Annotated in this window: 50 protein-coding genes, 1 tRNA gene and 1 pseudogene (1 of these 52 cut by a window edge); 19 read left to right on the forward strand and 33 right to left on the reverse strand. The window is 53.6% G+C overall.

Translation table 11 applies throughout. The annotated features are described in order from the left end of the window. The first annotated feature begins 85 nt into the window (after positions 1-85). Positions 86-925, forward strand: coding sequence for a DUF4405 domain-containing protein (locus ACZ52Z_RS06440; RefSeq protein ID WP_464269928.1), 840 nt, complete (start codon positions 86-88; stop codon positions 923-925). A 130-nt stretch (positions 926-1,055) separates the two neighbouring features. Here the strand turns inward: ACZ52Z_RS06440 and tilS are convergent, their stop codons facing one another. The 10 genes from tilS to ACZ52Z_RS06490 all read right to left on the reverse strand — a co-directional run bounded on the left by tilS (position 1,056) and on the right by ACZ52Z_RS06490 (position 10,674). Next, positions 1,056-2,111 (reverse strand): tRNA lysidine(34) synthetase TilS, encoded by a 1,056-nt coding sequence (gene tilS, locus ACZ52Z_RS06445; RefSeq protein ID WP_464269929.1) that lies wholly within the window; start codon positions 2,109-2,111, stop codon positions 1,056-1,058. Positions 2,112-2,207: 96 nt separating this feature from the next. Next, positions 2,208-2,438, reverse strand: coding sequence for a hypothetical protein (locus tag ACZ52Z_RS06450; protein WP_464269930.1), 231 nt, complete (start codon positions 2,436-2,438; stop codon positions 2,208-2,210). Between the two features lie 89 nt (positions 2,439-2,527). Further along, positions 2,528-3,919 (reverse strand): NAD(P)(+) transhydrogenase (Re/Si-specific) subunit beta, encoded by a 1,392-nt coding sequence (locus ACZ52Z_RS06455; RefSeq protein ID WP_464269931.1) that lies wholly within the window; start codon positions 3,917-3,919, stop codon positions 2,528-2,530. Further along, positions 3,916-4,209 carry an NAD(P) transhydrogenase subunit alpha part 2 gene (locus ACZ52Z_RS06460; RefSeq protein ID WP_464269932.1) on the reverse strand — a complete coding sequence of 98 codons (294 nt, stop codon included), beginning with the start codon at positions 4,207-4,209 and terminating at the stop codon, positions 3,916-3,918. The genes ACZ52Z_RS06455 and ACZ52Z_RS06460 overlap by 4 nt, the downstream gene beginning before the upstream one ends. Before the next feature lie 8 nt (positions 4,210-4,217). Then, complete coding sequence (locus tag ACZ52Z_RS06465; protein WP_464269933.1) at positions 4,218-5,354, reverse strand: NAD(P) transhydrogenase subunit alpha; 1,137 nt, start codon at positions 5,352-5,354, stop codon at positions 4,218-4,220. A gap of 585 nt (positions 5,355-5,939) precedes the next feature. After that, entirely contained in the window at positions 5,940-7,394 is a 1,455-nt protein-coding gene (gene mpl / locus ACZ52Z_RS06470; protein WP_464269934.1) for a UDP-N-acetylmuramate:L-alanyl-gamma-D-glutamyl-meso-diaminopimelate ligase, read from the reverse strand. After that, positions 7,391-7,573 (reverse strand): hypothetical protein, encoded by a 183-nt coding sequence (locus tag ACZ52Z_RS06475; protein WP_464269935.1) that lies wholly within the window; start codon positions 7,571-7,573, stop codon positions 7,391-7,393. Before ACZ52Z_RS06475 ends, mpl begins: the two co-directional genes overlap by 4 nt. 325 nt (positions 7,574-7,898) lie before the next feature. Continuing rightward, entirely contained in the window at positions 7,899-8,498 is a 600-nt protein-coding gene (locus tag ACZ52Z_RS06480; RefSeq protein ID WP_464269936.1) for a hypothetical protein, read from the reverse strand. 129 nt (positions 8,499-8,627) lie between these two features. After that, the gene (locus tag ACZ52Z_RS06485) at positions 8,628-9,947 is read right to left on the reverse strand and encodes an inorganic phosphate transporter (RefSeq protein WP_464269937.1); all 1,320 of its coding nucleotides are present in this window, start codon (positions 9,945-9,947) and stop codon (positions 8,628-8,630) included. Positions 9,948-9,996: 49 nt separating this feature from the next. Next, on the reverse strand, positions 9,997-10,674 hold the full coding sequence (locus ACZ52Z_RS06490) for a TIGR00153 family protein (RefSeq protein ID WP_464269938.1): 678 nt from the start codon (positions 10,672-10,674) through the stop codon (positions 9,997-9,999). A 316-nt stretch (positions 10,675-10,990) separates the two neighbouring features. On the opposite strand from ACZ52Z_RS06490, the gene ACZ52Z_RS06495 reads away from it, so the two are divergent. Continuing rightward, a complete protein-coding gene (locus ACZ52Z_RS06495) occupies positions 10,991-12,868 on the forward strand; it encodes a Na/Pi cotransporter family protein (protein WP_464269939.1) in 1,878 nt (625 codons plus the stop codon). Between the two features lie 109 nt (positions 12,869-12,977). Here the strand turns inward: ACZ52Z_RS06495 and der are convergent, their stop codons facing one another. The 3 genes from der to ACZ52Z_RS06510 are packed head-to-tail and all read right to left on the reverse strand — an operon-like array spanning position 12,978 to position 16,239. Continuing rightward, entirely contained in the window at positions 12,978-14,318 is a 1,341-nt protein-coding gene (gene der / locus ACZ52Z_RS06500) for a ribosome biogenesis GTPase Der (protein WP_464269940.1), read from the reverse strand. Then, positions 14,315-15,364 carry an aminoglycoside phosphotransferase family protein gene (locus tag ACZ52Z_RS06505; protein WP_464269941.1) on the reverse strand — a complete coding sequence of 350 codons (1,050 nt, stop codon included), beginning with the start codon at positions 15,362-15,364 and terminating at the stop codon, positions 14,315-14,317. Before ACZ52Z_RS06505 ends, der begins: the two co-directional genes overlap by 4 nt. Next, positions 15,364-16,239, reverse strand: a complete 876-nt coding sequence (locus ACZ52Z_RS06510) for a sugar phosphate nucleotidyltransferase (RefSeq protein ID WP_464269942.1) — start codon at positions 16,237-16,239, stop codon at positions 15,364-15,366. The genes ACZ52Z_RS06505 and ACZ52Z_RS06510 overlap by 1 nt, the downstream gene beginning before the upstream one ends. Positions 16,240-16,461: 222 nt before the next feature. On the opposite strand from ACZ52Z_RS06510, the pseudogene hisF reads away from it, so the two are divergent. The 3 genes and pseudogenes from hisF (at position 16,462) to ACZ52Z_RS06525 (ending at position 19,781) form a co-directional block, all read left to right on the forward strand. Continuing rightward, positions 16,462-18,040: pseudogene (gene hisF, locus ACZ52Z_RS06515) on the forward strand (imidazole glycerol phosphate synthase subunit HisF). Positions 18,041-18,336: 296 nt separating this feature from the next. Further along, complete coding sequence (locus tag ACZ52Z_RS06520) at positions 18,337-18,789, forward strand: universal stress protein (RefSeq protein ID WP_464269943.1); 453 nt, start codon at positions 18,337-18,339, stop codon at positions 18,787-18,789. Further along, positions 18,789-19,781 carry a serine/threonine protein kinase gene (locus ACZ52Z_RS06525; protein WP_464269944.1) on the forward strand — a complete coding sequence of 331 codons (993 nt, stop codon included), beginning with the start codon at positions 18,789-18,791 and terminating at the stop codon, positions 19,779-19,781. The genes ACZ52Z_RS06520 and ACZ52Z_RS06525 overlap by 1 nt, the downstream gene beginning before the upstream one ends. Before the next feature lie 11 nt (positions 19,782-19,792). Here ACZ52Z_RS06525 and ACZ52Z_RS06530 read toward each other — a convergent pair whose 3' ends face one another. From ACZ52Z_RS06530 to ACZ52Z_RS06555, 6 genes are all read right to left on the reverse strand, one after another. Further along, complete coding sequence (locus ACZ52Z_RS06530) at positions 19,793-20,623, reverse strand: LpxI family protein (RefSeq protein WP_464269945.1); 831 nt, start codon at positions 20,621-20,623, stop codon at positions 19,793-19,795. Positions 20,624-20,664: 41 nt separating this feature from the next. Continuing rightward, positions 20,665-21,462, reverse strand: a complete 798-nt coding sequence (lpxA, locus tag ACZ52Z_RS06535; RefSeq protein WP_464269946.1) for an acyl-ACP--UDP-N-acetylglucosamine O-acyltransferase — start codon at positions 21,460-21,462, stop codon at positions 20,665-20,667. 62 nt (positions 21,463-21,524) lie between these two features. Then, a complete protein-coding gene (gene fabZ, locus ACZ52Z_RS06540) occupies positions 21,525-21,980 on the reverse strand; it encodes a 3-hydroxyacyl-ACP dehydratase FabZ (protein ID WP_464269947.1) in 456 nt (151 codons plus the stop codon). A 10-nt stretch (positions 21,981-21,990) separates the two neighbouring features. Next, positions 21,991-23,046: a UDP-3-O-(3-hydroxymyristoyl)glucosamine N-acyltransferase gene (gene lpxD / locus ACZ52Z_RS06545; RefSeq protein ID WP_464269948.1), complete on the reverse strand. Its 1,056-nt coding sequence runs from the start codon at positions 23,044-23,046 to the stop codon at positions 21,991-21,993. 86 nt (positions 23,047-23,132) lie between these two features. After that, a complete protein-coding gene (locus ACZ52Z_RS06550) occupies positions 23,133-24,305 on the reverse strand; it encodes an exo-beta-N-acetylmuramidase NamZ family protein (protein ID WP_464269949.1) in 1,173 nt (390 codons plus the stop codon). 158 nt (positions 24,306-24,463) lie between these two features. After that, entirely contained in the window at positions 24,464-25,645 is a 1,182-nt protein-coding gene (locus tag ACZ52Z_RS06555) for a DUF2332 family protein (protein ID WP_464269950.1), read from the reverse strand. Positions 25,646-26,051: 406 nt separating this feature from the next. Between ACZ52Z_RS06555 and ACZ52Z_RS06560 the strand changes: the two genes are divergently transcribed. Further along, a complete protein-coding gene (locus ACZ52Z_RS06560; protein ID WP_464269951.1) occupies positions 26,052-26,708 on the forward strand; it encodes a GntR family transcriptional regulator in 657 nt (218 codons plus the stop codon). Between the two features lie 55 nt (positions 26,709-26,763). Continuing rightward, positions 26,764-26,967, forward strand: a complete 204-nt coding sequence (locus ACZ52Z_RS06565) for a hypothetical protein (RefSeq protein WP_464269952.1) — start codon at positions 26,764-26,766, stop codon at positions 26,965-26,967. Between the two features lie 73 nt (positions 26,968-27,040). Here ACZ52Z_RS06565 and glmS read toward each other — a convergent pair whose 3' ends face one another. Further along, entirely contained in the window at positions 27,041-28,879 is a 1,839-nt protein-coding gene (gene glmS / locus ACZ52Z_RS06570; protein WP_464269953.1) for a glutamine--fructose-6-phosphate transaminase (isomerizing), read from the reverse strand. Between the two features lie 188 nt (positions 28,880-29,067). On the opposite strand from glmS, the gene pyrE reads away from it, so the two are divergent. Genes pyrE through ACZ52Z_RS06585 form a run of 3 tightly spaced genes read left to right on the forward strand, consistent with a single transcriptional unit; the run spans position 29,068 to position 30,273 of the window. Beyond that, positions 29,068-29,634, forward strand: coding sequence for an orotate phosphoribosyltransferase (pyrE, locus tag ACZ52Z_RS06575; RefSeq protein WP_464269954.1), 567 nt, complete (start codon positions 29,068-29,070; stop codon positions 29,632-29,634). Then, on the forward strand, positions 29,631-29,801 hold the full coding sequence (locus tag ACZ52Z_RS06580; RefSeq protein WP_464269955.1) for a dual CXXC motif small (seleno)protein: 171 nt from the start codon (positions 29,631-29,633) through the stop codon (positions 29,799-29,801). Before pyrE ends, ACZ52Z_RS06580 begins: the two co-directional genes overlap by 4 nt. After that, positions 29,794-30,273: a PilZ domain-containing protein gene (locus ACZ52Z_RS06585; RefSeq protein ID WP_464269956.1), complete on the forward strand. Its 480-nt coding sequence runs from the start codon at positions 29,794-29,796 to the stop codon at positions 30,271-30,273. The genes ACZ52Z_RS06580 and ACZ52Z_RS06585 overlap by 8 nt, the downstream gene beginning before the upstream one ends. Here ACZ52Z_RS06585 and hflX read toward each other — a convergent pair. The 9 genes from hflX to hisB form a co-directional block, all read right to left on the reverse strand. Further along, positions 30,268-31,779: a GTPase HflX gene (gene hflX / locus ACZ52Z_RS06590; protein ID WP_464269957.1), complete on the reverse strand. Its 1,512-nt coding sequence runs from the start codon at positions 31,777-31,779 to the stop codon at positions 30,268-30,270. The genes ACZ52Z_RS06585 and hflX overlap by 6 nt on opposite strands. 185 nt (positions 31,780-31,964) lie before the next feature. Further along, positions 31,965-33,338, reverse strand: a complete 1,374-nt coding sequence (gene asnS, locus ACZ52Z_RS06595) for an asparagine--tRNA ligase (protein WP_464270766.1) — start codon at positions 33,336-33,338, stop codon at positions 31,965-31,967. A 66-nt stretch (positions 33,339-33,404) separates the two neighbouring features. After that, positions 33,405-33,893 carry a hypothetical protein gene (locus tag ACZ52Z_RS06600; RefSeq protein ID WP_464269958.1) on the reverse strand — a complete coding sequence of 163 codons (489 nt, stop codon included), beginning with the start codon at positions 33,891-33,893 and terminating at the stop codon, positions 33,405-33,407. A 25-nt stretch (positions 33,894-33,918) separates the two neighbouring features. Beyond that, positions 33,919-35,241, reverse strand: a complete 1,323-nt coding sequence (locus ACZ52Z_RS06605; RefSeq protein WP_464269959.1) for a protein kinase domain-containing protein — start codon at positions 35,239-35,241, stop codon at positions 33,919-33,921. A 4-nt stretch (positions 35,242-35,245) separates the two neighbouring features. Next, positions 35,246-35,983 (reverse strand): metallophosphoesterase family protein, encoded by a 738-nt coding sequence (locus ACZ52Z_RS06610; RefSeq protein ID WP_464269960.1) that lies wholly within the window; start codon positions 35,981-35,983, stop codon positions 35,246-35,248. Positions 35,984-35,994: 11 nt separating this feature from the next. Then, positions 35,995-36,876, reverse strand: a complete 882-nt coding sequence (locus tag ACZ52Z_RS06615) for a damage-control phosphatase ARMT1 family protein (RefSeq protein ID WP_464269961.1) — start codon at positions 36,874-36,876, stop codon at positions 35,995-35,997. Beyond that, positions 36,873-37,634: a tRNA lysidine(34) synthetase gene (locus tag ACZ52Z_RS06620; RefSeq protein ID WP_464269962.1), complete on the reverse strand. Its 762-nt coding sequence runs from the start codon at positions 37,632-37,634 to the stop codon at positions 36,873-36,875. Before ACZ52Z_RS06620 ends, ACZ52Z_RS06615 begins: the two co-directional genes overlap by 4 nt. Before the next feature lie 27 nt (positions 37,635-37,661). After that, positions 37,662-38,303, reverse strand: coding sequence for a hypothetical protein (locus ACZ52Z_RS06625; RefSeq protein ID WP_464269963.1), 642 nt, complete (start codon positions 38,301-38,303; stop codon positions 37,662-37,664). A gap of 33 nt (positions 38,304-38,336) precedes the next feature. Continuing rightward, the gene (gene hisB, locus ACZ52Z_RS06630; RefSeq protein WP_464269964.1) at positions 38,337-38,936 is read right to left on the reverse strand and encodes an imidazoleglycerol-phosphate dehydratase HisB; all 600 of its coding nucleotides are present in this window, start codon (positions 38,934-38,936) and stop codon (positions 38,337-38,339) included. 288 nt (positions 38,937-39,224) lie between these two features. On the opposite strand from hisB, the gene ACZ52Z_RS06635 reads away from it, so the two are divergent. The 8 genes from ACZ52Z_RS06635 to ACZ52Z_RS06670 all read left to right on the forward strand — a co-directional run bounded on the left by ACZ52Z_RS06635 (position 39,225) and on the right by ACZ52Z_RS06670 (position 50,945). Next, positions 39,225-39,299: transfer RNA gene (locus ACZ52Z_RS06635), tRNA-Gly, on the forward strand. Positions 39,300-39,362: 63 nt separating this feature from the next. Further along, positions 39,363-39,791, forward strand: coding sequence for a 50S ribosomal protein L13 (gene rplM, locus ACZ52Z_RS06640; RefSeq protein WP_464269965.1), 429 nt, complete (start codon positions 39,363-39,365; stop codon positions 39,789-39,791). A gap of 14 nt (positions 39,792-39,805) precedes the next feature. Further along, positions 39,806-40,198, forward strand: coding sequence for a 30S ribosomal protein S9 (gene rpsI / locus ACZ52Z_RS06645; protein WP_464269966.1), 393 nt, complete (start codon positions 39,806-39,808; stop codon positions 40,196-40,198). Between the two features lie 134 nt (positions 40,199-40,332). Further along, positions 40,333-41,373, forward strand: a complete 1,041-nt coding sequence (gene argC, locus ACZ52Z_RS06650) for an N-acetyl-gamma-glutamyl-phosphate reductase (protein ID WP_464269967.1) — start codon at positions 40,333-40,335, stop codon at positions 41,371-41,373. After that, on the forward strand, positions 41,373-42,155 hold the full coding sequence (gene truA / locus ACZ52Z_RS06655; RefSeq protein WP_464269968.1) for a tRNA pseudouridine(38-40) synthase TruA: 783 nt from the start codon (positions 41,373-41,375) through the stop codon (positions 42,153-42,155). The genes argC and truA overlap by 1 nt, the downstream gene beginning before the upstream one ends. 24 nt (positions 42,156-42,179) lie before the next feature. Then, positions 42,180-42,770, forward strand: a complete 591-nt coding sequence (locus ACZ52Z_RS06660) for a Maf family protein (RefSeq protein ID WP_464269969.1) — start codon at positions 42,180-42,182, stop codon at positions 42,768-42,770. A 99-nt stretch (positions 42,771-42,869) separates the two neighbouring features. Continuing rightward, positions 42,870-44,252, forward strand: coding sequence for a TIGR03013 family XrtA/PEP-CTERM system glycosyltransferase (locus tag ACZ52Z_RS06665; RefSeq protein WP_464269970.1), 1,383 nt, complete (start codon positions 42,870-42,872; stop codon positions 44,250-44,252). A 117-nt stretch (positions 44,253-44,369) separates the two neighbouring features. Then, positions 44,370-50,945: a cyclic nucleotide-binding domain-containing protein gene (locus tag ACZ52Z_RS06670; protein WP_464269971.1), complete on the forward strand. Its 6,576-nt coding sequence runs from the start codon at positions 44,370-44,372 to the stop codon at positions 50,943-50,945. A gap of 25 nt (positions 50,946-50,970) precedes the next feature. Here the strand turns inward: ACZ52Z_RS06670 and ACZ52Z_RS06675 are convergent, their stop codons facing one another. Beyond that, complete coding sequence (locus tag ACZ52Z_RS06675) at positions 50,971-53,373, reverse strand: ATP-binding protein (protein WP_464269972.1); 2,403 nt, start codon at positions 53,371-53,373, stop codon at positions 50,971-50,973. A 92-nt stretch (positions 53,374-53,465) separates the two neighbouring features. Between ACZ52Z_RS06675 and ACZ52Z_RS06680 the strand changes: the two genes are divergently transcribed. After that, positions 53,466-55,247, forward strand: a complete 1,782-nt coding sequence (locus ACZ52Z_RS06680; RefSeq protein WP_464269973.1) for a DnaB-like helicase C-terminal domain-containing protein — start codon at positions 53,466-53,468, stop codon at positions 55,245-55,247. Positions 55,248-55,255: 8 nt separating this feature from the next. On the opposite strand, the gene trmFO is transcribed toward ACZ52Z_RS06680, so the two are convergent. The 3 genes in view from trmFO to ahcY are tightly spaced (at most 47 nt apart) and all read right to left on the reverse strand, a layout consistent with a single transcriptional unit that may run on beyond the window. Beyond that, complete coding sequence (gene trmFO, locus ACZ52Z_RS06685) at positions 55,256-56,593, reverse strand: methylenetetrahydrofolate--tRNA-(uracil(54)-C(5))-methyltransferase (FADH(2)-oxidizing) TrmFO (RefSeq protein ID WP_464269974.1); 1,338 nt, start codon at positions 56,591-56,593, stop codon at positions 55,256-55,258. Further along, positions 56,590-57,111 carry a 3D domain-containing protein gene (locus tag ACZ52Z_RS06690; RefSeq protein WP_464269975.1) on the reverse strand — a complete coding sequence of 174 codons (522 nt, stop codon included), beginning with the start codon at positions 57,109-57,111 and terminating at the stop codon, positions 56,590-56,592. The genes trmFO and ACZ52Z_RS06690 overlap by 4 nt, the downstream gene beginning before the upstream one ends. A 47-nt stretch (positions 57,112-57,158) precedes the next feature. Continuing rightward, a protein-coding gene (gene ahcY, locus ACZ52Z_RS06695; RefSeq protein WP_464269976.1) for an adenosylhomocysteinase crosses the window boundary here: on the reverse strand, positions 57,159-57,671 show its 3' portion. The gene runs 774 nt beyond the window's last position; 513 of the gene's 1,287 nt are visible here — the last part of the coding sequence; the start codon falls outside the window, past its right edge; it ends in the stop codon at positions 57,159-57,161.

Genomic DNA, 57,671 nt, shown 5'->3' on the forward strand with positions numbered 1-57,671 from the left:
ACGATGCAACAATACCACAATAAATGGTTCGATTCATGCCTATGGTAAACACCATAAGTATCCACCCTGCCAAGGAGACGGTTGTATGAGCATACGAAAAATTACCTCCCTGACCCTGCTGCTGTCGTTCATCCTGTTGACCATCACCAGCATCATCCTGTATGTGGTACCCGAAGGGCGGGTCGCCTACTGGTCCGACTGGAAGATGATGGGGCTTACAAAAAGCCAATGGGGCAACGTGCATATCAATCTTGGTTTTCTTTTCCTGGCAGCAGGGCTGTTGCACCTGGTGTACAATTGGAAGCCCATGATCGCCTATATGAAGAACCGGGCCAGGCAACTCAAGGTATTCACACCCAATTTCAACATTGCCCTGGCCATAACTGTGGCCTTCACTGTTGGCACCCTGCTCTCTCTCCCCCCGTTCAGCTCTATTCTTCACTTCGGTGAATCATTTAAAGATGCGGCAGCGGAAAAATATGGGGAACCACCCTATGGCCATGCAGAACTCTCATCGCTGAAAATGTTTGCCAAGCGGACCGGCATGGATCTGGAACAGATGAAAACCCAGCTGCTCAAGGCAAACATCTCCTTCTCCGGTGAAGAGCAAACCTTATTGGAAATTGCCCAGGCCAACAGCACCACCCCTAAGGCTGTATACGACCACATGAAACAGCCCGAACCACAGCTGGAACCAGGTGAAACACTCCCCTTCCCTGCAGAACCTTTTCCAGGACTCGGCCGCAAGGTCCTCAGTGAATTGTGCAGGGAGTATGGTCTTGACCAGCAGGTAATCCTTGCCGCCCTTGCTGCCAAGGGGGTACAGGCTGACCCGCAGCAATCCCTCAAACAGATCGCCGCTGCCAACGATTCCGATCCCCATGCGCTGTTTGAAATTATTCACGATGCTGCAGTCACCAATTGAAACAATCGCCCAGAAACAACATGAGTGCGTTCAGGCTCAGGCAGCAGCACCATGAACAATCAGTTTATGGGTATCGGGTTATACCGTGAAAAAATTGAGGAGCGGACAGAAGGCAGCCGGGCAATCAAGTTCATTGCTTTTTGCCAGCCACGTTGACCGCGCTTCCCCTCCAGGCAACGCGGCCGCGAGGGTAGAAAAAGATCAGGTGATCGCGACGCAGCACCACACGCAACCCTCGGCTGAGATGGAGTTCCATACCGGTCCGCCCTTCTTTGACAGCCCTGACTACAGCGAGAATATGCTCATAGCGGGCGGGAGAACCCATTGACCAGAGCAGGGACTCGAACAGCCGACGTTGCAACGCCGGGTGATACCGGTGAAGTGCATGACGATCCAAGACGATCTCAGGAGTGTCCTGGCTGTGTGGCGAATGCTGGTCTGCTATCACCACCCTCTTTTTCATGGCTGCAACCATGGTTGCCAGCAGTTCTTCATCCTGCTCAAGATTGGCTGCTGTCTTGAGAATAGCCTTGCGAATGCCTGGATCATATTCGTGCTCCAGCAGGGGCAGCAGTTTATGGCGGATGCGGTTTCTCAACAGTGAACAATCCTCGTTACTCGAATCTACGCAATAGGCTATTCGGCGCGCAGCGAGGTATTCGAGCAGGGTCTGTTTGCTCAGGTTGAGCAGCGGACGAATCACCCTCTCCCCCTTTGCAGACATCCCGGCCAGGGCTTTTCGACTGCTGCCCCGCAGCAATCGATGCAGCACTTCCTCCACCTGGTCGTCAGCAGTATGGCCGACCGCGATGTATTCGGCCTGAACGCGTTCCCTGATCTTCTCAAGCGCACCATAGCGGAGGTCCCTGGCCGCGTGCTCCAGGGATTTTTTCATTTTCCGCCTCTCGGTCTCCACATCAACTGTCACCACCTCCCAGTCAAGGCCCAAGTCCCGGGCCATGCGCTGTACCAGTCGCCGCTCATCGGGTGCTTCAGTCGGCCGAAGGCCGTGGTCTACATAGACGGGCAGCAAACGAACAGCGTGCTGCTCGACAGCTGCATGGAGGAGATAGAGCAACGCAGTGGAATCAGGTCCGCCGGAACAGGCGACAATTATGGTTCCCTGTGGCCGCAGCCCGGGAAGAGCGCGGATCCATTGCCGCACGGTACGTTCAAGCGGATGCATGGGAACAGGGAAAAAGGAGCAAAGGAGAGAACCTCCCCGCACCCTCTGACCGACGCAACACTGGCCGACGTGAGGTGAACGGGGAGCGGTGTGGAATCAGGAACCGGGTGGGCGCTGCTTTCGAGGGGCAAGACCGAAAAAAGAAATTGCCCAGAAAATGGCAACCAGCAGCACCAGCCCGCCGACCAGGCCGTCAAGGGTACGCTCAAGCGGTGAGGCCACCCCTGCTGCCACCCGCAGATTCACTATCAACCACAGGAGCAGGATGATGACGGTACCGACCAGACGGCCGTAACGCATCGTAGTATTTTTCTTCTCTGTCATCATGTATTTCCTCCCTGCAATACTCTTCTCCATCTCCAGTGCTGCCCTCCAGTCGGTTCACTGGTGCGGACAGCGCTGGAGGGGTCGAGGGATCAGTCCGAACCTTTGAATTCAGCCACCAACGCCTGGATGGAGGCCTTGGCATCGCCGAAATACATCCGGGCATTATCGGCAAAGAACAGGGCGTTCTGAATACCGGCAAAACCGGGATTCATAGACCGCTTGAGCACGATAACTGTCTTGGCTCTATGGGTTTCTACGATGGGCATCCCGTAAATGGGGCTGTTTTCGTCATCAAGGGCAGCTGGGTTGACCACGTCATTGGCCCCGATAACCACGCACACGTCGACAGAATCCATTCGGGGATTGATGTCATCCATTTCAATCAACTGGTCATAGGGAACATTGGCCTCTGCCAGCAGGACGTTCATGTGCCCCGGCATGCGGCCGGCAACCGGATGAATCGCGTACATGACCTCGGTGCCGTTGTTCTCAAGCAGGTCGCCGAGTTCACGCACCACGTGCTGTGCCTGGGCAACGGCCAGTCCATAGCCGGGAACAAAGGCAACGGTATCAGCCGCCTCAAGAATGTAATAGACATCCTCAGCCGACGCTGGCTTGATTTCGCCCTGGGGACCGCCATCGCCTGCGGCTGCGGCAGTCGTGGTGCCAAAGCCGGAAAAAAGCACGTTGGCCAGGGAACGGTTCATGGCCTTGCACATAATCTTGGTAAGGATTATACCGCTCGCACCAACCAGTGCCCCGGCAACAATCAGGATATTATTGGAGATGACAAATCCAGCGGCACAGGCAGCCAGTCCGGAATAACTGTTGAGCAGGGAAATGACCACCGGCATATCAGCCCCACCGATAGGAATGGTGGAGGTGACACCAAAGCCGAGGGCAATAAGCACGATCAGCAGAAAGACGAGATAGCCGACCCAACTTCCGGGAACGGCGCAGAACAGGGCTGCCGAGGCTACTGCTCCCGCCAGGATGGCGCCATTGATGATGTGCTGCCCTTTGAATACCACCGCCTGCTGGTTAACCCTGCCGCTTAACTTGCCGAAGGCAACCATGGACCCGGTAAAGGTCACCCCGCCGATAAAAGCGGAAAGAAAGGCGACAGCAGCCAGGAAGGGGCTCATCTCCGGATGCTGGTGATACTCGCCCCAGGCAAGCAGCAGACTGGAGATACCGCCAAAACCGTTAAACAGGGCAACCATTTCCGGCATGGAGGTCATTTCCACCTTGTAAGCGGCGAAAAGGCCTATGGAAGCACCAATGACCATGCCAACGATAATCCATTTATAGTCCAGGCCAGCAGCGAGCAGGGTAACCACGATTGCCAGCAGCATACCCAGTGCGGACAGCAGGTTCCCTTTTCGTGCGGTCGCAGGCGAGCTGAGCATTTTCAGGCCGAAGATGAACAACGCTGCCGAGGCGACATACGCAAAATTTATACCGAGGGGTCCGACGTTCATTTGGCATCTCCCTGATCTTTCTTCTTGAACATTTCCAGCATCCTGTTGGTCACGGCATACCCACCAAAAACATTGATAGTGGCAAAAATTACCGCCAAGGTGCCTAAAAAGGTGGCAAATCCGAGACTATCGGTTCTCAGCGAGGCCAGGGCCCCGATAAGGGTGATCCCCGAGATGGCGTTGGAGCCCGACATCAACGGAGTGTGCAGGGTTGAAGGAACCTTTGAAATCAGTTCAAAGCCCAGAAAAATGGCCAGGACAAACACGAATGTTAAATATACGGCTTCCATCTCCTTCCTCACTTATTCATTATCGACTTGTACATCTCACTGAATAACGCCCCGTTATGGGTAATGAGCGCGCCCTTGATAATGTCATCTTCCAGGTTCAGCGCAAAGGTGTTGTTTTCCTTGTCCCAAAAATGGGTGATGAAATTGGTCAAGTTTGCGGAATACATCTGACTGGCGGTTAGTGCTACCCGCCCGGGGAGATTACCGAGCCCGATTACCTTTACCCCGGCAATTTCAACAATTTCATCCTCCTGGGACCCTTCCACGTTACCACCGGTTTCCACGGCCATGTCCACAATGACCGATCCTGGCTGCATCTGTTCAATGATGGCCTGATCAACGATACGGGGTGCGGGCCGCCCGAAAAGCTGGGCAGTGGTTATGACTATGTCGGCCTGGGCGCATGCCTTGGCCATCCCCTGCTTCTGCAGTTCCATCTGTTCAGGAGTCAGCTGCACTGCATACCCGTCCTTGGTCTGGCCGGTTTCTCCAAGATCCACCTTGACGAACTTGGCACCAAGGGATTTTACCTGTTCTTCAACCACTGGCCGGGTATCAAAGGCTTCCACCCGGGCCCCGAGACGACGGGCGGTGGCAATGGCCTGTAAACCGGCCACCCCGACACCGATAATAAAGACCTTTGCCGGCTTGATCGTACCTGCCGGGGTGGTCATCATGGGCAAGATTTTATCCAGCTGCTCAGCACCAAGGAGCACAGCGACATAGCCGCCCAGGTTGGCCTGAGAACTGAGCACATCCATTTTTTGGGCAATGGTGCTGCGGGGGATCATTTCCAGGCTGATCCCGTTCACGCCGGCCTCCAACATCGCATTGACCAGCGGTTCTTCGTTAAACGGGTCCAGATAACTGACATGAATTGCGCCTTTTTTCATCATGCTGATTTCTTCAATCGGCGGTTTTCGCAGCCGCAGGATAATATCACTGCTTTGCAGCAGCGCAGCGCGATCCTGGCTGATGGAGGCACCGGCATCGGCATAGGCTGAATCTTCAATTCTGCAGCTTTGGCCAATCCCAGCTTCCACTGTAACCTCCGCCCCCATTTTTACCAGCTTGTCGATGGAGGCGGGAATCATGGGAACGCGGGTTTCGCCTTCATGCACTTCTCTCATTACCGCTATTTTCATATAGAAACCTCTCGCTTTTTCAGTGAAGATGGTCGTAATACAGGCTAGATAGTTACGAGGCTGTGCTTTTTCAATCCGTAGTTCGGGATCCCTCTTTCAGGCAATTCGACAAGGAAAAGAATCGATCTGCGCAACGCCGGCCGCGGCGCTGTTGCTTGAAAGAACAATAGTAACTGCTCACGGCCACCTCATCTTTGGTCAAGCATCATTCCACGCATAAACGGGCTATAGCGAGGAATGATGCTTGATCAAATCTGCAGCACCCGAGAACGGTTACGGTTCGGAGGGTCATGATACCGAGCAGTTACCACCCCGTGAGTAGTCAGGAAAAATATACACAAACCGTGGTGGACAAAGGGTGCAGGCTGCACCACGGGACAGTCGTAATCTTCTAAAATTGAATTGAAAATCTGTCAAATTAGCGGTTATCCAAGGCAGCTGTCAAGAGAAATCGACAGCATGCAGCTGGCACAGTGCGCCCTCGAAAATACTCGCCGCAGTCCCGACCCTGTGATCCCCGGCAGTCTGTCTGCATTGGCTGGTGCGGCTTCCGGTCCGAGGAAGACCAAGGACTTCTCGAGCCGTTCAACGCTCTCGCCGGGTAAAGGTTTGCAACAATTGCTCGTGAATATTGTCAAATCCCCCGTTGGACAAAACCGCAACCACATCACCGGCAACCGCCATATCGGCCAAATAATGGACGATACCATCTGTATCCGCAAAATAGGCTGCCTTGACCCCCTGTGCCAGCAAATCATCAACCAGGACGGCGGAAGAGAACTGCTGCTCCGAAGGAATGGAGGCAAGCGGCAGGTGCTCGCGTACCAGCACCAGGTCCGCTCCTCCAAAGGCGGTTGCATAGGCCTGCTGAAAAACCGCTCTTCTACTGGAATTGGTTCTGGGCTCAAAGACAACAATCAGTCGATTATTTGGCCATGCCAGGCGGAGGGCCCCTATAGTTTCTCGAACTGCGGTGGGGTGATGGGCAAAATCATCGACAACTGTTATGTCACCGGCAATTCCCCGTACCTGCTGGCGACGTTTTACACCTTCAAAGGCAGCAATGCCCTGCTGCATAGCGGCAACAGAAAAACCCAGGTGATGCAGGAGCGCAATAACCGCCGTAGCATTGAGCGCATTATGCCTGCCAGGCATGGGCAGGGTAAACCGCCCGATGGGTCGACGATCAACCAAAACCGTAAACGACGTGGACAGGCCAACAACGGTAATCTCCTGCACCTGCCAGCGGCAATCTGCTCCCTCCCCATAGGAGAGTACCGGGCAAAGGGCATGCTCCACCAATGCAGCGACCTCGGGATCATCCGTATGGGCTACCAGTACGCCATGGGTGGGAATTCTTCGAATAAATTCGGCAAATGAGGATTTGATCGCATCCAGGTTGGCAAAAATATCGGCATGATCAAATTCAATCGAGGTGAGAATCGCGCACTCCGGCCGATAATGATGGAATTTGGAGACCTTGTTGAAAAAGGCGGTATCGTATTCATCGCCCTCGACCACAAAGAAAGGATCATTGCTGATATGGGAATTGCTGGCAAAGGCTTCCACCAGTCCGCCGATAAAAAATCCAGGGGTACTGCCGGCACGATGAAGGGTCGTTGCCAGCAGGGAGGCCGTGGTTGTCTTGCCGTGGGTCCCGGTGACGACCAACGGACGCCGATTGGCAAGAAAAAACTCGCCCAGAGCCTGGGGCATGGAAAGATAGGGGATGCCCTGCTCGCCAAGAGCGATGGCCTCCGGGTTGGTCGCCCTCACCACATTACCGACAATAACCAGGTCGGGTCGGTGCTCCAGGTTTTCAGCCCTATAGCCCTCCTTCACCGTTATCCTGCGTTCAGCAAGGAAGTCGGACATGGGGGGGTAAACATTCTCATCCGATCCGGTGACGTGGTAGCCCTGCTGTTGCAATAAGCCGGCCATGGCCGCCATACCAGTACCGCAGATACCAATAAGATGAATGGTTTTCGGCTGTTCCGGACACCGGTTGAGCGCAGGATCCATTTGGGCAGAGCGCGTCATTCTCCACGCACCGATCGCCTGACGGCCTTATAGACCTGATCAAAGGTCTCAGGGAAATTCCCTGGTGTTAATCTCCCTGCCTCGATAAATTTGACCACTATCTCCTTGGCACCTTTAAAAATCGCTTCATCGGTAACAGGCCGATGATACTGCTGCGGATTGTTTCCTTCACCTTTCACAGGCTCCTCCTTATTCCAGCGGGTTCCGATACGTTAACCGTTCAGAACCGGAATCTGTTTGTGTGTACTGCGGGGAGATCAACCCAAACAGAGTTGGCTAGGCTACCTTACCAGACCACCCTGCGGAACCTCCCGAAATGGCAAGCCACTGTTTTTGTCATCGCTTGAGAACATTCACTGATCCAACAAAAAAACCCCTGTTACCGGAAGAAGGCCAATTCTTTACCAGGTGTAACAGGGGTTTCCAATCTCACACGAAAAAAACCTATGGGGCACTCTTCGGGAGAATTGATCGCGCAAGCCGAAAGAACTTGCTCAGCAACAGCTAATTTTCGCTCAGCTGCTTGTAGTCGACAGCCTCAGCAAGGGTAATCAGGTCTTCCCGCTCCACCTTATTTCCCTTGACGGTAACCATAAAACGACCGGCTACCACCACGTAAATATCACCGCTGCGTTTATTGGCTTCATATTTAATGATCGCGCGTTGCCCCTTGAGCGTCTCCAGCTTCCCACCACCGGCACCGGCAAACATGGGGTTATTGATCATCATCAGCACGCTTTGCAGCACCGGAGAATCGGAAACGATCTCCAGACTGAGGGAAGCGTCGTCTTTGAAATAATCGCGACTTACCGTTACCCCGCCACCCAGTACTGCAGAACCGATGGTATGGGCACTTGCCTCACCAGCCTGCCAGCCGGAGGGGGGATCCGGCAGGAGCTGCTTCATTTTTTCACTCTTCTGCTGACGAACCAGCTGCGATGCATAGTCCAGGTTGGATGCCGCATCAGCGTACTCGCCGGCTTTATACTGCTTCACCGCCTCTTCAATGGTACTGAGAACGGAATCCTTTTCCTCTGCATGCAACGGCAGAGAGGCGGCCAGCACGAGTGTTCCCGCCGTAATCAGACAAATTACTTTTTTCATCGCCTTCACCCCAAGTATGACACTCGTCTAAACGATCCTCATTGTGATAACAGGCACTGCTGACGGTGTCAAGTGAAGACCCGTTACCCCTGAGCGCAGCCCATGCCATTACTTAATATTTATAATAAGTTATACCCTGTTGACCAGGAGTTCGAGTAGCTGTTCGAAAAAGAAGTATTTTCCCAGCAGGTAAAACACAACCGACATGATTGCTGCAGCCGGTACGGTAAAGAGCCAGGAACCGAAAATGGAACCAACGACTTTGCTGTTGACCCCGCCCAGCCCCCTGGCAAGTCCGATGCCGAGAATGGCCCCCACCAGCGTATGCGTGGTGGACACAGGCAATGAAAGACGGGTGCAGGCAAGCACGGTAGCGGTTGCGGCAATGTCAGCTGCCACACCTCGGGAGGGAGTGATCTCGGTTATTTTATAGCCAACGGTTTTCATAACCCTATAGCCATAGGTAGCAAGGCCCAGCACGATTCCAGCCCCCCCCAGGGCAAGTACCCACAGGGGGACCGGCACCTTCATATCGATGGTTCCGGTCTTGACTACATGAATAATGGCAGCCAGCGGCCCTACGGAATTGGCCACATCATTGGCCCCATGGGCAAACGCCACTGAACAGGAACTGATGATGACCAGGGGAACAAAGGAACGCTCCACTGCCTCCAACTGCTCTCCCAGAGGGTCGTTGCGGCGGGGATTGAGTTTTTTACGGGCAAACAGCCAGGCGACACAGGAGGCGGTTGCAGCGGCAACTATGGACAGCCAGATAGCATTATTACCCGTCAGCCAGGGCATGCTGCCGCTCACATGCTTGAGCCCCTTGTAGATGGTCGCCAGAATGACCACCATGGTGAGGAGAAAGACAATGATCGGCAGATGAACCACCGCAGCGCGTGCTGGCCGTTCTTTGCCGAGAATCGCCTTACTGATGTAGATAAACAGCAGATAGGACATGACCCCGCCTGCCACAGGAGAAATAAACCAGGAGGAGACAATCTGTCCCATTTTCGCCCAGTTGACCGCACTCCAGCCGGCGGCGACGATGCCAAAGCCAGCCACTGCGCCAACGATGGAGTGGGTAGTGGAGACAGGCATGCCGATGAGGGTGGACATATTCAACCAGAAGGCGGCCGACAGCAGTGCTCCGGACATACCAATAATCAGTATGACCGCCACCTCTTCAGGAGCAACTCCGGGAAGGCTCGCCAGGGTACTGGGATCGACAATCCCCTTGCGGACAGTGTTGGTGACATGTGCTCCGACGAGGACTGCCCCGGCAAACTCACAGATCCCGGCGGCTATGACGGCATTCCGTACCGACAAGGCCCCGGAACCGACGGCGTCAGCCATGGAGTTGGCGACGTCATTGGCCCCGATGTTCCAGGCCATATAGAGGCCCAGGAGAGCGGTCATTCCGACAACAATGTAATAGATGTCCATTGGATATTCCCACCAATGCGATACCCCGCCTGCCAATATCGGCCGGCGGTTATGGGTTTTTGATCATCACCTCGAGCAACTCGCCGGCCTTCTGCGCGTGGTCAGCTATATCCCCGAGCCTTTTCACCATTTTTTCATAAAAAAGTATGTTAAGGGTCGACTCTTCCCCTTCTAGAGCAAATATATCCCGTGATAGACGCCGGGACAATTTATCACACTTCCATTCTTCATCACTGAGTTCCTTGATATGCTCAAGAACGGCTCGTGCCTCAGCGCCGCCAAAGGCGGTACCTGCCAGATTCTTGAATTCCACTGAAGCGGTAAGAAAGGTTCCGCTTACCTGGAACACCTGATTGAGGAAATCAAGGAATTTCTCCTGAATGCTTGGATGAATCCGGGTATTGCGGAGGGTGAGGACCACGGTAAAATCCTCTGCCAGGTCCGCCAGCTGCTCCTGGCGGGAGAGAAAGGCAATGAGTTGGTTGCGATCCACCGGAAGAAAGGTCCTTTTGGAAAGAAAGGCCCTTACCTCGTTCTTGATTAAATCAGCCTCATGCTCAAGACGCGACATCTTGGAATGCAGCTGGTGAATGGTTTCGTAATCTTCATCAATTAGGGCCTCCATGAGCGGCCACAACATCTCCACGCATTCGTGCACTTTTTTACTGTGCTCGACGATTGGTCCGAACGGAGAGGTCCCGAACAGGTCACCAATGAGATTTTTCATGTGTTCCTCCGTAAAGTACCGGCTATCCGGATAAATGAGAGTTATCGTTCAAGGCCAGTGAGCGTCGATTTCGGGAAAGTGGAAAGGAGAAGATACGTGCATGCTGCCCCTCGTATGCGAGCCATTTCTTCCTGCTCACACCTGGCAGGCGGGCTCGAAGCTAGCCAAGACTCGAAAGAATGTCAATATATCTTCTCTTGTTGTTCCTGTCTTTCCTGTTTTCTCATGGTCACCTTAGGGAATGAACGATATACTTTTTTCCAGTATAACCTGAGAGCAGGATCAAAAGCCTTGTTTTTCCAACCAAGAGGTGTCCATGCAATTTTTTTATTTATCTGCCCCTCGCCCCCGAACTTTTCTGCTCCTCGGCCTGGTCATAGGCACACTATGGTTCCCCCTGCCTGCCTTTGCGGCAACTGAAGCGCAGTATCCCCTGCCCCTGACCGTGATGATCATTACTCTTGTCGGCGGCCTGTCTTTTTTTCTCTATGGCATGGAAAAAATGAGCACCGGACTCAAACAATCGGCTGGCGACCAGATGCGGGCTATTCTCGCCGCATTGACCCGTAACACCTTTATCGGTCTGTTAGCGGGGGCGTTCGTCACCATGGTCATTCAGTCTTCCAGCGCCACCATGGTCATGCTGATTAGTTTTGTCCAGTCCCAGCTCATGAGCTTTACCCAATCGCTTGGAGTCATCCTCGGTGCCAACATAGGAACCACCATCACTGCCCAGCTGGTGGCCTTCAAACTCACCGATCTTGCTCTGGTCATGGTCAGTGTCGGCTTTCTCCTGCACATGTTCGGAAAAAATCAGCGGACCAAGTCCATCGGTGAAATCCTGCTCGGATTCGGCATCCTCTTCTACGGAATGAAGCTGATGAGTGATGCCATGAAACCGCTTCGGTCCTCTCTGGAATTCGTAGAGCTCATGAAAGGGCTGGAAACACCGCTGCTCGGCCTGGTCGTGGGCATGATCTTCACGGCCCTGGTGCAAAGCAGCAGCGCCACCATGGGGGTCATCATTGTGATTGCCCAACAGGATCTCCTCTCTCTGGAAGCTGGGATCCCCCTCATACTCGGAGCCAACGTCGGTACCTGTGTCACCGCCTTGCTTGCGGCCATCGGCACCGGCAGGGATGCGCAGCGGGTCGCCCTCGCCTATGTACTCATTGAATTCATCGGCGTCGTCCTCTTCCTCTTCTGGATAGAGGAGTTTGCCCAGACAGTCAGGCTCCTCACCGGTGATAGCGGGGCCGGCACCGCGCGCCAGATAGCCAATGCCCACACTGTCTTCAACGTCACCCTGGGAATCCTCTTCCTGCCTCTGGTCGGAGTGGTTGCGCGGTTATGCACCCTGCTCCTGCCCGATAAAAAAACGGAAACCGGCGTTATCCCAGCAACCTGGCATCTCGATGATTCCATGTTGGCCACGCCGGCCCTGGCCATTGAACTGGTCCGTGCCGAGATTTCTCGTATGGCCAAAATACTCTATCGCATGCACCGTGCAGCAATTTATCCTTTTGTGTCCAATAAACCGCGTCATGACGCCATTTATCCCCACCTCACCCTCCTGGAAGGGATTGAGATGCGGGAGCGAAAAATTGATTACCTGGAAAAAAAGACCAGAAACTACATCCTTAAAATCAACAGAAACGAGTTGACGCCTGCCCAGGCCGCTGAGACCATGAGCCTGGTTTCGCTCCTGGACAGCATGGAGGGTATTGGCGATACCATCACCAAGCTGCTCGTTCCCCTGATAGCCAAAAAACAGCGGCTGAAAACCGATTTTTCCAACCAAGGCAAACGGGAGCTGATCATCTATCATCGCAAGGTCGGTCATCAGCTGCAGCGGCTACAGGATGTCATGACCACCCTGGCCTCTTCGGTGGCCCGCACGGTAGTGCAGAAAAAAAACCGCTATGCCGAACTGGACAGCGAGTACCGAAAGGCCCACCTGGCACGCCTGTTTGCCGACCAACGGGATTCCCAGGAAACCCACACCATCCACATTGAACTGATGGATGCGATCAAGATCATCAACATGCATACCGCAGAGATTGCCGACATCCTGCTCACCTCCGGTATTCTCGGGGATGAGGAGCGTGGACACATGCCTGAGGAGGGGACGGATGCCAGACAGATGGAGCTGGAAATGACGCAAACCAACGGTGCAGAGGACGAAAAAAAGTAGAAGCCATTCCCCTTTGCTACTCACCGTGTGCGGCCGTTTAAGCTCCAGGAAACGGCCTGCAAATGGGCAACCTGCACGAAAATGAAGCCTCTACTCTTCACCGACTATTTTATTTCTTTTTCCTTCCGCTTCGTTCCTTGAAGAGCAGACGAACAGGGACCCGGTCAAGCTCAAGCCCTTCCCGAAAGCGATTGGCGAGGTAGCGCTGATAGGAAAAATGAATACCCTTGGGCGCATTCGCCACCACCACAAAGGTAGGCGGAGCGGTTCCCAATTGCGCAGTATAGTATAACTTGAGCCGTCGTCCCTTGTACAAGGGCGGTTCGTGGTACTCCACCGCGGCCTCCAGCAGGCGATTAAGGCTGCTGGTCGGAAACCGCATATGATACTGTCGGTGGATCTTACCGATCTCCGGGAATAGGCGTTTGATCCCGTAGCCTGTGAGCGCAGAGACCCGAAACACCGGTGCAAAAGGAATATAGTTGGTCGCCATCCGTACCTCATTGAGCAACCAGTCCTGGCGTTTTTTCTCTCCCTGCAGCAGGTCCCATTTGTTGAGCAGAATAATCAGGGCTTTTCCCTGCTCCTGGGTATAGCCGATAACCTTGGTATCCTGCTCAGTCAGTCCTTCGCCGGCATCGATGATCACCACTGCAATGTCGCATCGGGCAAGGGATTTAAGGGCCTTGAGGATGGAAAACTTCTCCAGCTTATCTCGAGTCTTTCCCTTTCTCCTGATTCCGGCGGTATCGATAAGCAGATAATTATGGGCATCGCGACTCACCAGGGTATCGATGGCATCCCGGGTCGTACCCGAAATGTCGGAGACAACCATGCGTTCCTGACCGATAATGGCATTGACCATTGACGACTTGCCCACATTGGGACGGCCGAAAAAAGCGAGACGGACGGTATTCTCCGGCAATGCCGCCACTTCACCGGTCTGTTCCAGGCGCTCTCCCACATCTTCCATCAGCGTTCGCACGCCGTACCCGTGATCACCGGAAAGGGGCCAGAGCTGGTCCACCCCAAGCTCCCAGAAAGGAGTCAGCAGCTCATGCTCAATATCAGGGCTGTCGATCTTGTTGACTATGTAATAGACTTTCTTGTCCACCCGGCGAAGCATGTCCACGATTTCCAGGTCCACCGGATTCACCCCCTGCCGGCCGTCCATCAGAAAAAAAATGATATCCGCCTCATCAATAGCCAGCATCGCCTGATGACGAATGTGGTTGGTGATGGTGTCATCATCATCATCGATGCCGCCGGTATCCACCAGGGAGAAAGGACGACCTTCCCAGCTTGCCTGGGCATAATGGCGATCTCTCGTTACTCCGGGGGTTGGATCAACCAGGGCATCACGCCGCCGGGTAATCCGGTTGAACAGGGTCGATTTACCGACGTTCGGGCGTCCGATCAGGGCCACCAGGGTATATGCAGTTGTTGTCATAGTCGTGAGAGGAGTTTTTGGCAACATTGCCGGGTAAGGATGTGCAGGGCAGCATACTCGCCAGGAGGCGCTTTTTCAAGCAGCGCCACAAGCGATGTCAGGGCTGGCTGAAGATACTGACGAAAAAAGATTTTTCCCCGCACAGCGCTGAGGAAAGCGAAGGCACCGAGAATCTGAAGGTTGCGCAGCACCGACAAAAGGAACAACTCATTTCGAAACTGCTGCCGGTCATAGCTGCACAGGCTGACGAGTCTCTCCAGGTACACTTCCAGCAAGTGGTCTTGTACTTCGTTTTCGAGGTGCGCATAGGGGTCAATCAGCAGTGAGGCCAGGTCATACGCGAGCGGACCCAATCGCCCTCCCTGAAAATCGATAATTCGGATATCACCCTCGCCGGTGACCATAAGGTTGCGGCTCTGAAAATCGCGGTGAAGAAAAAAATGTGCCGGTGCCTTTGCCGCCGCTTCCGCCAGTCGGCGACACTCGACAAGTACCGGTTCCTGATCAACGGGCAGGTCAAGGAAGTCACCGCAAAAGGCACCGAGAAAATAGCCCGCCTCCTTTTCCAACATGACCTGTTGATCATAGATTGGCGTATCCCAGCACCAGGAGGGATCAAAGGCTCTCGCGCCCTCTACCTGCATATGGGCCAATTGCCGTACCGCCTGTTCATACAGGCCAATGAGGCGTGGAGTCATTCCCTGCTCCCGATCAAGCAGATCGTGGAGACGCTGAGTGCCGAGGTCCTCGCACACCACCATGCCGGTTTCTGCGGCCAGCCCGTAAACAAAGGGGACAGGAACACCTCGACGATAAAGGTGGCGACCGATGGCATCAACAGATCTGGCCTCTGCCATGCCCATTTGCTCACCGTTGGGAGGGAGCACGCATACCACCCTGGTTGCCCCCTGATGCAGCCGCAGAAACAGGCGGGTGGACCCATCAGGCACCAGTTGCCGAACCTCGGTCAATTCCGGTTCCAACCGAACTCCGTGCTGCCGCAGAATATCTGCAGCCGTGATAATGATTTCGTGGCGTGAGGGCATTACTTGCTCTCCTGCTCTCTGTTGACCACGATGGCGTCCTGTACCACCGCGCCAGGAGGAATCACCGCATGATCCCAGACCACACTGCGCTGTACCTGTGCGCCCTGGCCGATGATTGCATTGGCGCCGATTGCTCCCCATCCGGTCAGTTCAGCATCAGCGGCAACCATGGCACTCGAAGCAATGGTCCAGGTCTGCCGGCCTTTACTGTCGGTGAGCAGGCGGCCATGCAGACCAAGATAATCCGCCGGGGTGCCGATGTCCTGCCAGAAACAGTGATCCACCCTATGCATCCCCACCTTGCCGGCGGCTGCCAACTGCTCGTACAGGTCGATAATGTGATAAAAACCGGAAGCCGGTATCAATGCAAGCACCTCCTTATCAACCACATGTATGCCGGTAAACGCGCGCTTGGTTCCGCGACTATCGGGGGCAAAGGATCGTATACGCTCCTCTTCGACCGTTACCGTATTGAAACGCGGTAAGTCGTGCATGGCCATGGTTACCTTGTAGCTGTTGCTGCAGTGGCAGGCATAAAGGTGCTGCAGATCAATATCGTGGTAGATATCCCCATTCATGACCAGAATGGGATGGTCGGAAAAAGCGGAGGCTGCCTTTCGCAGGCTGCCTCCGGTTCCCAAAATCTCCGGCTCGTACTGGAGCGAGGTGTCGGCATAGGGGCGCAACGCCTGCCGTATCTGTTCTGCCAGATGGTGGCAGTTGACCACCAGCCGGGTGCACCCAGCCGCAACGAGCAACTGTCGCAACCGAAGAAGCAACGGTCTGTTGAGCACCGGAAACAAGGGTTTGGGCCTATACCGCGTATAGGGTTGCAGCCTGGTGCCGTACCCGGCTGCCAGCAATATCGCCTGCATTGAATATATTCCTCTCCTCTACGTGGGTGAACACGCCCAGGGACAAACGGCCTGGCCATCGGTTACGCCTGCAGTGGCAATCGTTTACACGACAGCTGCATCTGAAAAGCCTCCCGTCCCCTGACCCTATACGGTTAGCGCTTGACTTGTGCATACAACCACTCTACATTCAGCCTTTTGTACATTTTCCATCCTCTCCTTGCAACAACTCGAACAAGAATAATGATTACTCTACTTGATTATGGTGCCGGTAACGTTCGCTCGGTTATCAATGCCATCGAACGACTCGGTGAAACAGTCACTGCCGTTGATACGCCGGAGGGCATTGACAGCGCCGAGCGGCTTGTGTTTCCCGGGGTCGGCAACTTCGGGGCCATGATGCAGATACTGCGTCAAAAACAGCTGGTTGAACCGCTGATGCGCTACCTCCACTCCGGAAAACCGTTTTTCGGCATTTGCGTCGCTCTCCAGGCGCTCTTTGAATCCAGCGAAGAGGCTCCCGGAGAGCCCGGTCTCGGTTTTCTTTCCGGTCGAGTGAAAAAATTTTCCGTGGACCTGTCCGTCCCCCATATTGGATGGAACGGGATCACGGTCCATCAACCTTCCTCTCTGTTTGCAGAGATGCGGGGCAACGAAAAATTCTATTTCGTGCACTCCTATCATGTGGTTGCTGACGATGACGAACACACTCTGACCACAACGGATTATGGCTACACCTTTGTCAGTGCCGTGCAAAAGGAAAACATCATTGCTACCCAGTTTCACCCTGAAAAGAGCGGGAAAGCCGGATTGCAGCTGCTTGACAATTTTCTCTCCGGCAACAGGGAGGCGATTATTCCGGCGGCGAGTCCCCCAGTTACACGACTTGCCAAGCGCATTATCGCCTGCCTGGACGTCCGCACCAATGACCAGGGCGACCTGGTGGTTACCAAAGGCGATCAGTATGATGTCCGTGAAAAAGGCTCTGTTCGCAACCTTGGCAAACCGGTGCGCCTTGCCCAGGAGTACTATGAACAGGGAGCCGACGAGATTACCTTTCTTAACATTACGGGCTTCCGGGATTTTCCTCTGGAAGATATGCCCATGATGGCCATCCTGGAACAGACATCCAAAAACGTGTTCGTCCCGTTGACTATCGGCGGCGGTATTCGGGACTTTACTGACTGCAACGGCAGGCATTACACCGCCCTGGAAGTGGCCTCCGCCTACTTTCGCGCCGGAGCCGACAAGGTCTCCATCGGTTCTGATGCGGTACTGATCGTGGAGGACGTACTTGCCCGGGGCAAGGCATCGGGTCTCAGCTCCATTGAACAGATTGCCAGGGTGTACGGCAATCAGGCGGTCGTTATTTCCATTGACCCGCGGCGAGTGTATGTCAACCGTCCGGAGGACGCCCCCGATCACCACGTTCTTGCCACCACCGCGGCCGGACCCGACGGAGAACAATACTGCTGGTACCAATGCACCATCAAGGGGGGCCGCGAAGGCCGTAACCTGGATGCAGTGACGCTTGCCCGTACCTGCGAACAACTGGGTGCCGGCGAAATCCTGCTCAACTGCATCGACCGCGACGGGACCAATGCCGGCTTTGACCTGGAACTGATCAATGCTGTGCGGGAAGCCAGTAACCATCCCGGTTATTGCCTCCAGCGGAGCCGGATGCAGCGAGCATTTTTATGAGGTTTTCTCCGAGACGCGCGCTGAAGCCGCACTGGCAGCAGGCATCTTCCATCGCAAGGAAGTTCCCATCGACCTGGTGAAATCCTATCTCGACCAGCGGGTCGAAATACGTCCGGTGTAAACAGAGCGCATACCGCACGGGGCGCTGCCTTCTTTCCAGCGTCCCGGGTTCCCCTCCTCCCTTGCCTGCTTTTCCGCACCAAAAATCATTCCTGCCGTTTACTTCAAGGAAACTGCGCTATATAGTTGTATATATGGCGGTTTAACAGGAACGTGCAGAGCCTGCCGCTCCGCAGCTCCGCAGCACCCTTCAAGACCCTTTCCTGGGTTGATAACCGGCGTGACTGCCCCCGGGAGAGAGGGAAAAAAATTGTGTGCACGTTTCCATCGACAGCATATCTGTTCAGCGAGGTGCCCATGGACTGGAAGCGAATTATCGTCGCCATTGACAACACGCAAATGTCAGTGAATGCGGTCAACTATGTCGGCAGCCTGGTCGGCAAACTCAGTGGGGTCAGGCTGTGCCTGCTCCACATCTACCCTGCCCCGCCGCCGGATTATTACCGTGAAGGGGCCACCCTTGATGAATACAAACACGATCAGACTGCTCAGGCCAGACAATTCCTGCGAAAGGCGGCGCAGCATCTCCGAGATGGAGGGGTCCCTCCGGAATCCATCTGGACCCGTTGCGTTATGGCCGACAACCAGACCATTAGCGAGGCCATCCTCAGCCTTCAACAGGAAGAAAATTATGGGACCATTGTCGTCGGCAAGCGAGGCATTTCCAAATCAGAGGAATTTCTATTCGGCTCCATTTCCAGTGCCCTGATCCATAATGGACGAAACATTGCCGTGTGGGTGGTGGGCTGATGCTGGACTACTCCTATGCTGATACCCTGCCCGCAGATATCCAGAAAAAACTGGCAGGTCACCGTGTAAGCCGAAGTTTACGCCGTCCAACCCGTGTCTTCACCGACACCACGGATTTTACCTCCATTGACTATGGCGACATTATCCATGTCGGCAATCGTTTCTACCTGATAACCGCCTATACCAAGGAAGGCCGTTTCGGCGTCCATGAGCAGATAAAACCCTGGGTGCCGAAAGCTGAGGAACTTGCCAGCGGCAAAAAGTATATTCTCAAACTGGTGTTTCACGAAACGTTTGACATCCGGCTGGGCAGCTACCTCATTACCTGCTACCGCAGCCCGGAAAAAGAGGCACGGATCCTTGAACTCACCTCCGGTCACCCCCAATTCATGCAGGGCGAGCCCATCCTGGATGATGCAGGAAACCTCCTGCGGATCCTGATCCCGATCAACGGCAAACGGCTGGACAAATACATCCACACGCGAGCATGCTCCCACGAGGAGTATTTTTTCGAGGAACTCCCCTCGATTCTGCAACGGTACCTGCAATGCATCCAGGCAATAGGGATCCTGCACGGTCAAGGCATGCGGCACGGCGACATCCGTCGCGACCATATCTTTGTCGAAAGAAGCAGCGGGGTCTTTTCCTGGATTGACTTTGACTATGATTTTTACCTGCCGGAAAAACCCTTTGCCCTGGACATGTTTGAACTGGGCAACATCCTTCTCTACCTGACCGGGAGAGGCAACTACCACCCTCGGGATATTGCCAAGGATCCCGAACTGGGGCAGGCAAAACTTGCTTCCATCGATGAACGGGACCTGTCGCTGCTCTCGAAAAACCGAGTGGTCAACCTGCAGAAACTCTTTCCCTACATTCCCAGCAGACTCAACAACATTCTGCTTCACTTTTCCACAGCCACCAATGTCTTTTATGAAAAGGCCGACGAGCTGTACATGGATCTGGGAGAAGCGATAGAGGAGCTTGGCTGACTCTTGGCCCCTTAATAGTGGGGGATATCCTGGGCATCAGGGGTAAGACCGACCACCACGATGCCGGCCTTTTCGGCCGCACGAATCATGGCTGATCGATCAAAGAGAAGGGACTGGCCGGCTTCCACCGCAAGCACCGCCCCCTTCACCTCCTGAAGGGTCGCAATGGTCTGCTCACCGGTAGCCGGCAGGTCGAAACGGAAATCCTGGTTCGGTTTTTTCAACTTGACCACGACTGCACCAGAACCGGCCAGGCTGCCACCGCGGCGTATGGCGGCATCGGTGCCTTCGATCGCCTCTACTGCCAGAACGCTGCGATCGCGGACAACGACACACTGGCCGATATCAAGTCTACCTACTGCTCTGGCTATTTCCCAACCGAACCGAATATCTTCCACCTGGGCGGCAGTGGGCCGTTTGCTGGTCAGGACTCCGGGAGGAAAAAACAGGTGATCAAGATAACAGGTGGAAGCAATGACCTGAATGCCTTCCTGTTCAAGGGTATCAGCCACTGCACGAAGGATGGCATCGTCAAGGCGTTTGTCTATCTTGTTCCATAAACTAAGCCCTTTAAGATCAGGCAGTACGTCCTTGAAGATACGGGTTTTAGTAATGGTGCCGGCAAAAACCGTCTCCCGGACCCCCTCACGTCGGAAAAATTTTATGATCTTTCCCAGTTGACCGAGCTTTACCCAGCAGGTGGTATCGGCAAGGGTTTCAAGCTCGGCCCGGGTCTCATTGACGTGGGCAACCGCCACTACCCGTCGGCCTTGCTTCTGGGCAGCTTGGGTAAAAAGCAGGGGAAACTGGCCTCCTCCGGCAATAAGTCCTATGGTTGACATGGCTACGCTACCAGTTGCAGGGGTGAGCCTGCGGCTTGGGCTTAATCGTCAAGCGTGCGTTTGACCACCCCACGCTTGCTGGAGTGGAAAAAATCAACCAGCAGCTGGACTTCAATGCAGTCCGCCATCTCCTCCTCGATCTTTGCCAGGGCATCCTTAAGCAGCAGTTGCGGTGATCGAAACAGCAGTTTGAAGGCCTCATCCAGTTGGCGAATAGTATCCCGCTGCATGCCGGCACGGCGCAGACCGATTTTGTTGATACCTGAAATACGCATCTGGTTCCGGGTCCCTTCCATAATCACGTAGGGAGGAACATCGAGTCCGATGCCTGACATGCCGCCGACGTAAGCATGGTCGCCGATACGGCAAAACTGATGAATGGCGACCAACCCTCCGAGGTTGGCGTGATTACCGATCTCCACATGCCCGGCCAAGGTGGCCACATTAGCCAGGATAACATAGTCGCCAATAATGCAGTCATGGGCTATGTGGCTGTAGGCCATAATCATGTTCGAGTTGCCGATAAGGGTCCGCCCGTTACCCTTGACCGTCCCTCGATGAATGGAGACATACTCCCGGATCTGATTGTCATCGCCGATGATCAGTTCGGTTGCTTCCCCCTTATAGTGGATATCCTGGGGCGGAGCCCCTATGGAGGTAAACGAACCAATGGTATTTCTGGCCCCGATGGTGGTTCTTCCGGAAATTACCGCATGAGCGCAGATGCGGGTCTCCGGGCCGATTTTCACCGGGCCGTCAATTATGACGTAAGGGTCAATAGATACGCTACTATCGATCTGCGCCTGCGGATCGACCACTGCTGTGGCATGTATATTCATGTACTATCCTATATCAGGAACAGCTCCGTGGAGAAAGCTGCCGCCTGGGTATGTTGAATTTCTCAGGCAAAGGTTGCCATCATCTCTGCTTCGGTAACCAACTCGTCACCTACATAGGCCCGCCCCGCCATCTTGGTGAGACGAGCCTTGTACTTGATCATTTCCAGTTTGAAAATCAGCTGATCACCCGGGCGCACGACCTTTCGGAACCTTACCTTATCCAGTCCTGCAAAATAGACGAGTTTTTCACCGATCATACTTCTATCGGTCAGGTAGGCGAGAATGCCACCTGTCTGCGCCATCCCTTCCAGGATAAGTACCCCGGGCATAACCGGTTCTCCGGGGAAGTGTCCTTGAAAAAAAGGCTCTCCCATGGAAACGTTCTTCAGCCCGGTCACGCTCTTGCCCGACTCAAACTCAATAATTCGATCAACGAGAATAAAGGGGTAACGGTGAGGCAGCAGCTCAAGGATCGATGTAATATCTAACGGCAAGGTATATTCTTTTTCTGGTTGCATACTGGTTTCCTCAATGCTTATCGGTCTGGTCGAGCAAGGCGGTCAAGCGATCCACTTCTCTGCGCAATCGACGCACCTCTTTAAGTATCTCCGGCAACCGGCTAAAGGCAGCAGATGCCCGCCCCCATTTTTTCACCTCAATGGCCGGGGTTCCACCGATGAGGGCTCCCGGGGGTTGATTGTTGTGCACACCACTCATCGCAGCAACCATCACGCCATCGCCTAAGTGGATATGGCCGTTCACCCCTGCTTTTGCCCCCAGGACCACACTTCGGCCGAGGGTAGAACTGCCGGCGATCCCGGTCTGGGCTACCAGCACGGCATTTTCCCCAATAACCACATTGTGAGCAACCTGAACCTGATTGTCAATACGGGCTCCTGCTTTTATCCAGGTAGTGCCGAATGCTGCGCGATCCACGCAGGAACAGGCGCCGATCTGGACGTCATCATCAATACGAACAGTGCCCACCTGTGGTTTGGTCACGTGATTACCCATGGCATCAGTGACAAAACCGAATCCATCACTGCCGATCACCGCGTTGTGATGCAGGGTGACGCGATTACCGATCACGGTATCTGCGGCAATGGTGACATTGGCGTGAATAATCGAATCATCACCGATGGTCACGTTGTTATCAATAACCGCACCAGGGCCGATGGTGACCCGCTGGCCAATACGCACCCGGTCGCCAATAACCGCATTGGCACCAATGGTAATCACATCCGACAGTACACAGTTACTGCCGATAACGGCTGAAGGGTGCACTCCAGCGGCGACAAACTCCGCCTCCAGGAGCAGCTGATGGATGCGTGCCGCTGCTATATCCGGCCTGTCGACAGTGATAACCGGTATGGCAAACTGGTCGGCGAGTCCTGGCGGGACAATGCAGCCACTCGCTCGGCACACCTCTTCCCCAGCCAGGTTCTTTTGGGTGAGCACAAAGGTGATTTCCCCGGGTCCGGCAAGCCCAAAACCATTCAGCCCGTGAATGACCACAGAACCATCGCCGATAACCTCTCCGTCAACAAATTCGGCAAGTTCTTGGAGAGTATATGTTTTCGTCATCGCTCTTTTCTCCCTCTTCGGTGCTGACCGATGCTGCAGTCTCAGTGGTGATGTTGCTCCGCCAGCGGCGGACCATAGCCTATTTCTTACACATCGTAAAGAAAAACAGCGGTTCGATCGGCTTCGAACCTGGCCAGCTGGGGCTGCCACGAGGCTTCTATTTCACTGATCGGAAGGCCGGCTTCCACAGCGTGCCGAACCGCACGACTCCCGATGATCAAGTCCATGGGCAGCCGCTCATACTCATACTCATAGGGCGGTTGCTTGTAGGAGAATTTATTGGCATACAACAGCATCACCCCCTGCAGAAGGGCCAGGCTGGTCCTGTAAGGGAGAAAGTGATGCGGATCGGTGACATGTATCTGCAGGCCGCAGCAGGTTGTCCCCGCCCACTTCCCGGAGGTCGGCTCAAAAGCCAGCGGACGCAACAGACAACCAGGAAGTTCGATTGTTGCTACAAAGTCCAGCAGTTGCCTTGGATCCACATAAGGAGCACCAAACAGTTCGAACGGCAGGGTGGTGCCCCTGGCTTCAGAGACCGTGGTTCCTTCCCACAGGACCTGGCCCGGGTATACCAGGGCTGTCTGCGGAGTCGGCATATTGGGTGAAGGAAAGACCCAGGGAAAACCGGTTTCTGCAAACAGCATACTCCGCTGCCACCCTTTTACAGCTACGATCTCCAGGTCGACATCGATGCTGCGCTCCGTGGCACAGTATCGGGCCAGCTCTCCCATGGTCAACCCATGTCGCATGGGAATATTGCACAGCCCAACAAAGGATTGGCACTCCGTTTCCAGTACGTTGCCCTCCACTAGATGGCCGCCAATGGGATTGGGCCGGTCAAGCACCACGACCTTCACTCCGGTTTCCGCTGCCACCTCCAGACAATACACCAGCGTCCAGACGAAGGTATAGACCCTGGTTCCCACGTCGATGAGGTCAACAAGCAGCAGGTCGATATCGGCAAACATCTCTGGATAGGGACGACGCGTCTCCCCATACAGTGAGTAGCAACGAAGACCGGTAGACGAATCAACCGAATGATCGGACTCGATCATATTATCCTGTTTTTCACTGAAAAATCCGTGCTGAGGCGAAAACAAGGTGGTGAGCTGACCGGGAAAAGCACGCAGAAGCAAGTCGCGACTGTGCGTATACCTTCGGTCTGTTGATGCCTGGTTAGACAATAACCCCAAGCGGGCTCCCACGGCCCAACGGGGTGGATGGCTACAGAAGGTCTCGATGCCAATGGTAATCACGTCAATCCTCAGTCATGATAGTTTAGGTTACCTTCAGGGAACAAAATCGTTCCCAGGAGAAAATGCTGTAAGTGGTCCCTGCACCGGCGCTGATCCGCAGTTTTCTAATGGACCCCACGCCTCTGTCCCGGCACCTGTCCGCTCCTGTTCCGGCTCTGTCAAGGGTATCCCTGCTGTTGCCAGAACCGGGCCCACTGCCCCCAGTCCGGCAGCCAACGTACCGAAGAACCATGGGGGTGCGCCCAGGCCAGCCGCCACTGATGATGGTCTCCCTCCTGCCAGAGCTCGGCCTGCCACAGTACCCAACCACGGTGCGGTGCCTGAGCAGGATCACGAGAAAGCTCCATCTGCAGCCACAGTACAGGGTAGTTTCGAAGCGCTGCCCAACGCTCAATAGAGGCTCGTAAAGATGCTCCCCTATCATCCAGATAGTTGGTGAGGTAGGTGTTATACAGGAGCACAGGGCAGCCAGGTTCCAATGGAATCCGCGCAAAGAGAAAAGAATCGAGTTCCCCCGGCAGTTCCGCCTCATAGACATGCACAGGATTTCCGTCTGCCTGTAAGGCATACAGAGCCTCAATCCCTTGCTGAAGCCTTACCAGGCGCTGCCCCTGGTCGCCCCATATAAAGGACGAAAGAGTCAGTTCATCGTCTTTGCTCTGCAGGATGAACGGTGCCCGATCACAGCCGGTCCGGGAAACAACCCTGCCCTCTGCCGCGCTACAGGGAGGCGGGATAAAACGGCCGCTACAGGAGACAATAAACTGCTCACCCTTTCCGGTTCCACAAACCAGTATGTCCCTGCCACTGTCGCCATCCTTAAAGGTGTAGCTGCGTTTATCTGCCACCAGGTTAAGCCCGGCGCTCGCTCCCAGGTCTACAAGGTGTACCTGTTGCCAGGGAGTGTATAGCAGGGGAAGCAGCCAACAGAAGCCCCGGCCTGTCTCATTGGTTTGTACAGAGGCCGTGCCGAGAAAGGTAGTCAGCTCATCTGCTTCAGCCAGCATGGTCTGCCGCAGTATCCTGCGTAGAGAAGCGTTGTCTGCACCGAGTAAACCACCGGCAGTGGGAAAGAAGGCGGCCAGCTCTTGGGCGTGCTCACTGCCGGCGAGCACGCTGCGGTGGAGTCCGGCCATCAATAGCAGGGGAACCTCGAAGGACGGTCGGAATCGTGACGCCCGTAGCAACCAGTGGGTTACAGGGTCGTCCTCATCGTCCAACCACTCCTCAACAATACCGCACAACCGTGAAAAAAGCGGCGAGTATCCGGCGGTGAAAAGCCGTTGCTGATGAAAACGACGACGTACTCGTCGACGAAAATCGGGTTTTTCTGCTAGCATGGCTTTCCCTTCCTCCACCCGGGATCACTCGCTCCATGGTTCAGCTCTAGCGACAAAAGAGTAGACGGTCAGACATTATTTTTCAAGCTCTTGCTTTTCGATCCAATCGCATAGTCGGTAGATGCTCCACGTACGGTTCTCGCCGGGAAACAGACAACAAGGAGAGCGCAGACGCTTGTTGCTACTCGTGCGGGGTGAATCAATGGCGTCAAGGGCCTGATAGCGCGAAGGGTCTTCGTCGGTACCTCCTGGTGCCGGGAAATCCCATCTCTCCCGAACTTTCACTGCCCCTGGTGAAAGAATACGTGGCATCCTTTTTCTGTTGCCCTGCCCTCCAATCTGCACCATTTTCTTGACAGGCATGCGAAGAATATATATTATCGATAATATAAAAACGTGAGGTTGCATGGGGAAAACAAAAGTCACAAGGGAAAGTCTGACCGATCAGATCAAAGCGATTCTACTTGAGCGGATTATCGACGGGAGCCTTGCTCCAGGGGATCGTTTAAAAGAACTGGCCATTGCCAAGGAGTTCGGTACCAGTCAGGCGCCTGTGCGAGAGGCTATTCGCAGTCTGCAGGTATTGGGGCATGTTGAACACAAGGCCCACGTCGGCGCCTTTGTCAAATCATTCAGCAAAAAGGAGATTGAAGAGGCTTATCAGGTCCGAGAGGCATTGGAAGGACATTGCCTGCTCCTGGCGGACATGAAGCTTGACTCCCTTGCCCGTCAGCTGCGCTTGCACCTGGAGACCATGAAGTTGGCAATGGAGGCCGGGGATGTCAAGCAGTTTACAGAGGCAGACAACAGGTTTCACCAGGAAATTATCGAGTGTTCGAACAATCAACGCATGCTCGAGACCTGGAATTCGTTGAAGATACAGTACCAGGTTATCGCTACCCTCGCGAAAACCTCGATCCCGTTGGCTGAGCTGTACCGGCTACATCCACCCATAGTAGAAGCGGTAGAAAAAGGACTGCGAGCCAGGTCGGCCAAAAATCTCGCCAATCATTATCGTGAGATCGGCCGCTACTGGCAAACCCATAGTCACCCGCACACCTGAACCTTTTTGGTTCTCCATTGTGCAATATTATCGATAATAGATAAAGGAGAGTTCAATGCGCCACACAGATCAGCATCAACAACACCGTCCGCTCCCCGCAAACAACCGTGAAATCAGCCTGGAAGAGGTGGATGTACTTGTCAGGAAATGCCACCATCTGCATGACGAGGAGATCCTGCAGACACTCTCCCGACTGTATCGACGCTGGTGTTCAGCATGGTCGGCCAAAGCTTCTCCACAGCAGGAGGCAGCACAGTAGAACCGGTTGAACAAGAAGGTGAAAATAGAACCAGGAGGCATTGGCTGCGACCAATGCCTCCTGCGGGGAAAGGTTATTCAACCGTAACGCTTTTCGCCAGATTTCTCGGCTGATCAACGTCACAGCCTCGTCGATTAGCGATCTCGTATGAGAGCAGCTGCGCTGGGATTGTATACAGTAGCGGGTTAAGATCTGCCTCCACCTGAGGCAGATAAAGCACATCTTCGGTAAGGGTGGAGAGGTGGCTGTCGCCTGCCGTCCCAATGAGGAGCAACCTTCCCTGGCGGGCCTTAATCTCTTCCACGTTGGATATGGATTTCTGGTAGACATCATCCTGGGGCACCAGGGCCAGAACCGGCATATCCTTATCAATCAGGGCGATGGGGCCATGTTTTAATTCACCGGCCGCATACCCCTCGGCGTGGATATAGGAAATCTCCTTCAACTTGAGTGCACCCTCAAGAGCGATAGGAAAGTTGACCCCCCTGCCGACAAAGAGAAAATCACGGGCATTATAATATTTCTCGACCATGGTCCGTATTTCCGCCTGCAGTCTTGGCAGTTCCTCTTCGATCACCCCGCACAGGTTAATAAGCGCAGAGCCATAGGCTTTTCGCGTGTCGGCGTCCATGGTTCCACGAACCTGCCCGAGATAGAGAGTCAGCAGGAACAGGGCCGCCAGTTGGGAGGTAAAGGCCTTGGTCGAGGCTACTCCGATCTCAGGGCCGGCGTGGGTGTAAATAACTCCATCAGCCTCACGGGTCATGGTTGAGCCGACAACATTGCAGATGGTCAGTATCTTCGATCCCATACTCCCAGCCCGCCTCATGCCGGCCAAGGTATCTGCTGTTTCCCCGGATTGGGAGATGGAAAGGGTCAGCACCCGCTCATTGAGCAGCAGGCTGCGATAACGGAACTCTGAGGCGATATCAACATCAACCGGGATGCCGACCCATTTTTCGATCCAGTATTTTGCGATCAGGGCAGCATGCCAGGAGGTGCCGCAGGCCACCAGCGCTATGCGCTCAATCTTCCGGATCGTATCGTTATCCATGCCTATCTTCGGCAGCTCGATCATTCCGGTATCAGGAACCATCCTGCCGCTGACGGTATTGAGCATGGCCTGGGGCTGTTCATATATCTCTTTGAGCATGAAATGCTTGTAGCCAGCCTTTTCAGCCATAGCCGCATTCCAATCGATGGTGGTCCTTTCCTTTTCCAGGGTCATGCCGTCTTCCACCTGCAGGATAGAATATTTTCCCTTGCCAAGCAGCGCCATCTCCATATCATCCAGGAAGATAACCTCTCGGGTGTAGGGCAATAACGCCGGAATGTCGGAGGCGATATAGCAGGCATCCTCGCCGACTCCCATGACCAATGGACTATGGTTGCGGGCAGCGACGAGCAGCTCCGGCTCTTGCGCCCAGAGTACACCGATGGCATAGGACCCCTCCACCCGCTGCAATGCCTCACGAACCGCAGCAACCAGATCTCCCTGCAGGCAGTCCTCTATGAGGTGAGCGAGCACCTCTGTATCGGTTTCCGAGGTAAACTCATGCCCCTTGGCTGCCAGTTCGCTGCGCAGTGAACTGTAGTTCTCGATGATGCCGTTGTGCACGACCACCAGCTCACCCGTACAATCGGTATGCGGATGGGCATTCAGCTCAGTGGGGGCACCATGGGTGGCCCAGCGGGTGTGTCCGATGCCTGTACTACTGGGCACACCAATAGATTCATCCACCGCAGTTTCCAGATTAGCCAATTTTCCCTCGGCTCTGAACCGTTCCAGCTTGCCATCTAGATGATAAACAAGGCCAGCGGAGTCATAGCCACGATATTCGAGTCGGCGAAGTCCTTCCAACAAAACAGGAACCACTCTGCGGGTTCCCACATAACCAACTATTCCGCACATACGCTTTTCCTAGGGCTGAATTTATTCTTGAGGTCGTTGTTATTCGAGAATGAACTGAAAAAATATGGTATCACACTGATCGACTTTCCAACAGCCTTAATTATTGGCCAATTTGGAACAAAAATCGTTTTGCGATTGCGCTAAAAAACTGTATCTTAAAACCAACACTTACCAAAGGGAAATTCTAGATGGATGAACGTCAGCGACTAAAAGACCTGCTTCTACGCAAATCCTATCGAAAGGGGACCTTTACCCTCACCTCTGGAAAAACATCCGATTTTTACGTGGATGGCAAGCAAACCACCCTTGATGCCGAGGGGGGATACCTGTGCGGCAGGATGCTGTATGAACTCATCCGGGCCGCCGATGATCCCATTGCCGGTGTGGGTGGCATGACCTTAGGGGCAGACCCCCTGGTAACGGCCGTTTCCCTGGTCAGTTACCTGGACAATAACCCTATACCGGCATTCATTGTCCGCAAGGAAGCCAAAGGACATGGAACCGGTAATTATATTGAAGGCAAAAACAACCTTGAGCCAGGTGCTGTCGTTGCTTTGGTCGAGGATGTGGTAACCACCGGCGGGACTCTGCTCCAGGTTATTGAGCGGGTGGAGAACGAAGGCTTCCGTGTTGGTCTGGTCGTGACCATCGTCGACCGGCAGGAAGGAGGGGCTGAAGCCCTGGCCACCCACGGCTACCCGCTCAAGGCAGTCTTCACCAGGGAACAACTCATAGGAAAAAAACAACCAGAATGAAATGCAAAAAATGCAGCGGCCCCTTGACCGTACTCCGCAGGTGTCGCCAGATCCGTCTCCAGTGCAGTGACTGCAAGCATGAATACCCTCTCCATGAGGTTGCCGCTGAGCTTGACCCGGCCACCGAAGCAGCACTGGAACGTTTTTCAGCCATTATCTATGACTGACACGATGGCAACGACCAAAGCATACGTTCGCGCCAACAACACGGCCACCATCGTCTGTCCGAAGTGTGGAACGGCCAAAACCATCAGTACGCAGCAGATAAAAAATCGGCGGCACAAATTTAAAATCCGTTGCCGGTGTCAGCATGTTTTTGATGTACTGATCGATTTTCGACGACATTATCGGAAATCGATCAGTCTTACCGGTAATTATTTGATTTTACGTAATGGCCAGGGTGGCGGCGTTATGCATATCTGCAATATTTCCCTCAGCGGAATCGGATTTACCGTTTCCGGGCTGCATCCCCTGCGCAAAAACCAACTCATTGGTGTGGATTTTCAGCTTAACGATAAAAAACTCACCGTGGTCAAAAAAAAGGCGCTGGTTGTCAACGTGGTCAACAACCAGATCGGCTGCCAGTTTGAAACTGGAGTGGCAACAGAAAAAGGACTGGGGTTCTTTCTGCAGTCATAGTTCTGAACGGGCGTCGGCTTGCAGGGACTGCTGCAGTTTGGCCTGTGCAGCAGTCAACAGCGGCGTCAGTGAAGCCGCATCGATCGCACTGATACACACTCCGCCCTCCCTGGCGACCCTTTCCTGCACTTCTTTTTTGCCGTCCACTCTGTCGATTTTATTAAAGACCTTGAGACAGGGCAACATATCCAGCTGTAAATCGCGAAGCAACGCTTCAACCACCTCTACCTGCTGCGGCCATTGCGGATTGGAAATATCAACCACGTGCAGGAGCAGATCCGCCTCAAACAACTCCTCCAACGTCGATTCAAAAGCTTTGAGAAGCTCCGCCGGAAGGTTGCGAATAAATCCGACGGTGTCGGTAATGATGACTTCCATATCTTCAGGAAATCGCAAGCGCCTGCTGGTAGGATCAAGAGTGGCAAACAGGAGATCCTCTGCCTGGATGTCGCTTCGGGTCAGGGTATTGAGGAGCGTCGACTTGCCCGCATTCGTGTAGCCGACCAGGGATATAACCGGCACATCTCGCTTACGGCGCCTGTTTCGTCGATGGTAGCGCTGTTTCCCCACAGATTTCAACTCTTTGGCCAACCTGGCGATACGATCATTGATTCGTCGCTTATCGATTTCCAGCCTGGTCTCTCCGGGCCCCCTGGCACCGATTCCACCGGTGAGCCGGGAAAGTGCATCATCGCGGGTTGTCAGCTTAGGCAGCATATACTTCAGTTGTGCCATCTCGATCTGCAGCTTCCCCTCCCGAGATCGGGCTCGGCTGGCAAAGATATCGAGAATAAGCTGGGTTCGATCAATCACCCGGAGATCGGTATGATCGGTAACCGATCGTATCTGCGATGGACTGAGTTCCTGGTCAAAGACCAACAGGTTGCACCCCAACCGCAAACTGGTCAACATGATTTCCATTAACTTTCCCCGGCCAAGGATAAAACGCGGATGCATCTGCTTCCTTCGCTGGAGCACTTGCCCGAGGACCTCTACCCCTGCTGACCGGGCCAATTCCATCAGCTCGGCCAAAGAATCTTCTGCCTCGCTTCTTGAACCGGTGGTGACACTGATCAAGAGAGCACGATCCCGGCCTCTATCCACTTCTCTTATCGGGCGAGCACGAACAAACTCCCTCTCCAGGGACTCTATCAGATCAATGCAGGACTCCGTCTGCCTCGCCGGATGCACAGGCTGCATTTCTTCCCAGTCGCGTCCGCCAACCTGCTGGGGGAGCAGATGTGCCGTGTAGAGTAAATCGGGAAGATCTTCATCCAAGGTCAATACCGCCATGAGGTCAAGCCGGAGACACGCCATATCCATGACATCCTCCTCATTAACCCCGCCTCGACGGAAGGTGGTATGCACGCAGCGCAACCCGCGCAGTCGACCACCACCGGTCCCCACCTCCGGCAGGGCCGGGATGACAATTCGATCATGATCGCCGACCACCACCTTGGCAATAGCCCCTGAACGATGAATGAGCAGCCCTACCTGGCGGTTCATTTCAGCAGACAGGGCTGCAAGCGTTCGCGCAGTGTCCCTGCCGATGACATCCTGTGGTGCAACCTTTTTCTGACCAAGCCGCTCCAGGTCCCGTAACTGTTTACTTTTGAGCCCGCTTTTATTACCGACTACAGCGCCTATAACCTTCCCCCCTTTACTTTAGTTGCAGTGAGTGTCTGTTTTTGCTAGCATGGTGCATTGCCAGGTGTCCGTGGAAAGGGGATCACATCCCGGATATTCTGCATCCCTGTCACCATCTGCACAAGGCGCTCAAACCCGAGGCCAAACCCTGCATGCGGGACGGTTCCATATCTTCTCAGATCAAGATACCACCCGTATTGCTCAAGGTCCAAGCCAGCCTCGTCCATACGGTTTTTCAGCACCTCGTAGCGTTCCTCACGTTGACTGCCGCCAACAAGTTCACCAATGCCGGGCACCAGGATATCCATGGCAGCAACTGTCTCCGCCCCATCATCCAACCGCATATAGAAGGGCTTAATGGTTTTAGGATAGTTAGTGACAATGACCGGAACCCCGGCGACTTCCTCACAGAGGAACCGTTCATGCTCAGCCTGCAGGTCAATCCCCCAGGCCACAGGATACTCAAAATCCTGGCCCGCCTGCTCCAATTCACGAACCGCATCGGTGTAGGTCATGTGGACAAAGGGCTTTTCAACAACCGTGCGCAATCGATCGGCCAATCCTTTGGCCACAAATCGATTGAAAAGATCAATATCCGGAGCACATGATGCCAAGACGTCGGCAACCAGGTATTTTATCATGGCTTCTGCAAGCTGCATGTTTCCCTGCAGGTCACAGAACGCCATTTCCGGTTCCAGCATCCAAAACTCGGCCAGATGGCGGCTGGTATTGGAATTTTCAGCGCGAAAGGTGGGACCAAAAGTATAAACCCTGCTGTGGGACAGGGCAAAAATCTCAGCCTGCAACTGCCCGCTGACCGTCAACCCGGCACGCCGGTGGAAAAAATCATCAACAAAAGGCTGGTCGCCCTGCAGTTGTTCCGGCTCCATGGCTGTCACGGTAAACATTTCACCGGCCCCCTCACAGTCAGAGGTGGTGATAACCGGAGTATGCACCTGGAAAAACCCATGATCATGAAAAAACTGATGAATGCCGAAGTTCAGCGAGCTTCTCACTCGAGCGACCGCACCGAGTGCATTAGTTCTGCTTCGCAGGTGCGCAATAGAACGTAAGAACTCAAAGCTATGCCTTTTTTTCTGCAGAGGATAGCTATCGGGATCTGCCCAGCCAATAACCTCGATGCGGTCTGCCCGGAGTTCTACAGTCTGCCCTTTGGCAGGCGAGGCAACCAGAGTCCCGCTGACCTTTACCGCACATCCGGTGGTCAGTTTTTTTACTTCGTGCTCGTAATTTGACAACTCCTGTTCAGCGATCACCTGGAGGTTGGCCAGGCAACTGCCGTCACTGACTTCAAGAAAGGAGAGGCTCCCTGAATCACGACGGGTTTTTACCCAGCCGTGAACGTCCACGCGTTTGCCGATTGCCGCCTTCGTGAGCAGGGAGTGAATAGTCTGCATCGCTACGGAGGATTTCTTCAGATCCATATTTTCTTGTCCTGGAATCATTCTCTAGGGTGGTATAAGTTACACGTGTAATACAGAAGCTTCAAGCATGCCGGTACGAACCGGTACCAGCCAGTAAGTACTGGCCTGGGCTGCGATGGTGGTCCGCAGGTTGGCGCTGACCCGGTGGGAATCCTCTACCAGATTGTAAAACACACTATCGACCCCGATAAAGCCGTCCAGCAGATGAGTGAGGGTGTGCAGGACCTTGGTTAGATAGCCCTCCTGCATATGCAGCAATCCTTCCAGACTGTCTATACCTTCAGCGCGGAGGCTATCGAGCAGGGAGGCGGCAAACTCCATGTTTTTCCCGACCCCTTCATCAACCTTGCCCCAGAACCGGGCGTCTCCACCGCTGATTATCTCTTCCGGTCGAATAACCAGATCAGCATAGGTGATAAGTTGATTACCCTGGAGGTAACGCTCGACCTGCTCTGCCCCCCCTGCTGAACTGGGTGCTGCCACAAGAAAGACATGTGATATCTTATATTGCTGCTTTTCTTCGCTCATTTCGTGTGTATTTGCCTCTGATTGCTTATCGGTCGACAGTTTTCGAAGCCACCGGAACAATATAGTTCAGACAACTGATGTCCTGGATACCAGCATAGCCCATTTCCAGATTGACGTACCATCCTTCGTGATTGCCATGTCGATCGCAGCTCCACACCCATCGCGCATTGTCCGGAGTAAAAGGAAACGGATGAAGCACATGCTGCTCATCAAACAAGCTAAGCAGCTCATTGACTGTGGGCAGTCGCCACTCCTGTTCCTGCTGCTCTCGGACAAGCTGGGCGATATACTCCTCCGCCTGCTGCAGAGAGAGTGGATAGGGCGGCAGGTGACGCATCCAGAGGAGCCCCGTCGCCTCATCAACAAGATAGCGGGGTTCAATCCGCAAACAGGTCGTCATGGGATGCAGGGACCGCCACTGCGAATTAACCTCAAAGGCTTTATCGGCCTTGGAGCTGCAGACATTTATCGGCTCACTGCGCAATCGGACCGGAGGCGCCTTTACCGAGGTGTCGCAGGCTTCAAGCCGAGGACTGCGCGGCGGTCTGATCTGGAGTTGCTCCATGGCGGCAAGCATGTCTTCAGCTGATTGAAAACGGGCCTTGCGGTCCCAACTCAGTGCAGTGGAAAAAAAATCATCCCAGTGATGATCATACTGTGGATTCACCATAGACAAGGAAAAACTCTGCATGCCCGGAAGTTTGCCGGTCAACATCCGATAAAGCAGTACAGCGGCCGAGTAGAGGTCAGCTCTGCCGTCTACACCCAACGGGTCGGTTCGCTGTTCTGGCGGGGTGTAGTAAGGAGAACCGATCTGCATATTTGCCGGCCCGCAGAACGCCACGCCGTCCACAAGGGCCATGCCGAAGTCACAGAGCTTAATCGTATCCTCATCGGTGACAAGTATATTTTGCGGCTTGATATCGCGATGTATAATGTGATTGTAGTGCAGAAAAGCAAGTGCGCTGAGGAGCTGGCGGCCATAATGCAGAACCTTCCGGGCATCGATAACCCGCGAGTCTTTCTCTACTTGAAATTTTTCACCAATCATCTCGCCAAGGTTTTTGCAGATATACTCCATGACGAAAAAAGGGCGTCCCTTTTCATCTTCAGCATAGTCATGAGCTGTCACTAAAAAGGGCTGGTGAAAGGAGGCCATGGTGCGGGCCTCAGCCAGGAAAATGGCGCGCAACTGTTCATAGCCGAGAATATCCTCCATGACCTCGGAGGGAGCAAGTAATTTAATTGCCACCACCTTGTCAATCTCGGGCACGATCCCCTTGTACACGGCCCCCATCCCGCCTTTTCCCAGACGGCGGATGATTTCATACCGACCTATCTTGCGCATACATTCACCATTGGAGTCTCCTGGCATTAGATACTGGAAAACCTCGCTCGCCGAGAAGTCGGATGGTGGTCTCCACGTCATAGCCAACAGCCCGAATTTCGATTTCCTGCGTTTCAGTATCCCATATACAGTATTTGGCCTTATTACTCAGTCGATCGCGAGGTTGTCCTACACTGCCGGGAAGCAGCAGATGCCTGTCGGCAGGGCCACCAGCATGAACAATCCCGATCTGCGGCTGCCGTCTCTCCAACCGGCCGTCTTGTCGAAGAATATACCAGGCAAGGGTATGGGTATGACCGGCAAAACAGTAGGTTTCCGAATACCCGGCGAATAGTCGCCGAAGCCGATTGCCTGAGGGGGAAAACAAATACGTGGTAATCGATTCGGGAGGGCTGCCGTGGACGAAACGGCCCCCGTGCACTAGCAAGACAGCCGGGAGGTTGCTCAACCAGTTCATGGAGGAGGGCGACAGCAATTTCCTGGTCAGATCAAGTGATTCACGAGGACCAGGGTTCAGCCGATGATAATACCCCACGGAAATCAACCCAAGCTCATGGTTGCCCATCACGGAGAGGACCTGTCTTTCACGCAGAGCCCGAACCACCTCTTCCGGTTCCGGACCATAACCGATGTTATCGCCAAGTGAAACGATGCTGTCAACCTTCAGTGTATCCAAGTCGGAAAGAACAGCCTCAAGAGCCCTGTAGTTACCGTGGATATCAGATAAGACTGCAATGCGCATTGGTCCTGGAGTTACCCGTGAACCGGCCCATCCACGACTACCGCCGATCCCACCTCCAGTGATGCCTCGGGATAGGCACTCTGGAGATGACGCAGTACTGTGGAGCATTTAACGGTAAAAAGGAACGTGACAGGCGCACTGGCCTGGGACAGGCACTCGAAATTGCCCATCCCTTTGCTTAAGATCCAATCCGCTCCTCGGAAATACTCCAGGAATTGGGGCGAACAGTGGGCAAGCGAGGTTCCGGGAATATCTGCTCCGTTGTCAATAACCCGACAATGGGCATTCATACCGCAGAAGGCTGCATCTGCAACGGTGGCATCATTGATGGTGGGCATGCCGCGGACCGCGACCGTCACTTCACACCCTATGGCAGAGAGCTGAAGAACTAACAGCTTGTCAAACACGATTTCCCCGCAATTATCGGCCAAAAGCAAAACTTTTTTTCCCGGAATAAGCCGCTTGCGAAGTTGAGGATAATGATTGATCGCAAACGGCTGCTGCTGACACCGCGCGAGAGTGGCTTCCACGTCCAGCTGTTTCTGCGCCCCGTTGTCGAGCACATTGGCGCCGATAGCGAATTGAAGGGCGGAGAGCAGCGGGTCCCCTGCCCTCTCGATTGCTTCAGCAGCTGCACTTTCCAGTGAAAGCGCGTACTCATTGCTCTGTTTTTTTATGGCTGCATACGGGTCATCGTTTCCGGTCATGGCAGCGATCAGGCGGTAATAATGCGCGGCATTTACCGGAGGAGCCGAACGGTGAGGAAATGAGCCGAGCATACCGCCCACCTTAACCAGTATCTGTCGTTGAAGATGCTGGTCACAAGTGCTCAATTTCACCGTATTCAATGCTTGCTGCATGAAACAGGCATAGCAGTCATTTCCAGTATTCATTCAGACCTCTTGGAGGGGGGAAGGAGAAGATAATCCTGGCGAACATTGCCAAGTGCGGCAAAAATATGTTCTTTGGAACCCGGAAGACGCCTGTATATTGAATCCATGAGTTCATGCACCTCCTGTCGCCGGGTATTTCCTGCCAAGGGACAGGCCGCATCCACTGGTTCAAGCCCCAATGTTTCCCCAAGAAGGTTGACCTCATCCTTATCACAGTAAGCGAGGGGCCGTATAACCGCAAGGCGCCCTGAAAACAGGTCCTGTCGTGGCCGCATGGTGCTGATATTACCGGCGCAGGTCAGATTGAGAAAAAAGGTTTCGAGTATATCATCGCGGTGATGGCCCAGCGCCAGGGTGGTAAATGCGTGATCACGAGCATAGGCAAACATCTGGGTCCTTCGCGACCGGGCACACCGAAAACAGATGTCTTTGCTAGTGTCCCCGGACAGGTTCTTCTCTGCTGGTGCTGGCTTCCATGCAGCAGGTAACACAATTAACGGCATTTCCAGTTCTGCCATGAGTCGACTGACAGCATGAGCGCTTTGCCCCGGACCGCTGCTCCCATCCATATCGATATGGATAGCGGTCATCTCGAAGTCTATAGGCGTTTTTTTTACCCACTGGCTAAGTACCCAGGCAAGGGCAAGGGAGTCCATGCCGCCGGAAACGCCTATAAGCACTCGATCCTTATCAGCCAGCATGCGGTAGTCATGCATGGCACGGCCAATTTTCCGGTTCATTGCCTTGGTGAGCGCCACTCTCTTCCCGCAGCCTTGCCCTATTGCTCAGGGAGTTGAAAGATAGGAACACTGGGCAAATTTTTCATCTACCCCTTCCGTCAGCAGCTCTTCAGCAGTAATCCAGGTGAACCCACGACTTTTAGCCCGGTTCCAATTATAGATATTCTCCATCAATGATTGCTGCATTTCGTCAAAGGTTCCCTGGCACAGCACCCTTCCTTCCCTCACTTCAACCAGGCGATACTCAAAAGCGACCGCAGCTGGTTCCTTGGCGGTGTATTCCCCTCCGATCCGGTCAGAAAACCGACTAATGCGTGCCTCAAGGATAGCATCACAGCTTAACTGCCCAGCCACCTGCTGCAGCTGTTCAAGCGAACCATGGGTTGTCTGGTTCTCCAGACCATAGGATTGAGCCGCAGAGGCAAAACGAAATTCAGGATTCCCGGCAAACCGTTTTCTCAGCAGTCTATCCATGATTGCTGCGCCCTCTTTGAGCTGCTTGGCCAGAGCAAACGAAACAGAGCTTTCATAATTAATCTCCGGCTGGACGGGCATGACACCGATGCAGGAAATCGCAACGTTCGGATCGCGCGGTATGACCGGTGTATCCTGTTTCTTGGTGCAGCCGCAACTCAAGAAGACCGTTATCACGCAGACTGCGGTAAAACATTTGACAAATGGAATCACATTTCCCTCCTTTGTGGTCGATAACCGGTGATGCTAGAGCAGACCTTTGGATGACAATTGACCCGATACCCGAGGGTCAAGGTGAACTGCCTGGGCAATGGCTCGTCCCAGCGCCTTAAAAATCGCTTCTAAAATATGATGGGTATTTTCACCATGCAGTAAATCGACATGAAGTGTTAACCCGGCGTGCAGTGAAAACGCCCGCAAGAATTCCTTAGCCAAGGCAGTATCAAAGGTTCCGACTTTGCGATCTTCTACCACGACATTGTACACGAGAAACGGCCGATTGGACACATCAACGCAGACCCGCGCAAGGGTCTCATCCATGGGCACATAGGCATGCCCATACCTGCTGATACCGACTTTATCCCCCAGGGAGTGCGCCAGAGCCTGTCCAAGGCAAATGCCTATGTCCTCAACCGTATGGTGATCGTCCACCTCCAGATCTCCTTTCGCACGAAGCGTGAGGTTAAAAAAACCATGGACACCGAAAAGGGTCAGCATGTGGTCCATAAATCCAACCCCTGTATGTATGTCTACCTTTCCGGCGCCGTCAAGTTCCAGCGAAAGCTGAATATCTGTTTCTTTGGTAGCCCGAACTATTTCGGCTGATCGTGTAGGCGGCATGGGCATTGTGCGCTCCTGGTGTATACGGCACCCGTTACATATTTATACAGACAAACAACCACTTTCTCTTTTCTTGAAGAAAAATAGGGTATATTTTCAGGTCGTTGCCTTTTGTCTCAAAACAGCGTTATACTATTCCGCTTCGACCAGATGCGCAAGAGTTGTTGCTGGGAATTGAGAGGTTTTCAGTGGTTTCGATTTGTAACATTTTTTTCAGCACCCGTTTTTTTTCATTGACACCCCACCGAAAAATCGGTTAAATTCGCCCGCTGTCTACTGAATACAACTTAGCGAGCGGGAATAACTCAGTGGTAGAGTGTAACCTTGCCAAGGTTGAAGTCGCGAGTTCGAATCTCGTTTCCCGCTCCAGTTATTTTTTAAGGTTCGGACCACCGTTCGAACCTTTTTTTGTTAAATTGCGAGGCGCCATTAATGAAGACTTATTATACGCCGGTCAAGGAAATCTCCCGTCAGTGGCATGTTGTTGATGTTGACGGTAAAGTTCTGGGACGTGTTGCCACAGAGATCGCCAGCCGCCTGCGCGGAAAGCATAAACCCACTTTCTGCAATTTTCAGGATAATGGTGATTTCGTAATTGTTATCAACGCCGACAAAATTCATCTGACCGGAAACAAATGGGACGATAAAAAATACTATCGCCACACCGGGTACGTTGGTGGAATCAAGTCGCAGACAGCTAAGGAGCTGCTGACAAAAAAACCTGAAGAACTTATTCGCATGGCAGTCAAAGGCATGTTACCTAAAAACAAGCTCGGTCGTGCACAAATGAAAAAGTTGAAGGTTTACACCGGACCTGAGCACCCTCATGAGGCCCAACAGCCTGAACCCCTTGAGATCTGATTGGAGCATATATCATGTCGCAGGATAAAACTTACGCAACCGGTAAAAGGAAAACCGCTGTCGCCAGAGTCTGGATCACCCCTGGTACTGGCAATATGGCGGTCAATAATATGCCTCTGGTGGATTATTTCGGCAACATCTACTACGAGCCCAAAATTGCCAAACCCTTTGCGGTAACCGAAACCCTGGAAAAATTTGATATCCAGGCGACGGTCAAAGGCGGGGGAAAATCAGCCCAGGTGGACGCGCTGGTACACGGCATTGCGCGGGCATTGCAGGAAAGGGATCCGGAAATGCGTATCCCCCTGAAAAAGGCGGGACTGCTTACCCGTGACCCTCGCGCCAAGGAACGAAAGAAATATGGCCAGCGCGGAGCCCGAGCCCGCTTTCAGTTCTCCAAACGTTGATCAGTATCGGAGCAGCTTACTGCCATTAGCGCCTCCATGGCGTATCGGACCGCAGGGAGTAACGAATTCTTCGTTACTCCCTTTTTTTTGTGAAAAAAACAAGGAAGCACAGGATTTTCATCGGAGGGAAAAATATGCTGAACGTCGGAATAGTTGGTGCCTCAGGATACACAGGTGTTGAACTCGCCCGAATTCTTGCAACGCACCCTGAAGTCAAGGTGACTGCCGCCACCTCCAGGAAATATGCCGGGCAGATGCTCGCAGACGTCTTCCCCAATCTGAGGGAGCGCATAGATATCCGGTGTGAAAACCTCGCCATCGATCAACTCATCGATCGTGCCGATTTTTTCTTTACCGCTGTCCCCCACAAAACAGCCATGGACCTGGTACCGGAGCTGCTTTCCGCAGGGAAAAAGGTTGTCGACCTCAGTGCAGACTATCGCATTCGCGACGCAGAGGTGTACGAACAGTGGTACCAGGAACACTCCAGCAAGCACCTGCTGCAGGATGCGGTTTATGGTCTCCCCGAGCTTTACCGAAAAAACATCGCAACCAGTCAGTTAACCGCAAATCCTGGCTGCTACCCAACTTCCGTGATTCTTGCACTTGCTCCGCTCCTACGAGAAAAGCTGGTTGATACCGAAAGTCTGATAATTGACTCCAAGTCCGGAACTTCCGGCGCAGGAAGAGCCGCCAGTGTGAGTACGCTTTTCTGTGAAGTGGCCGACGGCTTTCGGCCCTATAAAGTGGGAGGGGCCCATCGCCACATTCCGGAAATCGAACAGGAACTATCCCTGCTTGCCGAGACAGAGGTTACCATTTCCTTCACTCCGCACCTGCTTCCCCTGTCCCGCGGTATTCTCAGTACCGTGTACGCCAACCTCAGCGAACGGGCATCATCTGCAGACCTCCAGCACCTCTACGAGTCCGCCTACGCTCAGGAGCCGTTTGTCCGTCTACTGCCCTCCGGCATGGCGCCTGCCACCCAGCACGTACGCGGCTCCAACTGCTGCGACATCGGGGTCCAGGTTGACCGGCGAACAAACCGGGTCATTGTTATGTCGGCAATCGACAATATTGTCAAAGGCGCCTCCGGACAAGCCATCCAGAATATGAACCTGATGAATGGGTTTGCAGAAAATTGCGGGTTAATGCATGCTCCTTTTTTCCCCTGATGTCCAGGACGATTCGCCTGCATATAGCTTTTGACGGTACCGCCTACCATGGATGGCAGCGTCAGCGAAAGGATGTTACGGTCCAGGGGATGATCGAAAAAAAGCTCAACCTGCTCTGCAAACAGGAGATCACACTCCACGGCGCTGGCCGCACCGATGCCGGGGTCCACGCAGAAGAGATGGTCGCCCATTTCCACCTGGAACAGCCCATTCCGCTCACTGCTTTTTGCCATGGCCTTAACTCCATGCTTCCCGGAGATATTCGTATACTCGAGGCCATGGAAGAAGGGCGCCATTTTCACAGCCGTTTCAGTGCACTGGGAAAAACCTACCGATATGACTTCTTTACCGGGGCCATTCAACACCCCGCTTCAAGACTCTATTGTGCTCATTTCCCCGGCCCTTTTGATCACCACCTCATTGAAGAGCCCCTCGCTGCCCTTGAAGGCACCCACGATTTTTCAAGTTTTGAACGGGTGGGTAGCAGAGATAAGACTAATACTGAGGGTCGCGGAGCGGTGCGAACCATCCATAAAGCCGCCTGTATCCGCCGATCGTGTCAACCACACCACTGGTCGATCAGTATTACCGGTGATGGTTTCTTGCGCCAAATGGTTCGTATTCTTGCCGGCACGCTCATTGAAATAGGGCAGGGAAAGCGATCCCCATCGACTATGACCATGATTATAGACGCGCGTGACCGTAAAGCAGCTGGGCTAACTGCACCGGCTCATGGCTTGTTCCTGGAAAAAATATACTATGACCGGCTTTTTGTCGTTTAACAGGTTTCACCATGGAGACACCCTGTGTTCACCCAACTCACTCCCGTTATCCTCGCTTCAGCCTCTCCCCGAAGACAGACCTACCTTGCCAGCCTGGGAATTTCTTTTGACTGTATCCCGGCAGCCATCAGTGAGATTCCTCTGCCCCTGGAGGCAGCAGATGACTTTGCAGTGCGCCTGGCAGAGGAGAAGGCAGCAGCAATTGGTGCCAGCCATGCCAATGCCTGCGTCATTGGAGCAGATACTATTGTCGTCCAGGGAACGTCCATTCTTGGTAAACCTTCTACACCTGCCGAAGCCCTGGCCTTTCTCCAGCAACTCCGCAACACACCTCATACTGTCATAACCGGTGTGGCTGTCCTGCACCGAGCACGTGAGATCACCCACACCTTTTCCGTTTCCACCCTTGTCCATTTTGCCGACTATAGCGATGCTGTGCTCAAGGCATACGTTGCTACCGGCGATCCTCTGGATAAGGCCGGCGGGTATGGCATTCAATCGTTGGGCGGATTTTTGGTGGCGTCCATAGAGGGCTCCTATAGTAACGTTGTCGGTCTTCCCATGGCCGAGCTGGTAAAGGTCCTGTTACAGCACAACCTTTTAGCAACAAAATAACCCTTACCTGATTTCCTGGCGGCTTGACTTCCCTCTCGAGTATGCTACTCTACAGAATAGTCTCGATTATTCTTCTTCTTGCACTGCCACTATGCTGCCATGCCAACGATTCTTAACAAGTACTACCCTGTAAGAAAAATTATTTTTTTCCTTGGGGAAGGACTGCTCATCTTCAGTACATTTCTGTTTGTCTACCTGGCATTTTCCGGTTGGAGAATTTTTCTGCTTGAACTGGTAGAGGACCTTATCCGGGCAGGAGTCGTTACCATTGTCTTTCAGTGCTCGCTCTATTTTTTTGACCTCTACGATCTCCGTAAACCTGGCACGACTATGGATACGGCGATCAGAATGATGCAGTCTTTCGGCGTCGGCTGCATTGTACTCGGAATGCTCTATTTTGTTTTTCCCTCGCTCATCATTTCCTCAAAAATTTTCTGGTGCTGTTACGTTATTATCTGTGTGGAAATCCTCTCATGGAGGGTACTGTACTATAGGATTATAGCCAGGAAACTTTTTTCAAGGGAAATTGTTATCATTGGCGCAGGGGAAACCGCTAAAAAAATTTTCCATGAGATCGAATCCCATCAGGATTGCGGTTTTACTGTTCTTGCCTTTGTTAGCTCAAAGGAGCCAACATTCCCCATCGGAAATATACCGCTTCTCCCGGACCTCGATGCACTCAACTCCCTTAACCTGACCAGCCGGATCGAACGAATTGTGGTTGCTCTTGGCGACCGCCGTGGTAAGATGCCTATCCCCGATCTCCTCCAGTACAAACTGCAAGGGACCCCAATAGAAGAAGGTATCTCCTTTTTTGAGAGCCTAACCGGCAAGATACTTGTCGAAAAGGTAAACCCGGCCTGGCTCATATTTTCTCAAGGATTCGACAAAGGCAAGGTCGCATATATCTGTAAACGATTTAACGACCTCTTTCTATCAGTGATCGGCCTTTTACTCACCCTGCCGGTGTGCGCGATTACCGCCCTGCTTATCAAACTGGAATCACCAGGGCCAATCTTTTACCTGCAGGAACGTGTCTGTGAACGTGGAAAAACATTCAAGGTGGTCAAATTCCGTTCCATGCGCAATGATGCTGAAAAAGGCGGTGCGGTCTGGGCAAGCCAAAACGACAGCCGCGTGACCAAGGTTGGCGGTCTCATACGCAAGGTCAGAATCGACGAGATACCGCAAATGTGGAACGTGCTCAAGGGGGAGATGAGTTTTGTCGGCCCACGGCCGGAACGGCCTGTATTTGTCGAACAACTGACAGCTTGTATTCCCTATTATTCCCTCCGCCACTCGGTCAAGCCCGGGATAACCGGCTGGGCACAGGTCTGCTATCCTTACGGCGCCTCTGAGGAGGACGCCTTGCGAAAACTTGAATATGACCTCTATTACATCAAAAACCAATCCATATTTTTGGACTTGCTGATAGTCTTCAGGACCATAAAAACAGTCCTCTTCCAAAGAGGTTCCCGTTAGACCTGTTCTCATTCCCGTCCTCTCCATAGGTTGCGATTCCATCGGTATTGTTGTATCTTTCCTGAACACATATCATCATAGATTGGGCAAAACTCTACTTTGCCGTGTGGAATCCCCATGACCAATGTTTCTTCGCCCCGCCATGACCGTAGTGCAGACTCTGTCGATTTTCCTGTCAGGTTATTTACCGCATTACGAACCATGCGCCTGTATCCGCCGACCAACCCACAGGTGGTACGCAATATCGCCTCTGCTTTTCAGGCATATAAAGCACTCTTTGACCCCGCAACCGGGGAGGACGTTACCCTGGGGGTATCGGAAAGAAAAATCCTGGTAAACGGCCAGCAGCTGTCAGAAAAAGACCAAACCCGGCCACAGGTCGCAGGAATCATCGATTTTTTGGAAAAATTGAAACTGCACTCACTTGCGTTTCGCAGTACATTTACTGAAGATGAGTGCGCCCGATTTATAGAGATACTTGCCCCCCTCCTTGGCAAGAAAGCCATTGAAGAACAGGTCCCAGAGCTACTGCAAAACGCTGACTTGCCCTCAGTGGGTGTAGACACCAAACGGTTTGTGGTCGTCCACGAAGGAGAAAAAGTTGTACGTGAAGACCAGGTAGGATTCGGTTCAGGGGTAAATATCAGTGATGATGAAATGGCCAGCTTTATCATGGGCCAGACCGGCGTAGCCACCACTCTCGGCAGTTCCATCCCACGCCACCTTGAACCACTGCTCAGTATGTTTGGCGAAGCGCTGCAAGAACATGAGAATCCAGCCAAACTCACTACAGCCTTATTCAATGCCCTCCACGACCAATCAACTGAAGATGCTCGCCACCAGAAAGATATTGCGGCATCAGCAGATACCATTGCCCACCTAGATCCTGAAAAACTCACCAAACTCCTTACGCTTCTGCCGTATTCGAACTCCGGAGATGCACTTCTCAATGCGACCATTGACAATCTCCAGCCACGACAGCTCAATGAACTGGTCAACACCCTGATCATTGACCTTGCCCAGCAAGCTGGAGGTTCGGACAGTTCTCCAGCCGGAGATAGTAAGCATGCGGTTATCAAACGGTTGATCAATACGGGCAAGGGAGGGGAGATCCAGCGGACCATTGCCATGAATGTCGATGCCCGCCAGCTCGTTGATAACCCCAACACCACCATCGGCGAGCTGCCTCCGCACCTGGTCCAGCGCCTCCAGCAGCCGGAATGGTCAGCACCGGTGCTCGCCAATGCCGTTCAGCAGGCCACCGACGACCAGCCGCCACAGGGGGCCATCAATACCGAGGCCGTCAACCGCATGCTCAGCCACTACGAGCAGCTCCTGGACAAACCACAGCAGCAACAGGTCGCTGCCAGGGCAGGACAACAGCTCGCCTCCATGGAGGCCGTGGCCCTCGGCAACGTACTGGCACAGAAGTTCAAGGGACTCTTCGGCGACACCCTCTACCACCAGATCATCGAACAGGTCTCTGACGAACTCCTTGACGAGACCATCGAGCACCTCAATCCCAAACAGCTCAACAGGATGGTGGCCATGCTCACCTCCTCCATTCCGCTGGCCATCGACAACAACGGCAACCCTGATTTCACCGCCATCGACGATCAGGCTCTCGAGCGACTGGTCAATTCCAGCAAGGGCGAACGCATCAAACAGACCATTGCCATGAATGCCGATGCCCGCCAGCTCGTTGATAACCCCAACACCACCATCGGCGAGCTGCCTCCGCACCTGGTCCAGCGCCTCCAGCAGCCGGAATGGTCAGCACCGGTGCTCGCCAATGCCGTTCAGCAGGCCACCGACGACCAGCCGCCACAGGGGGCCATCGATACCGAGGCCGTCAACCGCATGCTCAGCCACTACGAGCAGCTCCTGGACAAACCACAGCAGCAACAGGTCGCTGCCAGGGCAGGACAACAGCTCGCCTCCATGGAGGCCGTGGCCCTCGGCAACGTCCTGGCACAGAAGTTCAAGGGACTCTTCGGCGACACCCTCTACCACCAGATCATCGAACAGGTCTCTGACGAACTCCTTGACGAGACCATCGAGCACCTCAATCCCAAACAGCTCAACAGGATGGTGGCCATGCTCACCTCCTCCATTCCGCTGGCCATCGACAACAACGGCAACCCTGATTTCACCGCCATCGACGATCAGGCTCTCGAGCGACTGGTCAATTCCAGCAAGGGCGAACGCATCAAACAGACCATTGCCATGAATGTCGATGCCCGCCAGCTCGTTGATAACCCCAACACCACCATCGGCGAGCTGCCTCCGCACCTGGTCCAGCGCCTCCAGCAGCCGGAATGGTCAGCACCGGTGCTCGCCAATGCCGTTCAGCAGGCCACCGACGACCAGCCGCCACAGGGGGCCATCGATACCGAGGCTGTCAACCGCATGCTCAGCCACTACGAGCAGCTCCTGGACAAACCACAGCAGCAACAGGTCGCTGCCAGGGCAGGACAACAGCTCGCCTCCATGGAGGCCGTGGCCCTCGGCAACGTACTGGCACAGAAGTTCAAGGGACTCTTCGGCGACACCCTCTACCACCAGATCATCGAACAGGTCTCTGACGAACTCCTTGACGAGACCATCGAGCACCTCAATCCCAAACAGCTCAACAGGATGGTGGCCATGCTCACCTCCTCCATTCCGCTGGCCATCGACAACAACGGCAACCCTGATTTCACCGCCATCGACGATCAGGCTCTCGAGCGACTGGTCAATTCCAGCAAGGGCGAACGCATCAAACAGACCATTGCCATGAATGTCGATGCCCGCCAGCTCGTTGATAACCCCAACACCACCATCGGCGAGCTGCCTCCGCACCTGGTCCAGCGCCTCCAGCAGCCGGAATGGTCAGCACCGGTGCTCGCCAATGCCGTTCAGCAGGCCACCGACGACCAGCCGCCACAGGGGGCCATCGATACCGAGGCCGTCAACCGCATGCTCAGCCACTACGAGCAGCTCCTGGACAAACCACAGCAGCAACAGGTCGCTGCCAGGGCAGGACAACAGCTCGCCTCCATGGAGGCCGTGGCCCTCGGCAACGTACTGGCACAGAAGTTCAAGGGACTCTTCGGCGACACCCTCTACCACCAGATCATCGAACAGGTCTCTGACGAACTCCTTGACGAGACCATCGAGCACCTCAATCCCAAACAGCTCAACAGGATGGTGGCCATGCTCACCTCCTCCATTCCGCTGGCCATCGACAACAACGGCAACCCTGATTTCACCGCCATCGACGATCAGGCTCTCGAGCGACTGGTCAATTCCAGCAAGGGCGAACGCATCAAACAGACCATTGCCATGAATGCCGATGCCCGCCAGCTCGTTGATAACCCCAACACCACCATCGGCGAGCTGCCTCCGCACCTGGTCCAGCGCCTCCAGCAGCCGGAATGGTCAGCACCGGTGCTCGCCAATGCCGTTCAGCAGGCCACCGACGACCAGCCGCCACAGGGGGCCATCGATACCGAGGCCGTCAACCGCATGCTCAGCCACTACGAGCAGCTCCTGGACAAACCACAGCAGCAACAGGTCGCTGCCAGGGCAGGACAACAGCTCGCCTCCATGGAGGCCGTGGCCCTCGGCAACGTCCTGGCACAGAAGTTCAAGGGACTCTTCGGCGACACCCTCTACCACCAGATCATCGAACAGGTCTCTGACGAACTCCTTGACGAGACCATCGAGCACCTCAATCCCAAACAGCTCAACAGGATGGTGGCCATGCTCACCTCCTCCATTCCGCTGGCGACTAAAACAAGTGACGCCCCTGCCCAAATTCCACCCGACAACAGTATTTTACAGCGTTTGACCCACACCGCGAAAGGCAGCATTATCGAACAAACCTACGCACAGCAGGTTGACGCAGAAATGCTTCGCCGAACTACCGCTGGAGCGCGCCCTGTGCCCGGCCAACTCAAAAACCGGTTGCAGCAACCCGCATGGTCCGGCTCCATGCTCGTCAGCGCAGCACAATTGGCTGTCGACCCACCGACAGCCGATCAGGGTCAAACTGACTTCAACGGCTTCGACCAGCTGCTTGACGGGTATGCCGGTGTTCTTGATAACGAGCAACAGGCACAGATCGCTATCCAGGCAGGCAAACAACTGGCCGGACTGGATGAAAATGAGCTGGGTGTGATACTTGTCCAACGTTTCAAAGGCCTCTTTGGTGAAAAATTATACACCGAGGTAGTCAAGCATCTGACAGATGATAAACTCGCCACACTCACCCAGCAGATGTATCGGTTTGTTAGCGGCCAGGCGCTCCTTCCCGAAGGGGAAACCGACCAGGCTGTCACCAGTGCCTATAAGCGGTTGATGCAAACGGTAAAAAACGTCAAAATGCAGACCGTTGTCGACATGTATCAGGAACGGCAGGAAGAGGAAGCAAAAAACAAGGCGGAACAGATTCGCAAAGGCATCCAGTCTCTCCTTGCCAATGATGCCGATGCACTTGCCGACCGGGATACCTGCGAAGCACTTCCAGATAAAGTCATCGAGTTCATCGAGGAGGGAGAGAATGGATCTGCGGACACACTCCTGATGCATATTGCCGTGGCTCTGCAGTCCGAGAAAAAAGAGATCCGTTTACATGCTGCAAAGACCTTGGCTGACACCGCACGCATACTGGCAGAGCACGGTCAGTGGGACCGTCTAGTCAAATTGCTGCCAGCACTGGAACAATCGCTGCAACTCCTCGCAGAAGATGAAAACAGCATAAAACACATTATCACCGCTATTTCCGGGCTTGCCCATCACCACCTTGAAGGGGATAATTACGCCAAGGCATTCGAGATCGTCCGTGTCATAAACCGGATCACCTCTTCCGCCGCCGGCATCACTGTCAATGAAGCCATCCGTGAGCATGGCGAATCGGCACTCGACAAGATAAGCTCCGACGCAATCCTGCAGAAACTGCTGACGGTTTATCTTGGAGATGCGTCGCAAAGAGAGAATGCCGGCAACCTGCTGACCGACCTTGGTAAACGGTCCGCAGGCTACCAATTGCAATACCTGATGGACAGTGAGAGCCGCGTTGAGCGAAAACTGTTGTTCAACCTGATCAAACAAACTGGAAATGCCGCACGGGATATCCTGCTCGAGCAGCTTCATCAGCCATCACCGTGGTATGTAACCCGCAATATCATCCGCTTACTGGGTGAGATAGGGGAAACCGAACTCATGCATTCTATCTTTCCCTATATCGGCTACAATGATATCCGCGTGCAACAGGAGGTGCTCAACACCGGAGTAAAAATCGGCGGAGAGGCGATCCCCCGTTTTCTCCTTCAAGCCCTGCAGACAATGGACAATCAGCTTAAAACAAAGGTTGTGCAGCATATGGGCAACTTTCCCGACGAATCCTACGTTCGTCCACTTACCGACCTGCTAGAGCTGAACAAGCCGTTCCAAGGCAAGAACAAAACCTTTTTCCAACTCACCCTCTGTAAGACGCTCGGGATTATCGGCTCCCGTCGAGCACTGCCATCGTTACAAAAAGTAGCCCAAAGCAAGTCCGTTCTCGGCATTGCAGGATATGCAGATGAAGTACGCAACGCCGCCGCACAGACCGCTCGTCGCATCCGTGCCCGAAGACCAAGCGCCAGCAGTCATCAACTTCCGGATAATACCGCCATGACCACCCACCACGATGACCCATCATCAACTTCGGTCCCTGCTTCAGTTTCCGAACAGGAAAACGCCATATTCGAACTTTTTGAACAAGGAAAAACCGAGGAGGCAAAAGAGGCGCTCTTTGATCTCATTACCGCCACCGCACGAGCTGGCGACTTCCAGAATGCCGAACGGCTGCGTGAACGGATATATGAAATAGACCCCATGGCGCTCAGTGAAATCATTCGCTCAGGCGAGATCATTGAACAGGAAAAAAGCGGCTCAATCAATCAGGATGACCTTAATATTTGGTCACAGCTGACAGACGAACTGACGTCTGAAGAATTTCATACTCTGTACCATGAGCTGCGCGAGCGGCTTTTTTCTCCGGAAGAAACTATTGTACAACAGGGCGCGCAAAACGACGAACTCCTGTTCATCAACCAGGGCAGTGTCAAAGCTTCCCACCGCATCGGCGATAAGGAAATTTTCATTACCACCCTAGGCAGAGGGGAAATTGTTGGGGAAAATACATTTAATCCCTCCACGTGGACCTTGAGCCTCACAGCCCTAACCCAGGCCCGCATCTACGTGCTCCGACAAGAACAGTTGGTAAAACTCAAAGAACAATTTCCCGGTGTGGAAAACAAGTTGCATGCTTTCTATACAAAAACCAATAAAGTTCCAGAAATTCTAAGAAAAAAAGGCCTTGAACGCCGCATGGACCAGCGGTTCAGAATTTCACGAAAAATTCAGGTGCAACCAACAGACAACCAGGGAAAACCTATCGGAAGAGGATTCCGAGCCGACATTTTCGACATTTCACGAGGTGGCCTGGCCTTTCTCATCCGCATCACCAAAAAGGAAAACGCCAGACTGCTGCTTGGCAGAAGGTTGCAGGTGGTACTACCGGTTGGCGGCAAAATCAATTACTTATATCTCCAGGGTCAATCCATCGGCATACAACCGCACAACACCCTGGAGAGTGACTATGCTGTACATTTTAAATTCCTGGAACGCCTGGACGCGGAAGGCCTCCAAAATATCCTCGGTTGATCGTTGCCCCTTGATTCCGGGAAAATTAGCCCTGATCCATTGACCCCAGCAAGGGCTCCCAGACTAGGAACACCTGGAGATCGTACACATCCACCCGACGTGGCCTGAGGATAATTTCCTCCACCGGAAAATTAAGAGGATCATACTTTTCTGCTATGGCAACCAGTTGTTGCTGTAAATCGTCGCTGAGCCGCTGCATCGCCTCTTCTAATCGGGCCACCTCGCTTTCCATTCGAGCCACATCTCCTCGTTCTTTGAGTATTTTGCCGGCATTTCGCATGCCGCGGGCGGTGCGGGTGACAGTTGTCGCAGAGAGCCTCTTTCGACCAAATAGTGCACCAAGAAATGCCACGCCAAAGGCAAGGGCTGTATCCATTTTTTTCGCCTTCACATCCCCTTGTTCTTTTTCTCTCCGCAGGTAGGCTTTTTCCAGTTGTGCCTCCAGGCGCTCCTTTTTTTGAAAAAAGGCAGCTTTCACTTTTTCTCCTGCCTGTTGTTTGTGCGCTGCGAGCACGGTGGAAAGACGATGACGGAAGTCTGCAGGTGTCTCTTGAGGGGTTGACTCCAACCGCAAAGCCTGAACCCGCTTCAAAGGCAGCGTGATCTGGCGATAGAGAAATTCACCAAGCTGTTTTTCCTGGGCCCGAAGGCTAGGGATGCTTTGGAAGGTAACCGGCAGAGGGTGATACAGTGCCCCCTGCGGTGGATCGGTTGATAATTCAGCCAAGGCAACTGGGAATGGTTCCGCCTCACCCCACGCGACCGCTGCTTCGGAAGAAACAGCAAGAGGAAAGCGCAATGAAATATCATGCAGGAGATCAATTGCCCGTTGCTGGTTTATTATTCGTACCTTCGCTTTTCCCACCAGGGACGGCTGCAGGTGTACCACTGATGCCGGAAACCCCAGCTCAACGAAATATTGACGTATCTTGGCGGAAAGGATCGGCGGGTGGGAGGTCGGTTGAAAGCTATGCTCCTGGGCCGCCATGGTGGCTCCATCATTACGGTGCTTTTTCTTTTGCTGTGAATTGACAAGCCGTCTCACCTCATCCATGGTCAATGGTCCTCGAAGATAGGAAAGCGCCCACCTTGATTCAAACAATATGGCTCCTCGTTGCCGGTCACTATAGGCAACAAAGGAACGAGGCCGCAGACGGGCGAGTTGTTCGCCCAGGAACTGTTTTTCCTCTGTTGTTCCACTACCACCGATACCGCCAAGCACATGCTCCCGGTCCTGTTGTGTATGGAGACGGCCAATGAACCAGGTACCGATATTGGCAAGGCCCCTATAATCCAAATCCACCGGATTCTGGGTTGACAATACGATTCCGACCCCAAATGCCCGTGCCTGCTTCAACAGCAGGAGCAGAGGTTCCTTGGATGGGGGCTTGCCGAGAGGAGGCAGATAGCCGAAAACTTCATCCATATAGAGTAAACAGTTCAGTCCGTCTGATCCTTGCTGCTTGCGCATCCAGCCAATAAAGCGGCCCAGCAGCAAGGTGACGAAAAACATCCGCTCCTCGTCGTTGAGATGAGCCAGAGATAGGACAGAGAGCTTGGGCACACCGTTTGCCGTATGGAGCAGTGTTTCAATGCTGAGTGGTTCCCCTTCCATCCATGCTGAAAATCTCGAGGAGGCCAGCAGGTTGTTCAACAGCATGGCCAGTTCCATTCGCTTTCGCTGGGGATAAAAAGTTTCCAACGGGAGCACCCCTACCCGTTCAAAAGGCGGGTTGACAATGGCACTGATAAGTGCTCCAAGGTCCATATCCTCCTGGCGTTTCCAGGTCTGAAAAAGAATTGAGGAAAGCAGTATATGTTCCCGACTGGTCAACGGATCGGCTGTTTTGCCAACAATGCCCAGCAGAGAACTGACGGTCGCATTCACCAGGCTGGCCGCCATTTCATTGTCTTCGAGGGTCGCGGGATCAGGTGCCTCCAGAGTATGCACAATGGATAGCGGGTTTCCCGATCCATTACCCGGTGTATACAGTTCAAATGCAGCGTGCTCACGCATCCGCGCAATCCGTTCCCCTCCCTGGTTCCACTCCTGAAGCCCCTTCTTCCACCTCCTCGCCGTATCCCTGGCGAGCTCCTCTGCAGTCGTTCCCATTTGCGCTGCCTTTGTCTGATCAATCCAGGGCAGAAAGTCTTCTGGACGCAGTTGGGGAAAGCTCAACAAAAGGTTTCCCATATCGCCTTTTGGATCAATAACCACTGCTGGTATTCTATCTATTGCCGCTTCTTCCAGCAGACCGACGCCAAGCCCGGTTTTTCCGCTTCCTGTCATTCCTAGAATGACAGCATGGGTGGTCAGTTGATTATTGGGTACGAGCAATGGGATTTCGGTGGACTCCCCTGTTTCCGGATCGCACTCACGTCCGAGATAAAAGAGGTCAAGCTTTTCATAATCAGCCAGGTGAGTCATTTCATTATCTCCAGAAAGGGTATTTCGTTGATCATGTTAAAGCTTTCTGTTTGAATACAAAGAGATAAACATTCTTCACGCGAGGTGCAACTATGCCCGATGCCGTACGCCGCTTTTACTTAGATCATCTGCCGGGGAGCCGGATTACCGGTAATCTGCTCAGAGCTCAATGCCCAATCTGTGCACAGCAGAACCATCCCCACCCGGTCACCATGACCGTTTTTCTCAACAGGGAGAGTTTTTTTCACGGCTATTTCTGGTGTCCCAATCGTTATTGCGGAGGCGGCTTCCCCCTCTACTTTGCCAGGTTAATGGCCATTGAACCGACTTCGGTTCCAGGATACGACCCTGACCGTGAATACTTCGGCCATGAAACCGAATTTCCATCCAAAAACATCAATCAGGAAATATCAGGCTTTACCGAAAAAATGACCCCGGAACTGATCGAGTCCTTTCAGCGACAGTCAATCAGTGAAGCCACACTCAAAGCCATGCATATCGGTTATAACGGCCGATACCTGGTTTACCCGTACGTCCAGGCGGACGGGAATTTTTATTCCGCCCGCTGCATCCATCCAGACAAAGAAGAAGACACCTTTTGGTATGGTAACGAGGACTTCAGCTCGAACCGATTTCGGATCTTTCACCATTGCGAAATAGAGCGGTGTGAAAACGGCAGCCTGGTGATTGTCGAGGGGGAAAGGAACCTACTCCCTCTGAAAACTCTCGGTCTGCCGGGCATTGCCGTTCCTTCCGCCACAGACCTTGAGCACCTTGATCCACGCCAATTCCAATGGTTGCGCACCGTCTTTCTCTGGGTGAACAATACCGTGGAATCAAGGGCAGCAGCACATGCCTTTGCCACCACCCTCGGGTACAAGGTACGCCTCGTTTGCTGGCGAACACACCATCCACGAAAATATTCACTGACCGGACTAGCAAGAGACAAGGGCGCAACGTTTCAGGAAGAGGTGTTTACCATGCTTCGTGAAGCGCGGGCATTTTCTCCCTTTGCCACGCCGGAGCGAGAATTTCATCTCTTCCAGAGAAAAATGGCGGCAACAGCAGACAAAGACCTGCATTCTTGCACCACAGGTTTCCGTCTACTGGACCTTGCGCTAGGCGGATTACGGGGACTCACCATTATGGGCGGCACCCCGAAAGCAGGGAAATCCTGCTTTTGCATCCAGATTGCCTCGGAAATAGCGTCGAGAAAGGTGCCGGTTATCTATTATGACTTTGAAAACGGCAGACAGAATATCTACCTTCGCATCCTCTGCCGTTGGGCCAAAATACCCATCGATTCTCTGATGTCGGTCGATACATTGACAGAAGACGAGCAGCAGAGAAATGCCGCTGCACAAAAGAAACTGCTTTCGGCACTGAACTGGTTGCGAGTGGTGAATGACCGCCAGCTCAGCCCTGAACTCATGCGGCGTCACGTCGATTTCCTTCGTCACGAAACCAATAGCGACCGCGTGGTGGTAGTCATCGACAGCCTGCACAAGTTGCCGTTCAAGGATCTCACTCATCGACGTTCAGGTATTGATGGGTGGCTACGGCAACTGGAAGCGATCCGTGATGAATTGGACGTCGCCTTTCTGGTCATTTCCGAATTAACTCGTGGAATGGATGGACAGTTCGAAAAGCAACCCCAGCTGGGTTCCTTTAAAGGGTCGGGGGATATTGCTTATTCTGCTGACAATGCCCTTGTGCTCCTGCCGGAGTGGGACCCGTTCGACGATACTGACCCGGCGGCCAGAATCAATAACCTCTGGATGGTTGCCAGCAGGGAACAAAGCCCGGGGAAAATCGCAGGGTATCGTCTCGATTACCCCTATTGGGGATTTATCGAGGAGAACGGGAGAAACTGATTTGCGATTTATTCGCTGTCATGCTCAGCGAGCACCTGCTGCCAGGTCTCCAGCAGTCTCAGTGCCTTTGCTGCACGATAGCTCCCTCTATCCCGCTTGGGCATCCGTTTTTCCAGCGGAGGAAACAGGCCAAAATTAATATTACTGGGTTGAAAATGGCGTGGATCTGCATCAGTCAGGTGCCGCAGAAGCGCTCCACAGGCAGTGGCTGATGGCGGGGGAACCGGAGGCTGCCCATGCTTGACCAGTCCGGCCGCATTGATCCCGGCAAGCAGCCCCATTGCCGCGCTTTCTACGTAACCCTCCACACCGGAGAGTTGTCCAGCGATGAACACCCCCGGGTGGCGGTGTAATTGCAAAGTTTGGTCCAGGAGTGCCGGGGCACAGAGAAAGGTATTTCGATGAATGGACCCCAACCGTAAAAATTCCGCCTGCTCCAGTCCCGGTATGGCGCGAAAAACCCGTTTCTGCTCACCATAGGTCAGCTTGGTTTGAAAGCCGACCATATTATACATCGTGCCCTGGCGGTTTTCCGCCCGAAGCTGCACCACGGCATGCGGCACCTCGCCAGTGACAGGATGTGCCAAGCCGACCGGCTTCATCGGTCCGAATCGCAGGGTATCTTCCCCGCGACTGGCCATCACCTCTATGGGCAGGCAGCCCTCGAAATATTTGGGGTGCTCAAAGGCTTTTAACGGGACCGTATCCGCTGCTTCCAGGAGAGATAAAAAATGTTTGTACTCCTGCTTGGTCATGGGACAGTTGAGATAATCACCAGGGCCTTCATCGTCCCAGCGGGATTTTCGATAAATGCGCCCCCTGTCCAGACTTTCAGCATCGATTATAGGCGCAATAGCATCGTAAAAGGCAAGTTTTTCACCGGTATATTCCGCTATTGCCTCGGATAAGGCAGGCGAGGTCAAGGGCCCGGTAGCCACAATAACCGGCTGCACCGATGCATCGGGCAGCGTTGTAATCTCACGGCGATGAATCGTGATCAGCGGGTGCCCACCTATGGCTCCAGTAAGGTTGAGGGCGAACTGCTGTCGATCAACGGCAAGTGCCTTGCCCGCAGGTACCCTGGTTTTGTCCGCACAGGTCATGATCAGTGAGCCAAGACGACGCATTTCCTCCTTCAGCAATCCAACCGCTGCGTCCGGTGCGTCTGAGCGGAAGGAGTTGGAACAGACCAGCTCGCCCAGCTGCTCGGATTCATGGGCAGGGCTGTAGGCCACCGGCTTCATTTCAAAGAGTTCGACCTCAACCCCTCTTTGTGCCAGCTGCCAAGCCGCTTCACACCCTGCCAGCCCACCGCCGATTATATATACTTTCTGACTGCTCATCATCTCTCGATTATTACCTCAACCCGGCGACGTCCCCAGGCAAGCGCTTGCTGATGGGATTCAAAATAGAGATCCAAACGTGTTGGCCCCTTGATGGCTGATCCACGATCGGCCACCACACCCCAGCCGTATCCCGGCACATATATTCTGGTACCAAAAGGATAGTAACTGGTATCTGCAGCAATGGTTCCGTCGCGGGAAAACCACAGCCAAGGGAAAACGACCCGTACGGGAATCATCCAGGGGCGATGCATACTGTCCGCTGAAAAAAGCCCTTGGACAGGCTCCTGCGGATCAGTATTGGCAGCTGTCTTTCCGGTGTAGGGAAGGCCTTGACGTTTCCCGGCACTGACATATTTGTTCCAGAAATCCAGCTTAAGAAACTTCCAACTTCCTCTCTCCCAGGAACAGCATTGACCACAACCGCAATACGCTGTGGTTTCCATGATCCTGGTGTGATGCACCGCACATCCCCCCATAAACAGGCAGAAGAGCAGCAGGAGAGCAAGAGCAAGACGCATGGTGAATAGAGGGCAGCAGGCTTCCGTTCTACTGCCCTGGATGCTTATCAGTAGCGGTAGTATTCAGGTTTAAAAGGGCCTTCGGTTTTGACGCCGATATATTCGGCCTGCTCTTGAGTTAAGGTGGTAAGCTTGGCACCAATTTTTTTCAGGTGAAGATAAGCAACTTTTTCATCGAGCTGCTTGGGAAGAAAATAAACCTTATTGTCGTACTGTTCCCCGTTGTTCCACAATTCAATCTGCGCCAGCACCTGATTGGTGAAGGAATTGCTCATCACAAAACTCGGGTGACCGGTCGCACACCCCAGATTGACCAGTCGCCCTTCAGCAAGCACGATCAGTCGTTTCCCATCGGGAAATATGACATGATCGACCTGAGGTTTGATGTTTTCCCATGGCAATTCCCGAATACCGGCGATATCTATTTCAGAGTCAAAATGCCCAATATTACAAACAATAGCCTGGTCCGGCATCATGTTCATATGTTCCCTGCTGATAACCCGCAGGTTCCCCGTACAGGTGACAAAAATCTCTCCTACAGGAGCAGCTTCTTCCATGGT

Source organism: Desulfogranum aggregans (assembly GCF_055398265.1).

Excerpts from the sequence above, each read along its gene's own strand:
- ACZ52Z_RS06440 (WP_464269928.1), top strand. The coding sequence starts at position 86 with ATGAGCATACGAAAAATTACCTCCCTGACCCTGCTGCTGTCGTTCATC.
- tilS (WP_464269929.1), bottom strand. The coding sequence starts at position 2,111 with ATGCATCCGCTTGAACGTACCGTGCGGCAATGGATCCGCGCTCTTCCC.
- ACZ52Z_RS06450 (WP_464269930.1), bottom strand. The coding sequence starts at position 2,438 with ATGATGACAGAGAAGAAAAATACTACGATGCGTTACGGCCGTCTGGTC.
- ACZ52Z_RS06455 (WP_464269931.1), bottom strand. The coding sequence starts at position 3,919 with ATGAACGTCGGACCCCTCGGTATAAATTTTGCGTATGTCGCCTCGGCA.
- ACZ52Z_RS06460 (WP_464269932.1), bottom strand. The coding sequence starts at position 4,209 with ATGGAAGCCGTATATTTAACATTCGTGTTTGTCCTGGCCATTTTTCTG.
- ACZ52Z_RS06465 (WP_464269933.1), bottom strand. The coding sequence starts at position 5,354 with ATGAAAATAGCGGTAATGAGAGAAGTGCATGAAGGCGAAACCCGCGTT.
- mpl (WP_464269934.1), bottom strand. The coding sequence starts at position 7,394 with ATGACGCGCTCTGCCCAAATGGATCCTGCGCTCAACCGGTGTCCGGAA.
- ACZ52Z_RS06480 (WP_464269936.1), bottom strand. The coding sequence starts at position 8,498 with ATGAAAAAAGTAATTTGTCTGATTACGGCGGGAACACTCGTGCTGGCC.
- ACZ52Z_RS06485 (WP_464269937.1), bottom strand. The coding sequence starts at position 9,947 with ATGGACATCTATTACATTGTTGTCGGAATGACCGCTCTCCTGGGCCTC.
- ACZ52Z_RS06490 (WP_464269938.1), bottom strand. The coding sequence starts at position 10,674 with ATGAAAAATCTCATTGGTGACCTGTTCGGGACCTCTCCGTTCGGACCA.
- ACZ52Z_RS06495 (WP_464269939.1), top strand. The coding sequence starts at position 10,991 with ATGCAATTTTTTTATTTATCTGCCCCTCGCCCCCGAACTTTTCTGCTC.
- der (WP_464269940.1), bottom strand. The coding sequence starts at position 14,318 with ATGACAACAACTGCATATACCCTGGTGGCCCTGATCGGACGCCCGAAC.
- ACZ52Z_RS06505 (WP_464269941.1), bottom strand. The coding sequence starts at position 15,364 with ATGCCCTCACGCCACGAAATCATTATCACGGCTGCAGATATTCTGCGG.
- ACZ52Z_RS06510 (WP_464269942.1), bottom strand. The coding sequence starts at position 16,239 with ATGCAGGCGATATTGCTGGCAGCCGGGTACGGCACCAGGCTGCAACCC.
- ACZ52Z_RS06520 (WP_464269943.1), top strand. The coding sequence starts at position 18,337 with ATGGACTGGAAGCGAATTATCGTCGCCATTGACAACACGCAAATGTCA.
- ACZ52Z_RS06525 (WP_464269944.1), top strand. The coding sequence starts at position 18,789 with ATGCTGGACTACTCCTATGCTGATACCCTGCCCGCAGATATCCAGAAA.
- ACZ52Z_RS06530 (WP_464269945.1), bottom strand. The coding sequence starts at position 20,623 with ATGTCAACCATAGGACTTATTGCCGGAGGAGGCCAGTTTCCCCTGCTT.
- lpxA (WP_464269946.1), bottom strand. The coding sequence starts at position 21,462 with ATGAATATACATGCCACAGCAGTGGTCGATCCGCAGGCGCAGATCGAT.
- fabZ (WP_464269947.1), bottom strand. The coding sequence starts at position 21,980 with ATGCAACCAGAAAAAGAATATACCTTGCCGTTAGATATTACATCGATC.
- lpxD (WP_464269948.1), bottom strand. The coding sequence starts at position 23,046 with ATGACGAAAACATATACTCTCCAAGAACTTGCCGAATTTGTTGACGGA.
- ACZ52Z_RS06555 (WP_464269950.1), bottom strand. The coding sequence starts at position 25,645 with ATGCTAGCAGAAAAACCCGATTTTCGTCGACGAGTACGTCGTCGTTTT.
- ACZ52Z_RS06560 (WP_464269951.1), top strand. The coding sequence starts at position 26,052 with ATGGGGAAAACAAAAGTCACAAGGGAAAGTCTGACCGATCAGATCAAA.
- ACZ52Z_RS06565 (WP_464269952.1), top strand. The coding sequence starts at position 26,764 with ATGCGCCACACAGATCAGCATCAACAACACCGTCCGCTCCCCGCAAAC.
- glmS (WP_464269953.1), bottom strand. The coding sequence starts at position 28,879 with ATGTGCGGAATAGTTGGTTATGTGGGAACCCGCAGAGTGGTTCCTGTT.
- pyrE (WP_464269954.1), top strand. The coding sequence starts at position 29,068 with ATGGATGAACGTCAGCGACTAAAAGACCTGCTTCTACGCAAATCCTAT.
- ACZ52Z_RS06580 (WP_464269955.1), top strand. The coding sequence starts at position 29,631 with ATGAAATGCAAAAAATGCAGCGGCCCCTTGACCGTACTCCGCAGGTGT.
- ACZ52Z_RS06585 (WP_464269956.1), top strand. The coding sequence starts at position 29,794 with ATGACTGACACGATGGCAACGACCAAAGCATACGTTCGCGCCAACAAC.
- hflX (WP_464269957.1), bottom strand. The coding sequence starts at position 31,779 with ATGAACCGCCAGGTAGGGCTGCTCATTCATCGTTCAGGGGCTATTGCC.
- asnS (WP_464270766.1), bottom strand. The coding sequence starts at position 33,338 with ATGCAGACTATTCACTCCCTGCTCACGAAGGCGGCAATCGGCAAACGC.
- ACZ52Z_RS06600 (WP_464269958.1), bottom strand. The coding sequence starts at position 33,893 with ATGAGCGAAGAAAAGCAGCAATATAAGATATCACATGTCTTTCTTGTG.
- ACZ52Z_RS06605 (WP_464269959.1), bottom strand. The coding sequence starts at position 35,241 with ATGCGCAAGATAGGTCGGTATGAAATCATCCGCCGTCTGGGAAAAGGC.
- ACZ52Z_RS06610 (WP_464269960.1), bottom strand. The coding sequence starts at position 35,983 with ATGCGCATTGCAGTCTTATCTGATATCCACGGTAACTACAGGGCTCTT.
- ACZ52Z_RS06615 (WP_464269961.1), bottom strand. The coding sequence starts at position 36,876 with ATGAATACTGGAAATGACTGCTATGCCTGTTTCATGCAGCAAGCATTG.
- hisB (WP_464269964.1), bottom strand. The coding sequence starts at position 38,936 with ATGCCCATGCCGCCTACACGATCAGCCGAAATAGTTCGGGCTACCAAA.
- rplM (WP_464269965.1), top strand. The coding sequence starts at position 39,363 with ATGAAGACTTATTATACGCCGGTCAAGGAAATCTCCCGTCAGTGGCAT.
- rpsI (WP_464269966.1), top strand. The coding sequence starts at position 39,806 with ATGTCGCAGGATAAAACTTACGCAACCGGTAAAAGGAAAACCGCTGTC.
- argC (WP_464269967.1), top strand. The coding sequence starts at position 40,333 with ATGCTGAACGTCGGAATAGTTGGTGCCTCAGGATACACAGGTGTTGAA.
- truA (WP_464269968.1), top strand. The coding sequence starts at position 41,373 with ATGTCCAGGACGATTCGCCTGCATATAGCTTTTGACGGTACCGCCTAC.
- ACZ52Z_RS06665 (WP_464269970.1), top strand. The coding sequence starts at position 42,870 with ATGCCAACGATTCTTAACAAGTACTACCCTGTAAGAAAAATTATTTTT.
- ACZ52Z_RS06670 (WP_464269971.1), top strand. The coding sequence starts at position 44,370 with ATGACCAATGTTTCTTCGCCCCGCCATGACCGTAGTGCAGACTCTGTC.
- ACZ52Z_RS06675 (WP_464269972.1), bottom strand. The coding sequence starts at position 53,373 with ATGACTCACCTGGCTGATTATGAAAAGCTTGACCTCTTTTATCTCGGA.
- ACZ52Z_RS06680 (WP_464269973.1), top strand. The coding sequence starts at position 53,466 with ATGCCCGATGCCGTACGCCGCTTTTACTTAGATCATCTGCCGGGGAGC.
- trmFO (WP_464269974.1), bottom strand. The coding sequence starts at position 56,593 with ATGATGAGCAGTCAGAAAGTATATATAATCGGCGGTGGGCTGGCAGGG.
- ACZ52Z_RS06690 (WP_464269975.1), bottom strand. The coding sequence starts at position 57,111 with ATGCGTCTTGCTCTTGCTCTCCTGCTGCTCTTCTGCCTGTTTATGGGG.